Consider the following 57,442-nt stretch of genomic DNA (forward strand, 5'->3'; position numbering starts at 1 on the left):
GAGGCTGGCGGCGCGACGCTGTAGAGCAGCGCCTGTTCGGCCAGACGGTGAACGGAGCATTGAGGCATGGACGGGCTCGCTGGTTGGAGGCGGGGCTTCGTTCCCTGCAGTGTAGGCACCGCACGGACCGCGACATGGCTCGCCAATGAACCCGATGTGACTCAATCGAATTTCATCAACGATTTATCGATAAATTCATCATATCGAAACATGGCAATGCCCGGCACTCGGGGTAGACCCTAGGTAGTTATGCACCGTTAGCGGCAATTTCGCACCAAAATCGGATCAATATGACGGATGAAGCGCTAGCACTGAAAGTTCGTTGAAAGGCGATCAGAAGACATCCAGCTGCGGGACGGAAGGCCCGGTCGTTTTTGACCCCGGGCAAACGACGGCGAACCTGAGACGACCGCCCCGGATGGCGCTGCTAGATTGGCCGTCGCTTCTAACCCAAGGGGAACGCGATGATCCGATGCAATCTGGTGGAGGGAGACCAGTCGAGCGCCAACGGCGTGACGCTGGAAGGGATGCCGCAGGACACCATCAACGGCAAGCGCATGGCATTTTTGGGTGCCAGGGTCTATTGCCCCACGTGCAGGACTACCGGGCAGATTGTCGGGGTGGGACCGCGGCATCCGAGCGACTTTATGACCAGTCCATTGGGAGCGATTTACACAATGGGGCGATGGGCAGGCATACGCACCGCCTTCGTGCCGTTCACGAATATCGGTGACTCGGATCTCGGTGCTTCCGGTGAAATATTGTTCTGGGAAATCAAGTGAAGCGCCTACTGATCATTGCCGCAGGATTTCTCGGCGGCCTGGCTCTCACGTGGATATGTCTGTACGTTTTCAGCCGCCTCGACTGGCCCGTAACATGGTCAACCGCCAGAGACAAGAAAAGCGGTTGCTGGGGCCTCGAACACTGCGCCAATCCCCCGGCAACGGTTTATGTCTATCTGGTGCTATTTCTACTATGGCCCGCCATATACTTTTCCACGATCAACGGTCTTGCGTATCGCAAGTGGTCATTAAAGAACTGGGCGTGGTCGACGGGTATAGGAGGCCTGCTAGCGATGGCATTTTATTATCTGTCATACGCGTGGCCGGGCGTCATCGCGTACTTGACGAATGCTCTTTCTCTTTGAGTGAATCAGGACGCCGCCCTGCGTTTCGACGCGCAAAGGGCGGCGGCCAATTCAATCAGGCAAACCCCGCCTGATGCGCCTGCTGGTCGGCGTGGTACGAGCTGCGGACCATGGCGCCCACGGCGGCGTGGGTGAAGCCCATCTTGTAGGCCTCTTCCTCGAACATCTTGAACGTGTCCGGATGCACGTAGCGCATCACCGGCAGGTGGTGGTTCGACGGGGCCAGGTACTGGCCGATGGTCAGCATGTCGATGTCGTGCGCGCGCATGTCGCGCATGACTTCCAGGATTTCCTCGTCGGTCTCGCCCAGGCCCACCATCAGGCCCGACTTCGTGGCGACGTCCGGGTTGCGGCGCTTGAATTCCTGCAGCAGCTTCAGCGAGTGCGCGTAGTCGGCGCCTGGGCGGGCCTGCTTGTACAGGCGCGGCACCGTTTCCATGTTGTGGTTCATCACGTCGGGCGGCGCCGTCAGCAGGATGTCCAGCGCCTTGTCCAGGCGGCCACGGAAGTCGGGCACCAGCACTTCGATGCGGGTGTTGGGCGACAGCGCGCGCGTCTGCGAGATGCAGTCCACATAGTGCTGGGCGCCCCCGTCACGCAGGTCGTCACGGTCCACGCTGGTGATCACCACGTAGTTCAGCTTGAGCTGGGCGATGGTGCGCGCCAGGTTGCCGGGTTCATTCACGTCGAGCGGGTCCGGGCGGCCGTGGCCCACGTCGCAGAACGGGCAGCGGCGCGTGCACTTGTCGCCCATGATCATGAACGTGGCCGTGCCCTTGCCGAAGCATTCGCCGATGTTCGGGCAGCTGGCTTCCTCGCACACGGTGACCAGGTTGTTGGCGCGCAGGATGTCCTTGATCTCGTAGAAGCGCGAGTTGCCGGTGGCGGCCTTGACGCGAATCCAGTCCGGCTTCTTGAGCTTTTCGGCCGGCACAATCTTGATGGGGATGCGTGCGGTCTTCTCGGCCGACTTCTGCTTCTTCGTGGCGTCGTATTCAGGCGTTTGCGGGGCTTCGCTGGACGTGGCGATCAGGGCGTCGCTCATACTGTTCTCCGCACGCGCAGCCGCGTGCATGTTTGGCGTTGATTCGGGGCCGGGCGTGCCACGGTTCAGGCAGCCTCGGCAGCGGCATTCCCGTGGGCCTGTGCGCGCGCCTCGCGTGCGGTCAGGACCTCGCACAGGGCCGCCGCCAGGCGTTGTGCGATTGCGGGTTGTTGTGCCGCGGTGACGGGCAGCGGGCCGGCATCGTGCGCCGCCACGAAGGTGGCGCCCGCAGTGGCCATGTCGACCGTTTCCAGTCCGGCATAGCCGCAGGGGTTGATGCGCAGGAACGGGTCCAGGTCCATCTGCACGTTCAGGCTGACACCGTGGTAGCTGCAGCCGTTGCGGATCTTGAGGCCGAGCGCGGCAATCTTGGCGCCCCGGTGCGGACCCTCGGACAGATAGATGCCGGGCGCGCCGGGCTTGCGTTCGGCTGCGAGATTATACGCCGCGAGCGTGTCCAGCACGGCCTGCTCGATGTCGTTGACCAGCTCGCGCACCATGAGGTGCCGGCGCCGCAAATCGAGCAGCAGGTAGGCCACGACCTGGCCGGGTCCGTGATAAGTGATCTGGCCGCCACGGTCGATCTTCACGACCGGGATCGCGTCGTCGGGGGCCAGCAGGTGTGCGGGGTCTCCGGCCTGCCCGAGCGTATAGACTGGCGGGTGTTCGACCAGCCAGATCTGGTCGGGCGTCTCGGGCGTGCGGGCGGCGGTGAATGCCCGCATCGCGTCGAAACAGGGCTCGTACGGCTGGCGGCCCTGATCGATGACTTGGATCGGATGCATGCCCGAGAGTGTAACGAAAAGGGCCGGTCTGCGCTGAGGCAGACCGGCCCTGTTTTCGGTCAAGTCTTGTCCGGCGGCGGCCATACGCGCCTCAGCCGCCGCGCCGCCGGGTCATGAGGCGTGGATCTTGTCCTGCCCCGGCGTCCATTCCGTGCCTCGAACCAACCGCCGCACGGCGCGCAGCACCAGGTGCGGCAGGTCGGCCAGGGTCAGCACCGGCCGCCGGGCCTCGGCAATCAGTGCCAGCCGCACCGGGCCCTTGGCGCGGGGGTCCACGCTGAGCACGATCTCGTCGCCGCGACGCAACAGCAGACTTCCGCCACAGCGCAGCCAGTAATCCTCGGAATCATTCTCGCGGGTCACCCATACATCGACACCCTTGGCATCTTCCACAAACAGGCGCTGGGCGGCATGCACCGACAGCGGGGCAACCTCGCCGGGGCTCAGCGTAAAGACGGTCGTTGTGAGTAGGGCTTTCATGATGGCTTCTCCGTGAGTCCGGGGGCCCACCGTGTTGTCGGCGTCGCCGGAACTGGCTTGGTCATTGGACCAGCACAGTTCAGGGCTTTGTTTGGCGGGGTCCGGTGAAGTGAATTCTAGTGATGACCCCGCCGCTGGCAAAACGATATATATTCTTGGGTCTTGTTAGCTCATCTCACATAGACGAGGTCCATCATGGTCTGGAGCGGCGCCTGGAACCCGGACGATCCCCGTAGCTGGAAACGCGAATTTCCGCGCCTGCCGGCCCTGGCCGCCTTGCGCACGTTCGAGGCGGCCGCCCGCCACGAGAGCTTCTCGCGGGCTGCCGCGGAACTGTTCGTCACCCATGGCGCCGTCAGCCACCAGATCCGGGCGCTGGAGGAAGAGCTGGGCCAGCCGCTGTTCGAGCGGCGCGGCAAGCGCGTTATGCTGACCGCCAACGGCCGGCTCTATGCCGAGCGCGTGCGCGACGCGCTGCTGCAGATTGCCGACGCCACGCGCGCCCTTCAGGCCGGCAACCGCGAAAAGCGGCTGACCATCAGCACCATGCCGTCGTTCGCCGCGCGCTGGCTCACGCCGCGCATCGGCAGCTTCATCGAGCAGCATCCGGAATTCGACGTGGAACTGCTGTCGTCGAACTCGCTCGTGGATTTTGCCAATGAAGAGGTGGACGTGGCGCTGCGCATGGGCGGTGGCCAGTACCCGGGTCTCTACGTCGAACGCCTGCTGGACGATGTGTTCTTTCCCGTCTGCAGCCCCAGCTTCAATGGCGGGCGCCTGCCCGAGCAGCCCGCGCACATGGCCGGCATGCCGCTGCTGCGCGGCGAGGGCGATCCATGGAAGCCCTGGTTCGAGGCGGCCGGACTGGCCTGGTCCGAGCCGACCAAGGGCCTGATGATGCAGGACTCGTCGCTGCTGCTGCAGGCGGCGGCCGAGGGCCAGGGCATTGCGCTGATCCGGTCGTCCCTGGCCTATAACGACCTGCTGTCGGGCCGCGTGGTGCGCCTGTTCGACGTGAGCATTCCGTGCCCGTGGTTGCTGCATTTCGTCTGCACCCATGCCAGCCTGGCCACGCCGAAGGTGCAGGCCTTCCGGAATTGGCTGCTGCCCGAGATGGAGCGGTTCCGGAACATTCTTTCGCAATGGACCTAGCGGTCCGGGGCGTCGGTGCTGTCGGTGCTGTCGGTGCCGCCGGCCCCGTCCCGCTCATCGGCCCCCGCTGGCGCTGATCCGGGTACGCCTTTCTTCTTCCGGCCCGCCCGGGGATGGGCCTGGTCGTAGACCTTGGCCAGGTGCTGGAAGTCGAGCGACGTGTAGACCTGCGTGGTGGTGATGCTCACGTGGCCCAGCATCTCCTGCACCGCGCGCAGGTCGCCCGACGATTGCAGGACATGCGTGGCAAACGAGTGCCGCAGCATATGCGGATGCACATTGGCCGGCACGCCGGCTGCCAGCGCCTGCTGCTTGATCCGCGTCTGTACCGTACTGCCCGACAACCGCCTGCCGCGCGTGCCCAGGAACAGCGCGTGCTGGTCCTCCGGCAAGGCGCCGGGCCGCAGCAGTGTCTCGCGTACCGCAAGCCAGGCCTTCAGCGCCTCCATCGCCTTGCTGCCCACCGGCACGGTCCGCCTGCGCGATCCCTTGCCGATCACCGTGACCTCGGCACCCGCCAGGTCGAGCCAGCCCGCCGACCGGTACTCGCCTTCTTCGGAATAGCGCACGTCGAGCTGGATCAGCTCCGACAGCCGCAGCCCGCTGGAATAGAACAGTTCGAAAACGGCCTGGTCGCGGATGGCTTCGGCCGTGTCGCCGCGCCGGTGCGCCACCAGCGCCACGGCGTGTTCCACCGACAGCGCCTTGGGCAGCGGCTGCCCGCGCTTGGGCGCCCGCACCCCATCCACCGGATTGGCGGTCACGCCATGGCCATGCCGCGCCGCCCACAGAAAGAAACCGCGCCAGCCGGACAGCGTGCGCGCGATGGTGCGCGCCGACAGGCCGCTGCCGTGCAGCCGCGCGGCGAAGGATCGGATATGTCTGGTTTCCAGCGACAGCAGCGGCACGCCAGCGGCAAAGCGCGAGGCGGATTCCTGCAGCACGGACAGATCGCGCGCGTAGCTGGTCAGCGTGTGGTCGGCCAGCTTGCGATTGGTGGCCAGCCAGTCCAGGTAGCGCAGCACCAGTGGATCGGGAACTGGCTTTTCCGCCACGGCGGCGGCCGTGGTGGCCGGTGTGGACGATGTGCCCGGTGTGTCCGTCACGGCATCACCCTTGCCCGGCTGGCGTTTGCGCATGGCGGAACAGCGAGATTTAGTCGCGCAGGCGGTTCAGGGCGGCGCCGGCCACTTCGCCGATCTGCCCCAGGTAAGCGGTGCCCATGCCTTCATGGAAGCGGCGCGGCTCGGGCGAACCCAGCACCAGCAGGCCGAACGCGGCGCCGGGGCCATCGTCGCCGGGGCGGGCCGGCACGCGCAGCGTCACCATGGCCAGCGACGCGATATCGTCGCGCTCCAGCAGGCTGGCGGCCTCGAAGCCGCTGTTGGCGCCGCAGTACGGTGCGCGCAGGCCTTCGGCAAACAGGCGCAGGTCGTCGCTGGCGCCCTGCGCCACTTCGATGTGGGCAAACGCTTCGCCCACGTTCCACAGGCGCAGCGCCACGGCCGGCACATCGAATACCTGCTGCAAGCCGTCCTGCACCGCGTACGGCAGCGCGTGCGAATCGGCCTCGGCCAGCAGGCGCAGCTGCCAGGCGTGCATGCGCTGCTGCGTGCGGTCGTTCTCGTGGCCGTGCCGAACCAGGTCGGCCAGCTTTAGTTCCAGCCCCTTGTTCTTCTCGCGCAGGATTTCCATCTGGCGCTCCTGCAGCGACACGGCCCGGTGGCTGTGCGGACTGGTCAGTTGCACCGTGGCCAGCAGTTCGGCATGGTCCTCAAAGAACTGCGGGTTGCTTTGCAGATAAGCGGCGACGTCCTGGGCGTTCATAAGCTTTTACCGATTCCATTTTTTCGGTTGGCAGTGTAGCAAAGTGACGTTGGCGCGAGCGGGTCAGGTCTGGATGAGCCGCTTCTGTCGCGAAATGCTCATCAGGATGCCGATCCCCATGCCCAGCGTCACCAGCGCGGTACCACCGTAACTCAACAGCGGCAGCGGCACGCCCACCACGGGCAGGATCCCGCTCACCATGCCCATGTTCACGAAGGCGTAGGTGAAGAAGATCAGCGTGATCGAGCCGGCCAGCAGCCGCGAGAACAATGTCGGCGCGTTGGCCGCAATATAAAGCCCGCGGAAGATCAGCAACAGATACAGCACCAGCAGCACGGCATTGCCGATCAGCCCGAATTCCTCCGAAAACACCGCGAAGATGAAGTCGGTGTGCTTTTCGGGGATGAACTCCAGGTGCGTCTGCGTACCCTTGAGCCAGCCCTTGCCGGTGACGCCGCCCGAGCCGATCGCGATGATCGACTGGATGGTATGGAAGCCCTTGCCCAGCGGGTCGGTGGTCGGGTCCAGCAGCGTGCACACGCGGTGCTGCTGGTAATCGTGCAGGATCGGCCAGCTCACGCCCGGCGCGCAGATCTGGCTTTCATAGCTGATCAGCAGCGTGATCGCCACGACGCCCAGGCCCAGCAGCGGCAGGATGATCTTCCACGACAGCCCGGCGAAATAGATCACGTACAGGCCGGCGGCCAGCACCAGCAGGCCGGTGCCCAGGTCGGGCTGCTTGGCGATCAGGCCCACCGGCACACCCAGGATGATCAGCGCCACGACGAAGTCGAACCACCGGATCACCCCTTCCCGCTTCTGGAAGTACCACGCCAGCATCAGCGGCATCGAGATCTTCATGATCTCCGATGGCTGGATCACCATGCCCACGTTGAGCCAGCGGCGCGCCCCCTTGCGGATCAGGCCGAACATGGCCACCGCGATCAGCAGCGCCACCCCGACCGTATAGAGCGGCACGGCGATCCGCATCAGCAGCTGGGTCGGCATGTAGGCAATCACGATCATCACGACGTACGACAGCAGGATGTTGCGCAGCTGGTCTTCCACGCGGCCCGGCATGTCGATCGCGGCCGAATACAGCGCCACGATGCCCGTGGCGAACAGCAGGAAGACGATCAGCGCCAGCGGCTTGTCGAAGCCGGTCAGGGCGGTCTTGATCGTCGATGCGACGCGGCGTTTGTCCATGGCGCGTCTCCTTTTACTCTGAAACGGGTTTCTTGCCGGCTGCGTCGGCCTGGGCAAGGTTGGCGGTCCTGGCCGGTCTGGTGCGCGGTGCCGGGGCCGGTGCCGATGCCGGTGTGACGTGCGGCGGCGGTGCCTTGGGCGCCGATGCCGGCGGCTTGCTGTGGCCCAGCGCCTGCAGCATGCGGTCGTCGAGCGTGACCACTGCCGATGCCGGCGCGATAGCGGCCGGATCGAGCTGCGTGGCGATCGACTCGGATGCGCCAGTCGCCCGCGCCGCAGGCACCGGCACGGACGCCCCGGCCACGGCGCTGGCCCCCGGTGCGCTGGCGGCAGCCTCGGCGCCCGAGGCGGCCGCGACGGCAGCCGGTGCGGTCTGCATCACGGTGGCGGTTGCCGCGTTGGCGGTGTCGCCCGTGGTGAACACGCTGGGCGTATCCACCGGCGGCCGGTTGCCGGCGCGCAGCGCCTCTTCGGGCGGGGGCGCGGTGGCCTGCAGTTCCTCGGGCCACTTGCGCAGCAGGTAATAGTCCATCACCTTGCGGGCGATCGGGGCGGCCACGGCGGCACCGAAGCCGGCGTTCTCCACGATCAGCGCCAGCGCAATCTTCGGATGGTCGGCCGGCGCGAACGCCGTGTACAGCGAGTGGTCGCGCTTGCGTTCGTCGATCGCGTGGTGGTTGTACTTCTCGTTCTTGCCCAGCGTATAGGTCTGGGCCGTGCCGGTCTTGCCCGCCGACTCGTACGCCGCGCCGGCAAACACCCGGGCCGCCGTGCCGTTGTGGGTCACCGCCACCATGGCACGCTTGATCACGTCGATATCGGCCTGCTTGAACGGCAGCCGGTAGCTTTCCTTGGGCACGGTCAGCGTGCGCTTGCGGTTGACCGAATCCTCGACGGCCTTCACCAGGTGAGGCTTCATCGCCACGCCGTTGTTGACCAGGATCGACACCGCATTGGCCAGCTGCAGGATCGTGAAGCTGTTGTAGCCCTGGCCGATGCCCAGCGAGATGGTCTCGCCGTCATACCACTTCTGCTGCTCGGGCTTGCGGTAGGCCTTGCGCTTCCACTCGGTGGACGGCAGGATGCCGCGGCTTTCGCCCTCGATGTCGATGCCCGTGATCTGGCCGAAGCCCAGCGGCTTCATGAAGTCGTGGATCGCATTGACACCCATGTCGCGCGCCAGTGCGTAGTAATAGGTATCGCACGACTGCACGATCGACGCCTGCATGTCCACCCAGCCATGACCTCCCGGCTTGTCGTCGCGGAACGTGTGGTTGCCCAGCGTGAAGAAGCCCGGATCGTGCATGCCCCAGGCCGCCGTGCGCTTGCCCGTGGTCAGTGCCGCCAGCGCCATGAACGGCTTGTACGTCGAGCCCGGCGGATAGGTGCCGCGCAGGGGCCGGTTCAGCAGCGGCTTGTCCGGCGATCCGTTGAGCTCGTCCCAGGTCTTGGAATCGATCCCCTCGACGAACAGGTTCGGATCGAAGGTCGGCTTCGAGACGAAGGCCAGGATGTCGCCGGTTTCCGGCTCGATGGCCACCAGCGCACCGCGGCGGTCGCCGAATAGCTGTTCCGCCAATTGCTGCAGACGGATGTCGAGCGACAGGATCAGGTTGTTGCCCGGCGTGGCCGGCGACGTGGACAAAGTACGAATCGGACGGCCACCGGCGCTGACTTCCACTTCCTCGAAGCCGGTCAGCCCGTGCAGTTCGGTCTCGTAGCTCTGCTCCAGGCCGATCTTGCCGATGTAGTTGGTGCCCTTGTAGTTGTCGATATCCTTGCGCGGATCGTACTTGGCGGGGTCGGCGTCGTTGGCCTCGTCCATCGCCTCGATCCGCTCCTGGTCGCGCTGCGAGATGCGGCCCAGGTAGCCCACCACGTGGCTGGCCGACTCGCCCAGCGGGTACTGGCGGAACAGGCGCGCACGCACGTCCACCCCGGGAAAGCGGAAACGCTGCGCCGAGAACTTGGCCACTTCCTCGTCGGTCAGCTGGCTGCGGATGGGCAGGCTTTCAAAGCTGCGCGATTCTTCCAGCAGGCGTTTGAAACGGCGGCGGTCGCGCGGCTGGATATCCACCAGCCTGGCCAGTTCGTCGATCGTGTTGTCGAGCGTATCGGTCAGCTTGGACGGCGTCACTTCCAGCGTGTACGCGGAATAGTTGCGCGCCAGGATCACCCCGTTGCGGTCCATGATGATGCCGCGGTTCGGCTCGATCGGCGCCACGGAGATGCGGTTGTCCTCGGCCTTGGCCGAGTACTGGTCGTGCTTGTACCACTGCAGCCACAGGAAGCGGGAGAGCAGCAGGCCAAAGCAGATGACCGTGAACAGGGCTGCCGCCGCCACGCGGATGCGGAAGCGGCCGATTTCCAGTTCGACGTTGCGGATTTCGGTCATGGCGGTACTGCGGGCGGCGTGGCGGTGTCAGGGAGGATGAAGGGCTAGATCGGACGTGTTTCGTCGATGTCGGCCGAGCGGCGCTGGGGCGCCAGCAGCAATGCGGTGGCCATCGGCCAGAGCACGGCTTCGATCAGCGGCGCCACCAGAAGTTGCCAGCCCGGCAGCGGCGCGCCCATCGCCAGGCGGATCACCACCGGCACGGCATGGGTGATGAACAGCAGCGGCATCACATGCAGCGCCTGCGTGTAGACCGAAAACCACAGCACGCGGCGGTGGATCGTGATCGCAAAGTACGCCAGCAGCGTATAGGCCAGCGCGTGTTCGCCCAGCAGCCGCGCATCGTGCACGTCCATCAGCAGGCCTAGCAGAAACGCCACGCCCATGCCCACCTTGCGCGGCTGGTGGATGTTCCAGAACACCAGCACCAGGGCCACCATGTCGGGGATCCACAGCGTGGTGCCCCAGGGCATCAGGTTCCACAGGAAGGCCAGCACGAAGGTCAGCGTGATGAACGCGGGATTGACCGGTCGCAGCAGGTATTGGGATGTCGTCACTGGGAACGCTCCGGGGATTTCTGCTTGTCGGTGGCCTTGTCCGTGGCCTTGTCGGCAGGCTTGTCGGCCGCCTTGTCAGCCGCCTTCTGCTCGGCACCGGCGCGGGCCGCGGCCGATCGGGCGCCCTTCTCGGCCTTGGTCGGGGCGGCTTCTTCCTGCGGGCGCGGGCCCAGGCCGGACTCGTAGCGCACCACCAGCAGCTGGCGATGCGAGCGCACGCCGGCCACCGGTTCGCAGTACACCCGCGAGAACGCGGTGTCCGCCTTGCGCTCGATCTGGACGATCTTCGCCACCGGCAGGCCCGGCGGATAGGTGCCGTCCAGCCCGGACGTCACGAGCAGGTCGCCCTGCTGCAGGTCGGCCGACGCGGCCATGAAGCGCAGGTCCAGCAGCCCGGCACGCGAGCCGCCGAAAGCCACGCTGCGCAGGCCGTTGCGCACCACCTGGACGGGAATCGCCTGGTCCTTGTCGGTCAGCAGCGTCACTTCGGACTGGAACGGCGACACGCGCGTGACCTGGCCGATCACGCCGCGTTCGTCGATCACCGGGTAGCCGGCGCGCAGGCCGTGCGCGCTGCCATGGTCGATGACGATGCGCTGGCTGTACGGGTCGCGGGCGTCGTAGAGAATTTCGGCCGCCGTGACCGGCGTGGCCGACTGCTGCTGCAGGTTCAGCAGCTTGCGCAGCTGGTTGTTCTCGGCTTCGAGCTGGGCCTGGCGCACGGACGCATTGGCCTGCTCCACCGCGCTGCGGCGCAGTTCGCGGTTTTCATTGGTCAGCGTGACCGACGACTGGGCGTAGTCAAGGACGCCGCGCAGCGCGTCGCGCGGCACCAGCACCAGGCGTTCCACGGGCATGAGGACGGTGGCGGCCACCTGGCGCGCGACGCGCATGGCGTCAAAGCGCGCATCGACAATCAGCAGCGCCAGCGCGATCGCCACGAAGATGACCAGGCGTGCAACGGCAGATGTGCCTTGCTTGAAGAGCGGCGGTGGAGAGTAATCCATTTACCGGTGCGCAGGCGAAACCATTCCGCCAGCGCGTCCGCCCGCCCCTTGGTGGGCATGGCGGTCCGGGCTGGCGGGGGAAGACATCAAAGGTCGCGGGGACGGGGCGACGCAGGCCACCACGGTCCCTGCCTCGTATTACTCGTAGGAGAAGATGCTGCCGAGCTTGTCCATGCGCTCCAGCGCCATGCCCGAGCCGCGCACCACGCAGGTCAGCGGATCTTCGGCCACCAGCACCGGCAGGCCGGTTTCCTCGGCCAGCAGGCGGTCCAGGTCGCGCAGCAGTGCGCCGCCGCCGGTCAGCATCATGCCGCGTTCGGCAATGTCGGCGCCCAGTTCGGGCGGGGTCTGTTCCAGCGCGATCTTCACGGCCGACACGATCTGGTTCAGCGGATCGGTCAGGGCTTCGAGGATTTCGTTGGACGACACGGTGAAGGCGCGCGGGATACCCTCGGACAGGTTGCGGCCCTTCACTTCCATTTCGCGGACTTCGGAGCCCGGGAAGGCCGAGCCGATTTCCTTCTTGATCGCTTCGGCGGTCTGCTCGCCGATCAGCATGCCGTAGTTGCGGCGGATGTAGTTGACGATCGCTTCGTCGAACTTGTCGCCGCCCACGCGCACCGAACCCTTGTAGACCATGCCGCCCAGCGAGATGATGCCCACCTCGGTGGTGCCGCCGCCGATATCGACGACCATCGAGCCCGACGGCTCCGACACCGGCAGCCCGGCGCCGATCGCGGCCGACATCGGCTCCTCGATCAGGTACACCTGGCTCGCGCCGGCGCCCAGTGCCGATTCGCGGATGGCGCGGCGTTCCACCTGGGTGGAACCGCACGGCACGCAGATGATGATGCGCGGGCTCGGACGCAGCAGCTTGGTGTCATGCACCATCTTGATGAACTGCTTGAGCATCTGCTCGGTCACGGTGAAGTCGGCGATCACGCCGTCCTTCATCGGGCGGATGGCCTCGATGTTGCCAGGCACCTTGCCCAGCATCTGCTTGGCTTCCTTGCCCACCGCCGTAATCGTTTTCTTGGCGTTGGGACCGCCTTCCTGACGGATGGCCACGACCGACGGCTCGTCCAGGACGATGCCCTTGTCGCGCATGTAGATCAGGGTGTTGGCGGTGCCCAGGTCGATGGCCAGGTCGTTGGAGAAATAGCTGCGGAGAAATCCGAACATCAGGAATCCTGTCTTCTGTTGGTTCGCGGGTATGCGAAGCGGCCGGTGCCTGTAGCGGCCCGGCCACGAATACGTTTGCAAGGGTGATGGTTCACGGCTCCCCCGGTGCGTGCGGCTGCCGCCGGCACAAGCCGGCGCGCCCCGGTACCCCTGGCGCGGACAAGCCCCGGTGCGCCAGCGGGAATCCGCTTCGCCGGCGCATGCCTGCACGCCGGACCTACGGGAACCTTTGATTAGACTCTGCGCGAAAGTTCGCGGACAGATGCGCGGGACAGGGCAGGAACACGCCTGACGTGTGGCAGTAGCCTAATCGGAGGAACCAGTTTCCTACGACTGAAAATACGATGAAAACGGGCCGCTAATCCGCGGCGTTGCCCTGATGCTGGCACATTACTGTTGCATGGTTGCGACGCCGGCCATGGTATGCCGCCCGATCCAGCCCCTTGGCACCCCGGCGATTGGCGCCCGGAACCCGGTTCTGGATGCTGCGACTGTGCCGACGGCATCACCACCCGCCCGCTTTGCCGCAACCCAAGTGGCGCGCGCGTTGCGGGAAGACAGCAGCGCGTAATGATACCTTATAATTCATGCTGTTTCGGGGCGTTTGGACCCTGAAAAACTTGTAACTTCGACGATCCTGGGGTGCCCCCCGGGCGCACCAGTCCGGCACGCCTTGGCCACCCCGCCAGACGCCGGGCCCATGGCGCCCTTCCAGGCGCCCCGACGGCCACCCGACGACGGTTGGGTGGACGCCGGTTCCGAACCGGCGTCCGCTCCCTCGCCCGGCCGCAACATCTCCAGTCCGCAGGACTGAATCCGGCGAGAAGCGCCGCACCACGCCATGGCTCTCGAACTTTCCGACGTCAAGCGCATCGCGCACCTGGCCCGCATCGAAACCAGCGATGCCGAGGCCGAGCACACGCTTGTGCAGCTGAACAACTTTTTCTCCCTGGTCGAGCAGATGCAGGCGGTGGACACCACCGGCATCGAGCCGCTGGCCCATCCGCTGTCGGCCGTGCGCGACATCGCCCAGCGCCTGCGCGACGACGCCGTGACCGAGTCCGACCGCCGCGCGGACTACCAGCGCCCCGCCCCGGCCACCGAGAACGGCCTGTACCTGGTGCCCAAGGTCATCGAGTGACGGCAGCGCGCTGCCCTGCCTTGTCGCCCATCCAGACGCCATCCGACCCGATATGACCTTTTCCGCTGATCACCAGACCTCGCTGCGCCAGATTGCCGATGCGCTGGCCGCCCGTTCCGTGTCCGCCGAGGAACTCGCCCGCGATTACCTGGCCCGCATCGACGCCGCCAGGCACCTCAATGCCTTTGTCGACGTCAACCCCGACCTGACGCTGGCCCAGGCCCGCGCCGCCGACGAGCGCCGCGCCAACGGCCAGGCCACGCCGCTGACCGGCGTGCCCATCGCCCACAAGGACGTCTTCGTGACGCGCGGCTGGAAGTCCACCGCCGGCTCGAAGATGCTGGCCAACTACGAAAGCCCGTTCGACGCCACCGTGGTGGAACGCCTGGGCGCGGCCGGCATGGTCACGCTGGGCAAGACCAACATGGACGAATTCGCGATGGGTTCGTCCAACGAGAACGCGTACCAGGGCGCCGTGCGCAACCCGTGGGACACCAACCGCGTGCCGGGCGGCTCGTCGGGCGGCTCGGCCGCCGCCGTGGCCGCGGGCCTGGCGCCGGCCGCCACCGGCACTGACACCGGTGGGTCGATCCGCCAGCCGGCATCGTTCTCCGGCATCACCGGCATCAAGCCGACGTATGGCCGGGTGTCGCGCTACGGCATGATCGCGTTCGCGTCGTCGCTGGACCAGGGCGGCCCGATGGCCCATACGGCCGAGGACTGCGCGATGCTGCTCAACGGCATGGCAGGCTTCGATCCAAAGGATTCCACCAGCCTGACCCCGGAACTGGGCGGCGTGGACGAGGACTTCACGCGCCTGCTGGGCCAGCCGCGCGCCGGCGCCACCGCCGACAAGCCGCTGGCCGGCCTGCGTATCGGCCTGCCGCGCGAGTATTTCGGCAAGGGCCTGTCCGCCGATGTGGAAAAGACCGTGCGCGCCGCGCTGGCCGAGTATGAAAAGCTTGGCGCCACGCTGGTGGACGTGTCGCTGCCCAAGACCGAGCTGTCGATCCCGGTGTACTACATCATCGCGCCGGCCGAGGCTTCGTCGAACCTGTCGCGCTTCGACGGCGTGCGCTACGGCCACCGGGCGGCCGAGTACCGCGACCTGCTCGACATGTACAAGAAGAGCCGCGCCGAAGGCTTCGGCCCCGAGGTGAAGCGCCGCATCATGGTGGGCACGTACGTGCTGTCGCACGGTTATTACGATGCTTACTACCTGCAGGCGCAGAAGATCCGCCGCATCATCGCCGACGATTTCCAGCGCGCGTTTGCCGAGTGCGACGTGATCATGGGCCCGGTGGCGCCCAGCGTGGCCTGGAAGCTGGGCGAGAAGACCGCCGACCCGGTGCAGATGTACCTGGCCGATATCTTCACGCTGTCCACCAGCCTGGCCGGCCTGCCCGGCATGAGCGTGCCGGCCGGCTTTGGCGACGGCAACATGCCCGTGGGCCTGCAGATCATCGGCAACTACTTTGACGAAGCGCGCCTGCTGCAGGTGGCCCACGCGTTCCAGCAGGCCACCGACTGGCACCTGCGCCGTCCGGCCTGATGGCTCATACGCCAAACCGCCCACTGCCCCGAGCCATCATGCGCATGCACGCCCTGCCCCGCATCCCGCTGAGACTGGCCGCCGCCCTGGCGGTGGCCGTGACGCTGGCCGGCTGCCAGATTCCGTTCGCTGGCCGCTCCACGCCCATCGCGGCGCGCGACATCGACCTGGCTGGCAACTGCCAGCGCACCGAGGAAGACGGCTTCCGCGAGGACGCGCAGCTGCGCGTGGCCGACAACACCGTGCAGCAGCTGCAGTGGAAGCTGTGGGTGGGCAAGCGTGGCTCGTGCAGCTTCAACCTGGCCGATTTCCGCCAGGTGCGCAAGACGCCTCATATCGAGCTGCGCGCCAACGACGGCAGCGCCTGCAAGCTGATGGTCTGGCAGGACCCGCGCCGCGTCACGCTGGCGCACGCAAGCTGCCAGTCGCACTGCACACCCGGCATCTATGAAGAGGCGTGGCCCGTGATGTTCGAACCGGGCACCGGCGAATGCGCGCGCACGCGCTGACCCCGGGCTGAATTCGTCGATCGACCATGCCACGCCTGTTCCCGCCCACCTTGCCGCCGAAGGCCTCGCCGCTGGTTCCGACCACGGTGGGCCGCTGGCTGCGCGGGACGCTGGCCGGCGTGGCGGTGGTGGCGGCGCTGATGCCGGCCGCACCGGCCCAGCCGGCGGTGTCGATGGCACCGCTGTCGCCGCCGTCGCCCTTGACCGCCCCGGTCGGCCCGGCCAGCGCCGCCGTTGTGGCAGCGCCGGCCACCGCGACCGAACCGGCCACCGCGCGGGTGCGGCTGCCCGCCGATCCGGGATCGCCGGCGCTGACCGCCTACTGGTTCATGCCGCGCGAGGGCACCGTGGCCCGCAGCCAGCCGCTGCCCGTGGTGGTGGCGCTGCACGGCTGCGGCGGCCTGGTCGACATGAAGGTGGCGGCCAGGCGCGCCGGCACGATCGAGGAAGTGATCGATCCGGCGGCCGGCCTGCAGGCCCGCTATCGCGAGTACGCACACTGGCTGACCGAGCGCGGCTACGCCGTGCTGATGCCCGACAGTTTCAGCGCGCGCGGCAAGGCCCAGGGCATTTGCACGGAATCGTTCGACGCACGATCGATTGACGACAAGACGCGCCGTGCCGACGCCCTCGCCGCGCTGCGCTGGGTGGCAAGGCAGCCGGGCATCGACACGCGCCGCATCGTGCTGCTGGGCTGGTCCAACGGCGCGCAGGCGGTGCTGGCCACCATCGACGCCAGCCGGCCCTGGCCCGCCGATGCGCCGAACGTGGACCGCGCCGTGGCGTTCTACCCGGGCTGCAAGCGCGCCGTGCAGCAGCACGATTTCCGGCTGCGCTCGCCGTTGCTGCTGATGATCGGCGGCGCCGACGACTGGACGCCCGCCACGCGTTGCGCAATGCTGCAGAACGCGGTGCAAAGCCGGCAGCCCAAGGCCCGTTTCCGCCTGGAAATCTATCCGGGCGCGTACCATGGCTTCGACGGCACCAGCGAGCTGCACGTACGGCGCGACGTCGCCGCCCGCAATGGCTCAGGGGTCACCGTCGGGGGCGACGCCGTGGCGCGCGTGGCCGCGCTGGCCCAACTCGACTCATGGCTGACGAGTTCCGCCCCCTGACGACACAGACAGCGCAGGGCCTGGAATTCGGCAACCGAAGCAACCTATACAGAAAAGCACTCAGATTAGGAAAACCGCCATGCAATGGGAAGTGGTGATCGGCCTGGAGACGCACGCACAGCTCTCCACGGCCTCCAAGATTTTCTCCGGCGCCTCCACCGCGTTCGGTGCCGAGGCCAATACGCAGGCCTGCCCCGTGGACCTGGCGCTGCCGGGCGTGCTGCCCGTGCTCAACAAGGGTGCCGTCGAGCGCGCCATCCAGTTCGGCCTGTCGATCGACGCGAAGATCGCGCCGCGCAGCATCTTTGCGCGCAAGAATTACTTCTACCCCGACCTGCCCAAGGGTTACCAGATCAGCCAGTACGAGATCCCGGTGGTGCAGGGGGGGCAGATCACGGTGCAGGTGGAAGGCAAGCAGGGCGTCTACGAGAAGACCATCAACCTGACGCGCGCCCACCTGGAAGAAGACGCCGGCAAGTCGCTGCACGAGGACTTCGCTGGCATGACCGGCATCGACCTGAACCGTGCCGGCACGCCGCTGCTGGAAATCGTGACCGAGCCCGACATGCGCAGTTCGGCCGAAGCCGTGGCCTATGCGAAGGCGCTCCATTCGCTGGTGGTGTGGCTGGGCATCTGCGACGGCAACATGCAGGAAGGCAGCTTCCGCTGCGACGCCAACGTGTCCGTGCGTCCGGTGGGCCAGGAGAAGTTCGGCACGCGGCGCGAGATCAAGAACCTGAACTCGTTCCGCTTCCTGCAGCAGGCCATCGACTATGAAGTGCAATGGCAGATTGCCGAGATCGAGGATGGCCGCGAGATCGTCCAGGCGACGGTGCTGTTCGACCCGGACACCGGCGAGACGCGCGCGATGCGCACCAAGGAAGACGCGCACGACTACCGTTACTTCCCCGACCCGGACCTGATGCCGCTGGAAATCGACGCGGCCTGGATCGACCGCGTGAAGGGCGCGCTGCCGGAGCTGCCGGCCGCCATGCAGGCACGCTTTGTGTCGCAATACGGGTTGTCCGCCTACGATGCGAGCACCATCACCGCAACCAAGGCCCTGGCCAGCTACTTCGAGGCCGTGGTCAAGGAAGTGGGTGCCGCCAGCGCCAAGCCCGCCGCCAACTGGCTGATGGGCGAAATCGCATCGCAACTGAACCGCGACGGCATCACGATCGACGCCGCGCCAGTGAGCCCGGCTCAACTGGCGAAACTGCTATCGCGCATTGCCGATGGCACGGTATCGAACAACACGGCCAAGAAGGATGTGTTTCCGGCGATGTGGGCCGGCGAATCGGACGGCGACGCCGACGCGATCATCGCGGCCAAGGGCCTGAAGCAGATGTCCGACACGGGTGAACTGGAAAAGATCATCGACGACGTGCTGGCCGCGAACGCCAAGTCGGTCGACGAATTCCGCGCCGGCAAGGAAAAGGCGTTCAATGCGCTGGTGGGCCAGGCCATGAAGGCCACCAAGGGCAAGGCCAACCCGGCCCAGGTCAATGAACTGCTGAAGAAGAAGCTGGGCTGATCGCCGATTCGCTCCTGTTCTAAAGAAACGGCCACGTGCTTTCCACGTGGCCGTTTTTTTCGCCCCGATCAGCGGGCGGCGCCAATCATGCAGATTCCAGCGCGGCCAGGCGTTCCTGCAGGCTGGCCAGCAAGGCGTCGCGCTCCGCCAGCATGGCGGTGAGCTGGCCGACGTTGACGGCATCGGTCGATGACGTGCCGGCCGCCACGTTGATGATCTGCCGCTGCAGGCTGGCGCTGCCGACCGACACCGACTTGGCGCGGTCGCAGTTGGATTTCGCCCCAAGCGCGACGCCGTTCGTCACCGAAGACATGGCATTGGCGCCCACCACCACCGACGTGGAGCCCGAAGCCGTTGCCGAGCCGCCAATCGCCACATTGTCGGCCTTCGACGCCGATGCCGCCGCACCGATGACCACCGCGTTGTTGGCCGACACATACACGGCATTGCCCAGCGCAATCGACCCCTCGCCGCCCGCGCCAGTCTCGATGCGCGCGCTGCGGCCCATCACGATGCCGCTGCCAGTGCTGGCCATGGTCGCGCCGTCGCCCAGGACGATACTGCCGCCACCCCTGGCCGTGGCCAGCGGGCCGATGGCGATGGCGTTGCTGCCGCTGGCGGTTGCGCCCGCACCGGTGGACTTCACCTGCAGGTACTTCAGGTCTGCATCGCCGCTGCTGATGCCTGCCACGGTCTCGGCAAGATCGGCGATGTCCTGCGCGTTCTTCGTCACCTTGGCGTTGGTCTGGAACAGCTGGCCGCCCGTCACCGCATCGGTGCTCAGCTGGGTCAGGCTGGCCGCGCGCAGCCCTGTCACCAGCGTGTTGTCGAGCGTGGCACGGGCCTTAGAGTCGTCGTCGTAGGCCAGGAAGGCGTTGCCGACGTTGCCCGACGCGTTCACGTCCAGCCCGGCCGTGCGCAGCTGCCCGACAGTGACCGCGTCGTTGTCCGCCACGCCCGCTTCCACGTTGACGATGCGGCGCCGTGCGTCGGCCGCCCCCACCGACACGGTGTTCGGCCGGTCCGCCACGCTGCCCTGCCCCAGGGCCACGCTGTACGAGCCCGAGACACTGGCCCCCGCGCCCAGCGCCAGACCACCCGCCCCAGTCACCGCGGTGGCGTCGCCCACGGCCACGGCCCCGGTGCTCTTCGCCGAGGCATTCGGGCCGATGGCCAGCGCATTGGTGCCGCTGGCATCGGCATCCGACGCGGTCGAATCGACATGGAAGTACTTCACGCCGGCGTCACCACCGGTGATGTCTTCCACCGCCGTATTGATCTGGCTCAGCGCGTCGAGGGCCTGGCCGAGCTGCTGGTTGGTGGCGAACAGCTGCGCGCCTGTCACCGCATCCTGGCTGCCCTCGGTCAGTTCGCCGGGTACCAGGCTCGTGACCAGCGTGTTGGCCAGCGTCACGCGGCCCAGCGTGGCGTCGTCATAGGCCACGAACGCATTGGACACTTCGCCGGCTGCATTCAGGTTCAGCCCGGCGTCCTTGAGCTGGCCTACCGTGGCGGCGTCCGAATCGAGTTCGCCCCTCATCACATGCACGATACGGCGGGGCTTTAGCAGCGTGCCGACCGATACCGTGCCCTCGCGGAGCGCCACGCTGCCGTTGCCGATGGCCACGCTGTCCGCCGCCGATACACTGGCCTGGTGACCGATCGCCACCGCTCCGGCGCCGCCCGCGTTGGCGCCCGTCCCCACCGCCAGCGCGGCCGTGCCGTCGCCATTGGCCTGGGTGTTGACACCAACCGCGACATCGCCGGCGCCAATCGCCACCGACCGGCTGCCGATGGCCTGCGCCCAGTCCGCGACGCTGGCCGCATTGCTGCCCAGCGCCGTCGAGTTTTGCCCGTTTGCCACCGCTTCCAGGCCCAGCGCCAGCCCACCGCTGCCCGGTGCATCGGCCAGCGGCCCGACCGCGATGGCGTCGCTGCCGGTGGCCTCGCCGTCCGGCTTGGAACTGTTGGCGTGGAAATACTGGAGGTCGCCCACGCTGCCGCCTCCGCCGCCTAGCGCCGCGTAGAGCTGGCTGCCGTTGATGGCGTCGGTGCTGCTTTCCGACACCTCGCCGGGCGCAACGTTGACAATGGTGCGCTTGAACTCGCTGGTGCCGACCGAGACCGTCCCATCGGCTTCGGCAACGCTTCCGTGGCCCAGCGCGACGCTAAGCTCTCCCCTGGCCTTGCTGCCGGCCCCGAAGGCGATGGCCTGAAGCGCGCTGGCGTTCGCACTTTCGCCAATTGCGAGCGCGCGATTGCCCGTGGCGCGCGCGCCCGCGCCAAAGGCGATCGTGCTCTGCGCTGTGGCCCGCGCGTCCCAGCCCATCGCCATCGCGTCGTAGCCGCCCGTTGCCTGCGCCCCGTTGCCGATGGCGAGGTTGTTCCTGCCCGATGCGATGCCGTTCGGGCCCACCGTTATCGCGTTGCCCCCCGTGGGAGAGCCGTCGGTTCCATCCGTGTTGGCACGGAAATACGTGATACCCGCTGCGGCCTGCACGCCCACCTCATCGCGCCCTGCACCGCCAGCCTGATCGCCCGCCCCGGGCGAATCCAGGTCTCGCGCCAGTGCGGCTTCCTGTTCCTGCTGTGTCATGTCGAACTCCCAATCGTTGGCCTGGAGAAGCCGCTCGGGTGCCGGTGTCCGGCATCGGCACCGCCCGCGGCCAAGCCAATCGTTGCCGATGGCCACGCCCCGGACAATGGATTCGAATGACACGAAGATGATCCATCGGGAATCTGCCGCGCGGGGCGCCGCGGATTCCCGGTACGGTGCCGCTCAGGCGACGGGCCGGACGGCCCCCGCCACCGGCACCACGCTGACCTCCACCTCCACCGTATGTTCGCCGCCGCCCACGATCACGCCATGCAGCAGTGGCACGTCGCTGTAGTCGCGCGCGATGGCCAACGTCACGTGGCGCGTGTCGGCCAGCACGTCGTTGGTCGGATCGAGGTCGATCCAGCCGTTGGCGGGGCACCAGACGCCGGCCCACGCGTGCGAGGCATCGGCACCCAGCAGGCGCGGCTCGCCCGGCGGGGGATCGGTGCACAGATAGCCGCTGACATAGCGCGCGGCCAGGCCAATCGAGCGCAGGCAGCCGATCATCACCTGCGCGAAGTCCTGGCACACGCCGCTGCGTAGCGCAAAGGCCTCCAGCGCGGGCGTATGCACTTCGGTGGTCTCGCCGTGGTAGGCGAAGTCGGCGTGGATGCGATGCATCAGGTCGATGGCGCCAGCGGCCACGGTCACACCGGCAGTGAAGCTCTGCAGCGCGTAGTCGCGCAGGTCGGCGTGCAGCGCCACGTTCGGCGATGCATAGACGAACTCGGTCTCGGGATGGAACGGCTGGCCGGCGCGGTAGCGCAGTTGCTGCGCCGCCGCTTCCCATGGCGTGCCCTGCGCCGCATCGAACCCGGCCCAGCGCGGCATCAGCGTGACCGTGCTGCGGGTGGTCAGGCGCATCGTCTCGTGCGGGACATCGAGCATGAAATGCAGCACGTTGTTGCCGAACGCATCGGTTCGCATGTGCTGGTGCGTCGGCGCGGGTTCCACATCGGTCCGGTGCGCGCCCACGGCCTGCCACGGGTACGACGGCGGCGTCACCACGGCACGCTGCTGCGCATGTTCGACGGGCCAGGCGTACTGGTAAGTGGTGACGTGGTGCACGTCCAGCGTGGTGGGCATGTCCGGTGGCGTGACCGGTGGCGCGCCGGCCGGCTCGGGCGGCCCGGCTTCAGCGTGGGGATTGGCCGGCAGGCTGCTCATGGCAGGTCCGTCTCCGGCGCCACGCCGGCATGGCTGAAGTAGCGGCCGCCGATTTCGTCGGACAGCTTGGCCATGCGCGCGCCAAGCTGATCGCACAGCGCCGCCAGCTTGGGATAGCGGTCCTTGTCGCGTTCGCACAGCAGCGAGCGCGACGGCAGCGCGGTTGCCGGCGGCAGCAGTTCGGCCAGCGGCACGCGCGTCTGGCCGGTAGCACCGGTCGGCAATTGCGCGAGCTTGTCGCGCAGGCGGTCCAGCACACCGTAGAGGCCGCGCGGATTGGTCGGCTCCAGCACCAGCAGATCCACCAGCGCGGCCACGTCGCTACGCCCCGGGAACAGCGAGCGGTACGTCAGCGTGCTGTCGAACAGGTGCAGCAGCATGTCGAAGCCGCTGCGCGACGCCAGCGCGCCGCTGCCTTCGGCCAGTTCCAGGAACAGCGCCAGCGTGCCGAGCCGTTCGATATGACGGCCGATAAAGACCAGCCGCCACGCTTCGTCGCGCGTCATGCGGTCGCCCTGCGCGCCGCTGATCGCGCCCAGCTGCATCGCCAGATGTTCCAGCGCCGCCAACACCTTCGAGCGGTCGTAGGCCCCGTCGCCGTGGCCCGCCGTGCCGGACGGGCATGCGGCATCGGCCATCGCGTCCTGGAAGTCGTTGCGCGCGGCCAGGATGGTGCGCCAGTGATCGTTCGACAACCGGTTGCGGATCTCGTTGGCGGCACGCGCGTGGCTGGCCAGCGTCGGCATCAGGCCCGTCGCGGCATGCGGATCGGCCAGCGTGGAGACCAGGCTGCGTTCGAACACGCGCAGCGACGCCTGTGGCGACGGCGTGTTCGGGGCCACCAGCCCGAACCACTGCGCCAGCAGGCCCAGCATGTTGAGTGTGCCGTCGTCGGTCTCGTCGTTCGATTCGATCGAGCCCAGTATCTGGCGGCACACGCGCACGACGTTTTCCGCGCGCTCGGCATAGCGGCCGGCCCAGTACAGGTTCTCGGCCGCGCGACTCGATACCGCCAGCGGCCGGGTCACCGCCACCGGGCCCAGCGACGGCAGCGCAGTACGCGGTGGCGGCGCCGATGCCGGCCCGCTGCGCGCGTGGCTGGCCAACGCCGGCATCAACCCCTGCGCCGGCTGGTTCGACAGCACCCAGGTGTCGGCACTGGTGCCGCCAAGCTGCATCGACACCGCTTCCAGATGGGGCGGTGCGAGCCGCGTGAAGCCGCCCGGCATGACCTGCCAGCCGCCATTGCCATCGGCCACCGCGAACACGCGCAGCATGGCCGCGCGCGAGCCGATCCGTCCGCCGCCCTTGCCGTCGGGCTCCCAGCAAGGCGTGTGAGAGAGCGGCAGCGGCGCCTGCAGCGTAAATCGATCTGGCGTTTCTGCGATGCGGGCGCGCCATGCATCGAGCGGCTGCAGCCCCTTTTCCATGCCCAGCAGCGCATCGGCGGGCGTGCGCGGATAGGTGGGCATCACGAACGCTTCGTCGAGCAGCCGCAGCGCCTCTTCCTGCGCGGCGGCCTCGCCGCACCACCAGCTCATGACCGACGGCAGCGCGAGCGGTTCGTCCAGCAACGCCTGCGCGATGCCGGGCAGGAAGCCGTGGATCGCGGGCGACTCCAGAAAGCCCGATCCCGGCACGTTCGACACCGCCACGTTGCCCGCGCGCATCGCTTCGAGCAGGCCGGGCACGCCCAGCATCGAATCGCTGCGCAGTTCCAGCGGGTCGCAGAACACATCGTCAAGGCGGCGCAGGATCACGTCCACGCGTTCCAGCCCGCCGAAGGTCTTCAGGTAGACCACGTCGTTGCGCACGGTCAGGTCCTTGCCCTCGACCAGCGTGATGCCCAGGTAGCGCGCCAGGAACGTGTGCTCGAAGTAGGTCTCGTTGAACGGCCCCGGCGACAGCAGCACGATCTGCCGCCCCGTGCCCATACCGGCACCCATGCCCGCGCTGACGCCCTCTTCGGCCAGGCCCGCCGGTGCCGCGTGCGCCAGGGTCGAGATCAGCTGCGAGAAGGTCGGCGGCAGGCGCCGCACGCGCAGTTCGCGAAACGCCTCGGCATACTGGCCTGAAACGATCAGCCGGTTTTCCAGCGCATAGCCCATGCCCGAAGGCGTCTCGGTACGATGCGCGATGACCGTCCAGCCGTTGTCGGTATGCACCAGGTCCACCGCCACGGTCTGCAGGAAGCTGCCGCCCGGCGGCTGGTAGCCCTTGAGCGGGCGCAGGTAGCCGGGATGCCCGTAGACCAGCCCCGGCGGCAGCAGCCCGCGCGTGAGCAGTGTCTGCGGCCCGTAGATATCGGCCAGGATGGCGTTGGCAAGCGTGGCCCGTTGCGTGACGCCGGCCTCGATCACCGCCCAGTCGGCTTCGGACACCAGGAACGGAAAGACCTCCAGCTGCCAGGCCCGCGCGCCGCCCTGGTCGGCGTAGACGTTGTAGGTCACGCCGTTGTCGCGGATGCGGCGCGACACGGCCGCCGCATGGGCGTTCAGCGCGGCGGGACGCAGGTCGTCCAGGATGCCGAAGAAGCGCGCCCACGGTTCGCGCAGCGTGCCGTCGGGCAGCCGCAGTTCGTCGCGATGGCCGTCGGGCACGGGCAGCGCCAGCCGGCCCGCCAGGGCGGCCGGCGCGTCGGCAATATCAGATCCATCGAAAGGCAGCGACGACTGCAACGGCACGGCTGACGGTTCTCCTGTGGGGCGGGCACGCCAGGTGCGCTAGGCCATATCGCGCAGGTCCAGCGTGAACGGGAATTCCAGGCTGCGGCGTGGCGGCGGCGCCACTGAGCGCCCGGGCGTATGCCCGATCGCGAAAAACCGCGCCAGGCGCCGGCTTTCCGCCTCGTACGCATTGACCGGGAATGTCTGGTAATTACGGCCGCCCGGGTGCGAAACATGATACTGGCAGCCGCCCAGGCTGCGGTCCATCCACGTATCCACCACGTCGAAGGTCAGCGGCGCGTGCGACGGGATGGTCGGATGCAGCGACGACGGCGGCGCCCAGGCGCGATAGCGCACCCCGGCCACGTACTCGCCGGCCCGCCCGGTGGGCTGCAGCGGAACGGTCTGGCCATTGACCGTCACCACATGCCGGTTGTCGTTCATGCCGAGCACGGTCACCTCGATGCGCTCGACCGACGAATCGACATAGCGCACGGTGCCGCCGGCCGCCCCCTCCTCGCCCATCACATGCCACGGCTCCAGCGCCGTGCGCAGCGTCAGCGACAGCCCGGCCACGTCGATCTCGCCCACGCGCGGGAAGCGGAATTCGAAGTGCGGCGCGAACCAGCTGGACTCGAAGACAAAGCCGGCGGCGCGCATTTCGGCCAGCACATCGTCGAAATCCATCTCCACGAAGGTGCCGAGCATGAAGCGGTCGTGCAGCGCCGTGCCCCAGCGCGTGAGCCGCGCGGTGTACGGCGTGCGCCAGAAACGTGCCACCATCGCCCGCAGCAGCAGTTGCTGCACCAGGCTCATGCGCGCGTGCGGCGGCATCTCGAACGCGCGCAGTTCCAGCAGGCCCAGCCGGCCGGTCGGCCCGTCGGGCGAATAGAGCTTGTCGATGCAGAACTCCGACCGGTGCGTGTTGCCCGTCACGTCCACCAGCAGGTTGCGCAGGATGCGGTCAATCAGCCACGGCGGCACCTCGCCATTGCCAACCACCTGGCTCAGGTCAAGCTGGCGGCGCAGTTCGTCGAACGCGATATCGAGTTCGTAGACCTGGTCGTTGCGCGCCTCGTCCACGCGCGGCGCCTGGCTGGTCGGGCCGATGAACAGCCCCGAAAACAGGTACGACAGCGACGGATGGTTGTGCCAGTACGCGATCAGGCTGGCCAGCACGTCGGGCCGGCGCAGGAACGGGCTGTCGGCCGCCGTGGCGCCGCCCAGCACGAAGTGGTTGCCGCCGCCGGTGCCGGTGTGGCGCCCGTCGAGCATGAATTTCTCGGTGGACAGATGGGTCTCGTGCGCGGCCTGGTACAGGTAGTCGGTGTGGTCCACCAGTTCCGCCCAGTTGGCGGCGGGATGGATGTTGACCTCGATCACGCCCGGATCGGGCGTCACCTGCAGCAGCTTCAGGCGCGGGTCGCGCGGCGGCGGATAGCCTTCCATCACGATCCTGACGCCCAGTTCGGCGGCGGTGGCTTCCACCTCGGCCACCAGCGCCAGGTAATCCTCCAGCACGGTCAGCGGCGGCATGAAGACATAGAGGATGCCGCGCTTGTCATCGATCGACCGCGCTTCGACGGCGGGGCCGGCGGCACGGCTCGGGTGGCGCACCTCCACGCAGATTGCCGTGCGGATGGTGTCGCTCGACGATTCCCCCCGCGCTGGCGCCGTGGCCTGCGTGGCGGATTTGCCACCCGGGCGGGGCTGGCCTCGCGCTTCGGCCCGGCGCGCGGCCATCGCCGCCGGGCTGTACGCGGCGGCCGGCGACTGCGCGCGCAGCGGCGCCGCGGCCGGCAGCGGCGCGCGCGGTGCGAACGGGTCCTGCTCGAATTGCCACGGGTAGTCGGCCTTCGACACCCACGGCAGCGAATCGAGCGGCAGCCGGTAGCCCATTGGCGAATCGCCGGGCAGCAGGTACATGCGTTCGTCGCGCACGAACCAGCGGCCGGTCAGCCAGCCGCCATGATCGTCGCGCGCCAGCGGCAGCACGTAGCCGGTGACGCTGGACAGCCCCGCGTCGAACACCCGCCGCAGCCGCGTGCGCTCCAGTTCGTCGTCGAGCCTGGCCTCGAACGGATCGACGTTGACGGGCAGCCGGCGCTCGCGCCACAGGTAGTACCAGACATCCTCGTAGCCGGGCGTGACGGTGTCGGCATCCAGGCCCAGCCGACGCGTCAGCGTTTCGAGAAACCGCCGCGCATCGGCGGATGTGTAGGCGTCGGGCTCGCGCTCGTCGGCAAACAGCGACGGGTCCTGCCAGCACGGCTGCCCATCGGCGCGCCAGCAGATCGACAGCGCCCAGCGCGGCAACTGTTCGCCGGGATACCACTTGCCCTGCCCGAAATGCAGGAAGCCGCCCTCGCCGTAGCGCGCACGCAGCTTGTGCACCAGTTCGGTGGCCAGCCCGCGCTTGGTGGGGCCCAGCGCATCGGTGTTCCACTCGGCGCCGTCACGGTCGCGCGCGGCGACGAAGGTGGGCTCGCCGCCCATCGTCAGCCGTACGTCGAGCGCCTGCAACTGGCGATCCACGGCCAGGCCGGCCGCGTCGATGGCCGTCCACTGCGCATCGGTATAGGGCTTGGTCACGCGCGGCGACTCGTAGATCCGCGAGATCGACATATGGTGCCCGAACGTCACCTCGCATTCATCCACCGCGCCGCTGACCGGTGCCGCGCTGCTGGGCTCCGGCGTGCAGGCCAGCGGGATATGGCCCTCGCCGGCCAGCAGTCCCGATGTGGGATCGAGCCCGATCCAGCCGGCGCCGGGCAGGTAGACCTCGCACCAGGCGTGCAGGTCGGTGAAATCGGCCTCGGCACCGACCGGCCCATCCACGGCCTTCACGTCGGGGGTCAACTGCAGCAGGTAGCCGGACACGAAGCGCGCGGCCAGCCCCAGATGCCGCAACGTCTGCACAAGCAGCCAACCGGTGTCGCGGCACGACCCCGACCCGTTTTCAAGCGTGGTCTCGGGCGACTGCACGCCCGGCTCCATGCGGATCAGGTAGCGGATCTCGCGCTGCAGCCGCTGGTTCAGGTCCACCAGGAAATCCAGCGTGGCACGCGGCGCGCGGTCGATGCTGTCGACAAAGGCGGCAAGGCGCGGCGTCAGCGGGTCTTTCGCCAGGTAGGGCGCCAAGTCGTGCGCCAGCCCGGCATCGTAGGCAAACGGAATCTTCTCGGCCGACGGCTCCAGGAAGAAATCGAACGGGTTGTAGACCGCCATCTCGGCGATCAGGTCCACCGTCACGCGGAATTCCGTGGTCGGCTCCGGAATCACCAGCCGGGCCAGGTAGTTGGAAAACGGGTCCTGCTGCCAGTTGACGAAATGCTGCACCGGTTCGATGCGCAGCGAGTAGGACAGGATGGGCGTGCGGCAATGCGGTGCCGGGCGCAGGCGTACGACTTGCGGCGACAACTGCACCGGACGGTCATAGCGGTAGTGTGTGACATGACTCAGCGCGACGTGCGTGACCACTGGCGACCCCCGGGGTTGTGTGTAGCGTCAGGCTTAGCAAGACTTGTACCGCCTGCCCGTGCCTGCCCACGGACGGCGGCCGGCAACCACACCGGCCTACATCTGGTTCTTCGCGCGCAGGCCCTCTTCCAGCAACGACCGCAGCTTGGCCAGCGCGCCGGGATCGCCGTGCGCGGCCGCCCGGGCGTACCAGATCTTGGCCTGCTCGATATCCTTGTCCACGATGCCGGGGTAGCCGCGCTCGTAGTAGCTGCCGACGATGTACTGCGCCCCGCCGTCGCCGGCGGTGGCCGCCTTCGCGTACCAGGTGAACGCGCGGCCGTAGTCGAGCGGCACCCCGCGCCCCGTGAAGTAGTTGGTGGCCAGCGCCATCTGTGCCTGGATATGGCCGCCCTGCGCCGCGCGCTCATACCAGCGGTTGGCCTCCTCCAGCGACTTCGGCACCAGTTCGCCGCGCTCATACAGATCCCCGACTGTGTACTGCGCATGTGTCATCTGGTTGTCGGCTGCGCGGCGCAGCCAGACCAGTGCTTCTTGCGGCCTGGCTGTCGTGCCTTCGCCACGCAGCAGCATCATCGCGTAGTTGAACTGGGCCAGCCGGTTGCCCTTCTGGGCCGCCTCGGCGAAACCCTTGATCGCCGCATCGAAATGACCGGCTTCATAGGCGGCAACCGCTTCGCGGGTCTGGGCCTGGGCCGGCGCGGGCGGTTCGGTGGCTGCATTGGCGTGGAAGCCGGCGACTGCGGCGAGCACCAGCATGGCCAGACGGATCTTCGAGGTAACGGACGCGGGCATGGTGGAACTCCGAAGGCCGGCAGGGCTGGCAGGCTGGATAGCGGGACGGTGAATTCAGTGTAGCTGGCGATTTCGCGCACCGCCCATCCATATGAGAGATTTAGTTTCGTGTTTATTCCGATAAAATATTCTTTCCATGAATAACCCAACACAGAGGCGTGCTGGCACCCCCATGACCGCCAGTTGTGCCAGCACGCAGCCCCAGATCAGCGCGCTTCCAGTGTCGATACCCGCGTGGCCAGCGCCGCGATTTGACGGTTGATAGCGACCAGTTCCTGGCGGAGCTGGTCAAGATTCACCGCATCGGTGCCTTCCGTGCCGGCTGCCACGTTGACGATCTGCCGCGTCCGGACGCCTGCGCGGCCGACCGACACGGACAGCGGACGGTCGCAAACCGATTCGTTGCCCAGCGCCACGCCGTAATCCACGTTGGCCTTCGCCTGGCTCCCCAACGCAAGGCTGAAGATCGCCGTGGCCGTCGAGCTGGTTCCCACGGCGACGGCACCGGGCTGCGTGGCTTGCGAGTTGGCGCCGATCGCATCGGCAAACAGGGCGCTGGCGCTGGAATTCGATCCGATCGCCACGGCCTGCGAACCGCTGACATAGCACTGATCGCCAATCGCGATGCCGCGCACGGCCGATACCACGGCCAGGCCCAGCGCAATCGAGTTGGCCGCCGACGCGCCGGCCTTCGTGCCGATGGCGATGGCGTCGCTTGCGCCGGCAACGCTGGCCACGCCAATGGCCACGCTGTAAGGCGCCGTGGCATTGGCCAGTTGCCCGAAGGCGGTCGCGCTTTCGGCGACGGCGGCGGCCTTGATGCCCACGGCGGTGGTGTTGACCGCCGATGCGACGGTGGAACTGCCCAGTGCCGTGCTGTTGTCGGCGGTGGCAGCACTGCGGGCGCCCAGCGCCGACGACCACACTGCGGTGGCCGTGGCCTCCCGGCCCACCGCCGCGCTGTAGCTCTTGCCGCTATGGGCGCCCGTGCCAATGGCCAGCGTGTTGTGATCGCCATCCGCCAGGGCGGTGTCCCCGATGGCGATCGAGTCGCCCCCCGTGGCGGCGGCCGATTGGCCGATGGCAATCGCGTTGCCGCCGCTGGCGTTGGCGTCGGGCCCGGTGCTGTTGGCGCGGAAGTACTGAACGCCTGCGGCCAGTGCGGCAGCCGGCTGAGATACATTTTGTGTCATTGCGTCGCTCCAGATGTCAGTTTCGGAATGCCTTCCCCGACAGCCGGCATGCGTGCCATGGCTGCCACGGATGGCGATCCAATCCTTTCAAACTGCGACGCGCGAGACCATGGAATCTGGTAGGCCAGGACGGTTCCATGGCGCGACCGGGCTCGCTGTGATGGCGTGGTTCAGCGCGGCACGGGGCGGCTACCCGGCAAACCGGTATCCGACCCCCACCTCGGTGAGCAGGTGCACGGGCTGTGCGGGGTCCAGCTCCAGCTTGTGGCGCAGGTGTCCCATGTAGACGCGCAGGTAGTGGCTGCTTTCCGAGTGAGCCGGGCCCCAGACCTCGCGCAGCAGTTCGCGATGGGTCATGACCTTGCCGCGATGGGCGATCAGCACCGCCAGCAGCCGGTATTCGATGGGGGTCAGATGCACCTGCGCGTCGCCGCGCGTGACCAGCCGGTTGGCCATGTCCACGCGCACATCGCCGAACGTGATCTGCGGCGTGCCCTGCGGGTTCGTCCTGGCGTGGCGGCGCAGCAGCACGCGCACGCGCGCCACCAGTTCGCCCACGCCGAACGGCTTGGTCAGGTAGTCGTCCGCGCCGGCATCCAGCGCCGCGATCTTGTCGGCTTCGTCGGTGCGCGCGGACAGCACCAGCACCGGCACCTGTGTCCAGGCGCGCATTTCGCGGATCAGCGTCATGCCGTCGCCATCGGGCAGGCCCAGGTCCAGGATCACGATGTCCGGCTGGCGCGTGCCGGCATCGATCAGCCCGCGCTTGAGCGTGTCGGCCTCGTGCACGGTGCAGCCCTCTGCCTGCAGCGATTCGCGCACGAAGCGGCGGATATGGGGTTCGTCCTCGACCAGCAGGACGGTCGGCGAATAATCGAATGGCATCTCAGTGCGGGTCCGGAAGGATGGCGTCGAGCGGCTCGGGCTCGACGGCGGGAGGATTGCCGCGCGGCAGCGCCAGGGTGAACCGGGCGCCGGGGCCGGCCGACTCCACCCAGATGCGGCCGCCGTGGGCCTGCATGATGGCGTCGCACACGGCCAGCCCCAGGCCCACGCCGGCGGTGGCCGATTCGCGCTGGCCCCGCGTGAATTTCTCGAAGATATGGCGCTCCTGGCCCGGCGCCACGCCGTGGCCTTCGTCCTCGACGATCAGGCGCACTTCGTCGTCCAGCAGCGCGCCGCGGATGCGCACGACCGTGCCGGGCTCGGTGTACTTGGCCGCGTTCTCCAGCAGGTTGCACAGCACGCGTTCCATCAGCACGCCGTCGCATTCCACCAGCGGCAGCGCGGACAGGTCGGCCACCTGCACGCGATGTGCCTTCAGTGCCTCGCGCATCGACGCCAGCGCGGCGCCCACCAGTTCCTCCAGCGATTGCCAGCCGCGCTGCAGTGCCACGTCGTGCTGCTGCAGCCGGGCCATGTCGAGCAGGTTGACCACCATGGTGCGCATGCGCAGCGCCTGGCCGCGCATGGCGTCCACGGTCTCGGCCACGTCGCCGGCCAGCGGCGGTGTGGCGCGCTGCAGCGTCTCGGCCATGCCGATCAGCCCGGTCAGCGGCGTGCGCAGGTCGTGCGACACGGCGGCCAGCAGCGAGCTGCGCAGCCGCTCCGATTCGATCGACACCAGCGCGCGCTGCGCCACTTCCACGTAGTGCAGCCGCTCGATGCCGATGGCGATCAGCGTGGCGAAGACATCGGCCTGGCGCCGCAACCCGGGCTCGGCCAGCGCGTGCCAGGCGCGCGGCTCCACGGCCAGGACGCCGCGCGTCTGCATCGGCGCCTTGAGCGGCAGGTAGAGCACGGTGCTGCCCGGCAGCGTATGGGTGCCAGTGCCGGCCGGCTGGCCATGGTCGAATACCCACTGCGCCAGCACCGTGTCGATGGCCTCGCCCTTGTCGGTCTTGTCACCAGACCCGCCCGGCGGGCCGCCTGCCATCGGCAGCAGCCGCCCCTGTTCGGACACCAGAAAGAACGTCACATGGGCCTCGAACGCGGCGCGCATGAAGCGGCTGCCGATCTCGACCACCTGATCGGTGGTCAGCGCGGCCGACAGCTCGCGGGCCAGTTCGTACAGCGTGCGCGCGTCGGTTTCGCGCCGCACGGCCACCTGCGCCTGCTCGCGCAGGCCGGCGGTCAACTGACCAATAACCAGTCCCACCGTCAGCAGCACGAAGAACGTCAGCAGGTACTGCACGTCGCTGACGGCGAACGACATCCGGGGCGGCACGAAGAAGAAGTCGAACGCCGCCACCGCCAGCACCGATGCCAGCGCCGCCGGTCCCCGGCCATGACGCAACGCCACGCCGACCACGCCCGCCAGGAACAGCATCGCAATGTTGACGAGGTCGAACCACGGGCGCGCCAGCATCGACAGCACCGTGGCACCGGCGCACCACACCACGGCGAACGCGTAGTCGCGCCGGCGCGTGCGCGCCAGTTCGGCGGCCGCCTGCGCATCGGCATCGGGGTGGGGCTCCGCGATCTGCGGCGCGCGCGGACGCAGGTCGGCACGCGTGGTGTCGGCGGCCACGCGGATCACGTCGATCTCGGGGCAGCCGGCCGCCAGCGCATCGGCAAATGTCTGCCGGCCGATCAGCCGGTTGCCGGCCCCGAGGACCGGCGACAACGCGCGCGCCAGCCACATGCGTGCCCGATCGATCAGGCTGCCCTCGGCGTGCCAGTCGTTGCGGGCACGCCCCACCAGCACCTTGGTCAGGTTGTGGCGGCGCACGTAGCCGGCCACCGACTTGACCATGTCGTGCCCGGCCAGCGTCTCGGTGCGGGCGCCCAGTTCCTCGGCCAGCTGCATGGCCGCGCGCACGCGCACGCGGACCGGGTCGGCCAGCGGCATCAGCCGTGGCGTGGCGATGGTGACCACGTGCCAGTCGCAATCGAGCTGGCTGGCCAGGCGCCGCGCGCTGCGCACCACCTGTTCGGCATCGTCGCCGGTGCCAATGCATGCCAGCACGGCCTCGCGCGTGCGCCAGACCGGCTGGATCGCCTCGGCATGGCGGTAGGCGCGCACGTCGTCATCGACGCGGTCGGCGGTACGGCGCAGCGCCAGTTCGCGCAGCGCGATCAGATTGCCCTTGCGGAAGAAATGCCGCGCCGCGTGGCGCGCCTGGTCGGGCAGGTACACCTTGCCTTCGCGCAGCCGGCGCAGCAGTTCGTCGGCGGGCAGGTCCACCAGCACCACCTCATCGGCGCTATCGAACACGGCGTCGGGCACGGTTTCCCAGACGCGCACGCCGGTGATGCCGCCCACGGCCTGGTTCAGGCTGTCCAGGTGCTGGACGTTGACAGTGGTCCAGACGTCGATGCCGGCGGCCTGCAGCTCCTGGATGTCCTGCCAGCGTTTGGGGTGGCGGCTGCCCGCCGCGTTCGAGTGCGCCAGTTCGTCCACGAGCACCAGCGCCGGGCGCCGGGCCAGCGCGCCATCGAGATCGAATTCCTGCAGCACACGATCCCGATAGGGCACATCGCGCAGCGGCAGGCGCTCCAGGCCGTTCACCAGCGATTCGGTTTCGGCGCGGCCGTGGGTTTCGACCACGCCAATCGCCACGTCCACGCCCTGTTCGCGCAAGGCGCGTGCGGCGGTCAGCATGGCGAAGGTCTTGCCCACGCCGGCCGATGCACCAAAGTAGACCCGCAGCTTGCCGCGCGCGGCGCGCACGCTCTCCGCCTGCATGGTTTGCAGCAGGGCGTCGGGGTCCGGGCGGGCAGCGTCAGTCATCGTGGGTGGATTGTGCCACGCAGGCATTCGCGGTGTGTGCATGCGCCGGCCCTCTCCCCCGGCCCCTTTCCCGCGCGCGGGAGAGGGGAGCAAACCAGCAGCATTTGCAGTTCACCAGCATCCGATATACCCCTGGTGTTCTCCCCTCTCCCGCCTGCGGGAGAGGGGCGGGGGAGAGGGCAAGCGCATCGACCACCACGAAATCTATTTCAGCCCATCCAGCGCAAGATTCAACTTGAGCACGTTCACCGCCGGCTCCCCGAGCACCGCCAGGCCCGGGCCCTCGGTGTTAGCCGCGATCAGCGCCTCGACCTTCGCTTCCGGCAGGCCGCGCAGGCGCGCCACGCGCGCCGCCTGGTATTGCGCCGCGGCCGGGCTGATATGTGGATCGAGGCCGCTGCCGGAGGCCGTCACCAGATCCACCGGGATCGCTGCCTTGTTGTCCGGGTCAGCGGCGTGCAGCGCATCGATACGCGCTTTCGCCGCATCGGTCAGCGCCGGGTTGGTCGGGCCCAGGTTCGAGCCCACCGACGCCGCGCCGTTGTACGGCATCGGCGCCGTGGCCGACAGGCGGCTCCAGAAGTATTTCGGGTCCGAGAACGGCTGGCCGATCAGTTCGGAGCCGACCGTCCTGCCGTTCTGCACGATCAGCGACCCGGCGGCCTGGTGCGGAAACACCGCGCGCGCGATGCCGGTGACCACGCCGGGATAGAGCAGCCCGGTGACGATGGACAGGCCGACGAACACGGTCAGTGCCGGGCGAAGCATGCCGGTCTGGCGCGCCGGCTCGGACGGCAGGTTGATTTGGGCTTGTGAAGGCATTGCAGTTCTCCGTACTCAGATCCAGCCGAACATCGTCAGGAACATGTCGATCAGCTTGATGCCGGCAAACGGCACCAGGATGCCGCCCAGCCCGTAGATCAGCAGGTTGCGGCGCAGCAGGATGGCGGCGCCCAGCGGGCGGTACACAACGCCACGCAGCGCCAGCGGAATCAGCGCCACGATGATCAGCGCGTTGAAGATCACGGCCGACATGATGGCCGACGCCGGCGTGGACAGGTGCATCACGTTCAGCAGGTTCAGCTGCGGATACGTGGTGGCAAACGCGGCCGGGATGATCGCGAAGTACTTGGCCACGTCGTTGGCCACGCTGAAGGTGGTCAGCGACCCGCGCGTCATCAGCATCTGCTTGCCGATCTCGACGATCTCGATCAGCTTGGTCGGGTTGCTGTCCAGGTCGACCATGTTGCCGGCCTCGCGCGCGGCCTGCGTGCCGCTGTTCATGGCCACCGCCACGTCAGCCTGCGCCAGCGCGGGGGCGTCGTTGGTGCCGTCGCCGGTCATCGCCACCAGGCGGCCCTGGCCCTGGTATTCGCGGATCAGCGCGAGCTTGGCCTCCGGCGTGGCCTCGGCCAGGAAGTCGTCGACGCCGGCCTCGGCCGCGATGGATGCCGCCGTCAGGCGGTTGTCGCCGGTGATCATCACGGTGCGGATGCCCATCTTGCGCAGTTCGCCAAACCGCTCGCGGATGCCGGTCTTGACGATGTCCTTGAGCTCCACCACGCCCAGCACGCGCACACTGTCCTCGGTGCCTTCGGAGATGGCCTCGGCCACCACCAGCGGTGTGCTGCCGGCGCGCGCCACATCGTCCACGGCCTGCATGACGGCGTCGGGGAACTTGCCGGCGCGCTCGGTCACATAGCGGCGCACCGCATCGGCCGCACCCTTGCGCACGCTGCGCACGACGTTGCCTTGCGCCACATCGACGCCGCTCATGCGCGTCTGCGCAGTGAACGGCACGAAGACCGGGGCGGCCAGTCCGCGCGCGCCCATCTCCGGCGCGGCCACGCCGGGCTGCTGGCGTGCCAGCGCGACGATGCTGCGGCCCTCGGGCGTTTCATCGGCCAGCGACGACAGCCAGGCGGCCTCGGCCAGCTGGCGCTCGTTCACGCCCGGGGCACAGAGGAAGCGCGCGGCCTGGCGATTGCCGTGGGTGATCGTGCCGGTCTTGTCGAGCAGCAGCACATCGACATCGCCGGCGGCCTCCACCGCGCGGCCCGACGTGGCAATCACGTTCGCTTCCATCATGCGGCTCATGCCCGCCACGCCGATGGCCGACAGCAGCCCGCCGATCGTGGTCGGGATCAGGCACACGAGCAGCGCCACCAGCACCGTCACCGATACCGGCACGCCGGCCTTGGCCACCAGCACCGCATAGAGCGAGTACGGCTGCAGCGTGGCCGTGGCCAGCAGCAGCACCAGCGTCAGGCCCACCAGCAGGATCGTCAGCGCCAGCTCGTTCGGCGTCTTCTGGCGCTTGGCGCCTTCGACCATGCTGATCATGCGGTCGATGAAGCTTTCGCCCGGATTGGTCGTGATGCGGACCACGATCCAGTCGGACAGCACGCGTGTGCCGCCGGTCACCGACGAGAAGTCGCCGCCCGATTCGCGGATCACGGGCGCCGACTCTCCCGTGATGGCGCTTTCATCGACGGAGGCCACGCCTTCGATGACCTCGCCGTCGCCGGGGATCATCTCGCCGGCTTCGACCAGCACGATGTCGCCACGACGCAGGTCGGTGGCGATCACCGGCTCGGTGGCGCCGGCGGCGCGCGCGTCGCCACGGCCCGGGCGAACCACGCGGGCCATGGTGGTGGTCTTGAGCCCGCGCAGCGCGGCGGCCTGCTGCTTGCTGCGGCCTTCGGCCAGGGCTTCGGCAAAGTTGGCGAACAGCACCGTGAACCACAGCCAGACGGCAACGGCCAGGATGAAGCCCGCGGATTCACTGCCCTGCGCGTGGCCGAGCCACGCACGCAGGAACAGGATCGTCGTCAGGATGCTGCCCGCGTAGACCACGAACATCACAGGGTTGCGCAACTGCGCGCGCGGCGTGAGCTTGCGCAGCGCATCGATCATGGCCGGCTTGACCAGTTCGGGCGAGAACATGCCGCGCGCGGGGCGCGGGTGATGCGGCATGCCGCCGCCGGCCGCCGTGGCGGTCGCATTGGCTGCCGTACCGGCGGGACGTGACGGCGCGGCCGGGGTGTTACGCGTCGCCGGGGATTGTTGTTGCATGAGAATCTCCGCGAATTACTTGGCGGCCGCCGCAATGGCGGCGGGCTGCAGTTGCTCTGCGACCGGGCCCAGCGCCAGCGCGGGCACGTAGGTCAGTGCGCCAACCAGCAGGACCGAACCCACCAGCAGCACCACGAACAGCGGGCCGTGCGTGGGCATCGTGCCGGACGTTGCCGGCGTGCGGCGCTTGGCGGCCAGCGATCCGGCCATGGCCAGCACCGGGACGATGATCCAGAAGCGGCCCAACCACATCGCCGCGGCCAGCAGCACGTTGTAGAACGGCGTGTTGGCGGACAGCCCGGCAAAGGCACTGCCGTTGTTGTTGGCCGCCGACGACAGCGCGTACAGGATCTCCGAGAAGCCGTGCGTGCCGGGGTTGAATACCCCTGCGCGGCCCGGCTCCGCCATCACCGCGATGGCCGTGCCGACCAGCACCAGCAGCGGCGTCACCAGGATGGCCACGGCGGTCATCTTCATCTCGTAGGCCTCGATCTTCTTGCCCAGATATTCGGGCGTGCGGCCGATCATCAGGCCCGCGATAAAGACCGCCAGCACCGCGTAGACCAGCATGCCGTACAGGCCCGAGCCCACGCCGCCGAAGACCACCTCGCCCAGTTGCATCAGCAGCATTGGCACCAGGCCGCCGATGGCCGTGAACGAGTCGTGCATGGCGTTCACGGCGCCGCACGACGCGGCCGTGGTGATCGTCGCGAACAGCGCGCTGGCCGAAATGCCGAAGCGCACTTCCTTGCCCTCCATGTTGCCGCCGGCCTGCAGCGCCGATGCCACATGGTCAACCGGCAGCGCCGACAGCGCGGCGTTCACCTGCTGCTCGGACGCCATCGCGGCCACCGCCATCACCACGAAGATCACCGTCATCGACGCGATCACGGCCACACCCTGGCGGCGGTCCCTGACCATCTCGCCAAACGTGAAGCACAGCGCGGCCGGGATCAGAAAGATCGCCAGCATCTCGATCAGGTTTGCCAGGGGCGTCGGGTTCTCGAACGGATGGGCCGAGTTGGCGTTGAAGAAGCCGCCACCATTGGTGCCCAGCATCTTGATCGCTTCCTGCGACGCCACCGGACCCATCGCCAGCGTCTGCGTGGCGGTCTTTTTGTCCTCCGTCACGGGCTTGCCATCGCGGTCCAGCACCGGTTGCCCGGCCGCATCGACCACCGGTTGCGTGTAGTCCACTGCCGACACCAGCGACACATCCTTGTAGCTGTCGAAGTTCTGGATCACGCCCTGCCCCACCAGTGCCACGGCCATGACGATCGACAGCGGCAGCAGCACATACAGCGTGCTGCGCACGAGATCGACCCAGAAGTTGCCGATGGTCTGGGCGCTGTGGCGCGCAAAGCCGCGAATCAGCGCAAACACCACCGCGATGCCGGTGGCCGCCGAAACGAAGTTCTGCACCGTCAGCGCCAGCATCTGCGTCAGGTAGCTCATGGTGGACTCGCCGGCATAGCCCTGCCAGTTGGTGTTGGCCACGAAGCTGATGGCGGTGTTGAACGACGAATCGGGCGACACCGCGCCAAACCCCTGCGGGTTCAGCGGCAGCATGCCTTGCAGGCGCTGGATCGCGTACACGGCCATCACGCCGATCACGTTGAACACGATCACGGCGACGGCGTACTGCTTCCAGCCCATTTCGGCATCGGCGCGCACGCCGGCCAGGCGGTACAGCACGCGTTCGAGGGGACGGCCCCATGCCGTCAGCCCATAGTTGCCCTCTTCGACGGCGCGGCGCATGTAGCGGCCCAGGAACGGGCCCACCACGAACAGCACGGCAAGGAACAGGGCGAGCAGCCCCAGGAACTGGGAGAAGGTTGACGTGGGCATCAGAATTTCTCCGGCCGGAACAGTGCAACGAGCAGGTAAACGAAGATGGCGACGGCCAGGCCGCCGCTGAGCAGGTCGGTCCAGTCCATCAGAGCCTCCGGTCGGTTGCCGAATGCTTTGGCTGGGCGGGCTTCGCGCCGGTGTCGTCGGCGCCACCACGGCCAGCGGGCAGGTTGGCGCCCAGCGCGGCGCACAGGGCCAGCAGCGCGCCCGTCAACGCGCCGAAGGCCAGCAATACGAGGAAATAGATCCCGTCCATGATGTGTGTGCAGGCGGGTCGCCTGCAGAGTGATTCACGGATAGGAGGTTAGGGATCGGGGGGTAAAAACGGGGTAGAGAGGGGGAGAGGGGGTGTAAACGAAATATAAAAACGCGAAATATAAAAACGGGCGGCGCCGTGCCGCCCAGGCGCGATGTTGGTCCCCCGCCCGGTGCGAGACAGGGGAGAAAACAGCCGCGTCAGATCCAGCCGGCCCGGTGCAGCTTGCGCCAGAGCAGTCCGCAGGCCGTGACGGTGAAGCCGAGCACCACCGGATACGCGTAGTGCCACTTCAGCTCGGGCATGTCGCTGAAATTCATGCCGTACAGCGAGAACACCACCGTTGGCACGGCCAGGATGGCGCCCCAGCCGGCCAGCCGCTTGACCACCTCGTTCTGCGTCACCGTCACCAGCGCCAGGTTGACCTGAACGGCCGTGGTCAGCATCTCGCGCACCACGTCCAGCGAGCGGACGATGCGGCTGCAGTGGTCCTCGATATCGCGGAAATACGCGCGCAGTTCCTTGGGCACCAGGTCTTCATGCAGCCGGATCAGCTGGCCGCAGATATCCTCCACCGGGTACACGGCATTGCGCAGCCGCAGCACCTGGTGCTTGACGTGGTACAGCCGCTCGATGGCCTCGCGGTCGAATTCATCGCGGAAGATGCCCTGCTCCAGCTGCTCGAAGGTGTCCTCCAGCCGCGTGACGATGGGCAGGTAGTGGTCCACCACGAAGTCCATCAGCGCGTACAGCACATAGCCCGGGCCATTGGCCAGCCCCTGCGGGTCTTCCTCGCAGCGTTGGCGCACGGGCGCGTAGGTGGAACTGGCCCCGTGGCGCACCGACACCACGTAGTTGGGGCCGACAAACAGGTGGGTCTCGCCCACCACCACCTCCTCGCCGGCCAGCTGCGCGGTGTTGAGCACCACGAACACCGAATCGCCGTAGGTTTCGAGCTTGGGCCGCTGATGGGCGTCCAGCGCGTCTTCCACGGCCAGGTCATGCAGCCCGAAAGCCTGCTGCACCCGGCGCAGCAGCGTCAGGTCGGGCTCGTGCAGGCCCAGCCAGACGAACGTGCCCGGTTCCGCCAGCACCTGGCCGATATCGGCGAAGTCCACCTTGCCAAGCTTCTTGCCATTGCGATACGCCGCACAGTTGACGATGGCGCCCATGGCTCCTCCGCGATCAAGATGCGCAATCGTAACAAGGGCGGCAGAACCGTGCGATAGGCGTTGCGCTGACATCAGGGTGTACCCGAACTCGGGCCATCCCGGTACCCGTACCGCCCCGCCCGCCACACGCGCGCGCCCTTGCGGGGGGCATATGGTCCGCATGGTTCACCCCCTGCGGGCCGACCAAGATTTGTTACAGTTCCCGAGAAATCCGACGTTAGAATGTCCCATTTCCACGGTCACCCGGCTATGTCCCAGAAGAAATCGCCACGCTTCGAGCTGCGCAGTGGCAATGTCGACGCCCTCCTTCTCGCCCTGCAGACCGCGGACATCGACGCGCTGCGGGATGACCTTCTCTCCCGCTTCGAATCGACTCCCGATTTCTTCTCCGACGACGTGGTGGCGCTGGACCTGCGCCGCCTGGACGGCGACAGCGCGCTGGCGCTGGACCGCGTGATCGACACCCTTTCCACCTTGAAGGCGCGCGCCATCGGCGTGGTGGCGCGCCCCGACCAGCGCGGCTGGGCGGGCGGCTTCGGGCTGCCGCTGCTGGACAGCCAGAGCCGGCGCGGCGGCCGCGACGACGCGGCCCGGGACAGGCCGGACGCCGAAAAGGGTGCCGAAAAGGGTGCCGAATCGGCTTCCGGACAGGGTGCCGCCGATGACGCGTCCGCCAGCGCCAACCCGGCCGGCAACGGTGTGCAGGGCGCCGAAGCGGGCGCGGCCAACGGCAGCGCATCGGAAATCGCCGAAATCATGGCCGCCGCCAACGCCGCGGCCGCCACGCCGCGCGCCATCCCCACGCTGCTGATCGACAAGCCGCTGCGCTCGGGCCAGCAGGTGTACGCGCAGGGTGACGTGGTGATCCTGGACCTGGTCAGCTACGGCGCCGAGGTCATCGCCGAAGGCAACATCCATATCTACGCCCCGCTGCGCGGCCGTGCGCTGGCGGGCGTCAAGGGCAACCCGGACGCGCGCATTTTCTGCACGTGCCTGGAGCCCGAACTGATTTCCATCGCCGGCATCTACCGGACCGCCGAGCAGACGCTCCCGGCCGACGTGCTCGGCAAGTCGGCCCAGGTGCGCCTGGCCGACGAGAAGCTGATTCTTGAACCGCTGCGGATGAAATAACGCCGCCGCGCCCATCACGACGAACCACTTTCATACCGGACCAAGAGCCATGGCAAAAATCATCGTAGTGACCTCCGGCAAGGGAGGCGTCGGCAAGACCACCACCAGCGCGAGCTTCGCCGCCGGCCTGGCCCTGCGTGGCCACAAGACTGCCGTGATCGATTTCGACGTCGGCCTGCGCAACCTCGACCTGATCATGGGGTGCGAGCGCCGCGTGGTGTATGACCTGATCAACGTGGTGCAGGGCGAAGCCAACCTGCACCAGGCGCTGATCAAGGACAAGAAGTGCGAGAACCTGTTCATCCTGCCGGCGTCGCAGACGCGCGACAAGGAGGCGCTGACGCGCGAGGGCGTGGAAAAGGTCATCAACGACCTGAAGGCCATGGACTTCGAATTCATCGTCTGCGATTCGCCGGCCGGCATCGAGACCGGCGCGCTGATGGCCATGTACTTTGCCGACGAGGCGCTGATCGTGACCAACCCCGAAGTCTCGTCGGTACGTGACTCGGACCGCATTCTCGGCATCCTGGCCTCGAAGACCAAGCGCGCCAGCGAAGGCGAGACCATCAAGGAACACCTGCTGATCACGCGCTACAACCCCAAGCGCGTGCATGGCGGCGAGATGCTGTCGCTGACCGATATCCAGGAAATCCTGCGCATCAAGTTGATCGGCGTGGTACCGGAATCGGAAGCCGTGCTGCATGCTTCGAACCAGGGCACGCCGGCCATCCATCTGGAAGGCACCGATGTGGCCGACGCCTATGGCGACGTGGTGGACCGCTTCCTGGGCAAGGACAAGCCGCTGCGTTTCACTGACTACCAGAAGCCGGGGCTGCTCTCGCGCATCTTCGGCAACAAGTAAAAGGAGGGCTCATCCATATGTCGATCCTGTCCTTCCTGCTCGGGGAGAAGAAGAAGTCCGCGTCGGTCGCCAAAGAGCGGCTGCAGATCATTCTCGCCCACGAACGGACCGGCCATTCGGCGCCGGCCGACTACCTGCCGGCCCTGCAGCGCGAGCTGGTGGCCGTCATCTCGAAGTACGTGAAGATCAGCGACCAGGATCTGCGCGTCAGCCTTGAGCGCCAGGACAACCTGGAAGTGCTCGAGGTCAAGATCGAGATTCCGCAGGCCTGACCTGCCGCAGCGCCGGCAACGTCGGCGCCGCGGCCATGGCCATCCCCACCGAGGGATAACCCTTCCCCACATTCGTTGGGGATATTGCAGCGCAACAACCGCCCGGCGCGGCGGTTGTACGGCACGCTGCCGCCCGCCTCCTTTCCCGCTCCCCGCCTGACCTGCACCGCCGTGGCGCATGGTGCCATGCACCAATTCGCGGGCCTTCCGGCATTGTGTAGCGGCAAACCAACGGATTTGCACCAAATGTCTTCCCGGAACGCGCCTGCGCCTCGGATTTATGTCCGAAACACCCGCCTTTTGTTAAATTTTCGCGGCGTTTAGTGCAAACGTTATCCACAAAGACGGACGCGCCGTGATCCGGGGCGATCCGACCACAAGACAGAAAAGGAGCACCATGAAGAAATCGCTACTGGCCCTCGCCGTTGGTTCGCTGTGCGCAGGCAGCGCCTTCGCGCAATCGTCGGTCACGCTGTACGGCATCATTGACAACAGCGTTCACTACACCACCAATGCCGATGCCCAGAACCACGGCCAACTGGCCCTGGACAATGGCGCGATCACGCAAAGCCGTTGGGGCATCAAGGGCTCGGAAGCCCTGGGCAACAACCTGAAGGCAATCTTCCAGCTGGAAAACGGCTTTAACGGCGACAACGGCACGATGAGCTCGTCGGGCCAGATCTTCAACCGTCAAGCCTACGTCGGCCTGGCCGGCGACTTCGGCTCGGTCAAGCTGGGCCGCCAGTACACCGAAGGCTTTAACCTGTTCGGCGACTTCGACCCGCTGACCATTGGTAACTACAACGGCAACTCGTGGATGTACTACAGCTTCACGCAGCTGCGCCGTAACAACGTCATCAGCTACAGCGGCTCGTTCAGCGGCCTGGACGTCGGCCTGAGCTACGGCTTCGGCGAATCCCCGGGTAGCTTCACGAAGGCCAGCAGCTCTTCGAACACACCGTACTTCGGCGCTCGCCTGGCTTACAACTGGGGGCCCTTCGGCGTTGGCGGTGTGTATCAGGAAATCCGCGACGTCAACGGCAACAAGCAGCAAATGTGGGGTGCTACGGGTAAGTACACCGTCGGACCGGCAAAGCTGTTCCTGGGCTACATTGGCAACAAGGACCACACCGGCCAGATGGACGCCGTCCTGAACACTGCGCTCATCGCCACGACTACCCGCTGGACCGTCCCGACCACGGCTGGCTCTGCTGCCGCCAACGCCAACCCGCGCAAGGACACGCTGGGCTTCGCTGGCGTGACCTACAACGTCACCCCGGCCCTGGCACTGACCGGCGCGTTCTACGGCGACTACGTGGAAGGCAAGAACGGCGTTGCTGGCAGCGCCGGCAAGGGCCGTCGTTACACGGCTGCCTTCATCGCCGAGTACTCGCTGTCGAAGCGTACCCAAGTCTATGGTGCCGCCGACTGGAACAAGGTGTCGGGCGCAACCGAAATGGAACTGCCGGGTCGTGGCAACCAGACCAGCTTCGGCGCTGGCATCCGCCACATTTTCTGATCGGTCACTCGATCGGCTGTTCTGGGAAAGGCACCTTCGGGTGCCTTTTTTTTCGTCCGGCCCCGGCCCCTGCCGCCTGAGCGGCCGTGTCGCGGGCGGCCCCGTCGTCGAGCAGTTCCAGCCGGTAGCCGTAGGTGTAGACCGGCACCACGCGCACCCCGTTTTCGTCCCACAGCCCGAGCTTGTTGCGCACGCGCGAGATATGCGTGTCGATGGTGCGCGACATCGGCGAGAACTCGCGTCCCCACACCGCCGTCACCATGTGGTCGCGCGGCACCACGCGATTGGCATGGCGGAACATCAGCAGCGCCAGTTCGAATTCCTTGGGCGTGAGCGGCACCAACGCGCCGTCACGCGTGGCCCGGTGCGTCACGATGTCGAAGGCGTAGCGGCCCCAGCTCAGGCGGTCGTCGTCGCGCTGGCGCGTATCGGGATAGACCCGTCGCAGCAGCGCCTGGATGCGGGCGGACAGTTCCACTGGCCGGATCGGCTTGACCATGTAGTCGTCGGCGCCGGCGGACAGCGCCACCGCGATATCGGCCTCGGCCTGGCGCCCGGCCACGAACATCACCGGCAGGCGCGGGTCCAGGTGCGTGCGCACCCAGTGCAGCACCTCCAGCCCGGATACCTGCGGCACGTCCCAGTCCAGCAGCAGCAGGTCGAATGTGACCTTGCGCAGGGTCAGCAACATGCGGCGGCCGTCGGTAAAGGTCACGCATTCATGGCCGGCGCCGTTCACGATGGCGCGGATCATCGCCGCCTGGGCGCTGTCGTTCTCCAGGGAAGCCACCCTCAGTCCTGTCTTCGTCATGCGTCGTCGCGCGCCCCGCTTCGGGGCCCCGGTGAATAAGTCCGACGACCATTAGATGCGGAGTTGCGCACAAACCCTATAAGACGATGCTCATTTTTGTGTCCGCCACAAATGTTTACTTCGTCCTCGGCGGGCCGCGACCTACCATGGGCCGCATTGAATGACTGGCAAGGACCTGCAAGGAACCCAACGTGAAGATCGCCGCGCTTGAAGATAATCCGGCTCGCATCATGGTGCTGGAGCGCGCCCTGCAACGGGGCGGGCACCATCTGGCACGCTTTCGCTGCGGGCCGCCCCTGGTGGACGCCATCCATGCCGAGCCCTTCGACATGCTGCTGCTGGACCGCGACGTGGCCGACGCCGATGCCGAGGAATTGCTCGACTGGGTCCGGCGCACGCTCGGACACGCCCTGCCCGTGATGATGTTCGGTGCCAGCGACGCCGAATCGGATGTGGCGCGCTGCCTGATGGCCGGCGCCGATGCCTATGTGCCGCAGCCGGTGCGCGACGGCGAACTGCTCGCGCGCATCGAGGCGCTGGGCCGGCGCGCCGCCACGCAGCCCGTGCGGCCGGCCACCGCGCCGGCCGGGGTGCTGGACGACGGTCCCGACCAGCTGGTCTGCGGGGAATTCCGCTTCGCGGTGGCCGAGCGCCAGGTCTGGGTGAAAGGCATGCCGGTGACGCTGTCGCCCAAGGAATATGCGCTGGCGCTGCTGCTGTTCCGCAATCTCGGCACGCTGGTGACGCGCCGGACGATGATCGACAAGGTCTGGCGCGGTGCCGACATGGAAGAACAGTCGCGCACCATCGACAGCCATCTGTCGCGCATCCGGAACAAGCTGGCGCTATGGCCGTTCAACGGCGTGATGCTGCGCACGGTCTACCGGCTGGGCAGCCGGCTCGACGTGGCTTGAAGAAAATACGATGAAGGCGCCCTGGGGGCGATCTGGCGAAAGCCCCTGCCCCCGGTCCCTCGTTTTCGGTCAGTCCGCCTTGATGCCCGCTTCCTTGACGATGCGGGCGTTTTCCTGCGATTCGGCGTGAATGGCCTTGGCAAACTGCGCCGCCGAGCCGCCGGTAGGCACTTCGCCGCCGCGCAGCAGGCGGTCTCGCACCTCGGGCTCGGCCAGCGCCTTGTTCAGTTCGGCGTTGAGCTTGTCGATGATGGCCGCCGGCGTCTTGCCCGGCGCGAAGATGCCGAATGTCGAGGTCAGGTTGGCCTTCGGATAGCCGAGTTCGTCGAAGGTCGGCACGTTGGGCAGGCTGTCGAGCCGCCTGGGCGCGCCCACGGCGATGGCCCGCAGGCGGCCAGCCTGCATATGCTGCGTCAGCATCGGGCTGGCGTTGGTGCTCATCACTTCGAACTGGCCGCCCAGCGCATCGTTCATCTGCTGGCCCGCGCCCTTGTACGGGATCAGCGTGATGTCGGCCCGGGACTTCGCGCGCACCTGTTCCAGCATCACGTGGCCCACCGTGCCCAGGCCCGACGTGGCCCAGCGCACCGAGCCCGGCCTGGCCTTCGACTGGGCGATCAGGTCCGGGAACGCCTTGCCGGTGAAGCTGGGCGTGGCAATCACCAGCACGGGCGAGTACATCACGCTCATGACCGGCGCCACATCGCGCTGGGGGTCATAGTTGACGTGTCCCACGTGCGGATTGAGCGTCAGCGGGCTGGTCGAGGCGAAACCGAGCGTGTAACCATCGGGCGCGGCCTTGGCCACGGCGTCGATGCCGATGCTGCCGCCGGCGCCGGCCTTGTTTTCCACCACCACCGACGTGCCCATCTGGACCGACAGCTTTTCGCCCAGCGCGCGCGCCACGGCGTCGCTGATGCCGCCGGTGGGATAGGCCACGATCATGCGGATCGGCCGGCTCGGGTAGTTGTCGGCGGCAAGGGCGGGGGCAGCGGCGGCGGCCATCAGCGTGACGGCGAGGCAGGCGGCGCGCAGCGGCAGGAGACGGAAAACGGCCATGGTCGGGCTTGGAAGCGGGAAATACGTGGGAATGGGCGCGAACGCGGCGCGCGAAAGACATCGTCTGGGTACCGGGTGGCGCGCGTTGGCGGCGTCCGGCCAGCCGCTATCTTAGCTGATCGGCTATGCCACCCCCGGCCGTGCGGGCGGCTATCGCACCAGGGGGTGCTCGGGCACCCACGACACGAACAGTTCGTTGGCGCGGTCGTAGAGCCGCCAGCCCGTACCGCACTCGCGGCAGGTGAACGACATCATGCTGAAGGGCACGCCAGCCGCACTCTGGCTGACCAGCGGCGCGGTGTTGCGCAGCGCCAGGCACGGATGCGGCTCGCGGCGGCGCGGATCGTCGGCAAGGGCAAGGCAGTGGGCGCAGGCGGGACGGGCAGACATGGCGGGTAATGCGGAGGGCTGGGGCACGGCGGACTTCATGACCCAGATGATGCCGCAAAACCGATGCCAGGGTACTGGACCCGTGCGCGTTGCGCGCGCAACATGTGGGCTCCACACCACCAGGAAGAAAGAGGAGTCGTTCCGTGTCCGTCCCCCGCCCCGTGTTTCGTCATCGTCCTGTCACCCTGTCATCGGTCGCCCTGGCCGCCGCGCTGTTTGCCGGCACCGCCGCAGCCGCGCCGGTCGAACCTGTCTACCGGCTTGCCCAGCAGGAAAAGCCCGCGCTCATCAGCACCATGAAGGACTTGGTGTCGATCGAATCCGGCAGCAAGGACATCGAAGGCCTGGACCGCATTGCCAACCTGATCCGCGACCGGCTGGCCGCCATGGGGGGCGACGCCAGGCTGGTGGCGCCGACCGAGGTCTACCGCATGGAGGACACGCCCGAGACCGTGGGCAAGATGGTGCATGCCACATTCCAGGGCACGGGCAAGCGCAAGATCATGCTGATCGCCCACATGGACACCGTGTACCTGCGCGGCATGCTGGCACAGCAGCCGTTCCGCGTGGAAGGCGACAAGGCCTACGGGCTGGGCATCGCCGATGACAAGAACGGCGTGGCCGTGATCCTGCACACCGTGGCGATCCTGCAGAAGATGAACTTCAAGGACTACGGCACGCTGACCGTGCTGATCAACGGCGACGAGGAAATCAGCTCGCCGGGCGCCCGCGCGATGCTGACCAAGCTCGGTTCGGAGCAGGACGCCGTGTTCTCGTGCGAGGCGACGCGCGTGACCGGCGACCGCCTGTCGCTGGCCACCAGCGGCATCGGCGCTATCGCGCTCAAGGTGGACGGCAAGTCGTCGCACGCGGGCAGCTCGCCGGAACTGGGCCGCAATGCGCTGTACGAGATGTCGCACCAGATCCTGCAGATGCGCGACCTGTCGAATCCCGATACCGGGCTCAAGGTCAACTGGACACTGTCGCAGGCCGGCACCAATCGCAACGTGATTCCCGCCGTGGCCACGGCTCAGGCCGATGTGCGCGTGCTGCGCACCGCCGACTATGACGGCCTGGAGAAGACGTTGCAGGAGCGGACCAGGAAGACGCTGATTCCCGACACCAAGGTCGAGGTCAAGTTCGAGCGCCGCCGGCCGCCGCTGGAAGTCACGCCGGCCGCGCGCGCCCTGGCCGCCCATGCCCAGGGCATCTATGCGGAAATCGGTGAAAAGCTGGCCGTCTACGACACGGCCGAAGGCGGCGGCACCGATGCCGCATTCGCCGCGGCAGCCACCAGGGCCCCGGTCATCGAGCGTTTCGGCCTGCGCGGGTTCGGCGCCCATTCGAACGATGCCGAGTATGTGGACCTGAACTCGGTCACGCCACGCCTGTACCTGCTGACGCGCATGATCATGGATGTGTCGCAGGACAAGGCTGGGAAGTAAATAACTCCCCTTGGTTTTGCTCCCCTCTCCCATGCAGTGGGAGAGGGGAGAAAACCGGCGGGTGATTCAAATCAAGCCGCCTTCGCGCGTCCCCGCAGGTCTGGCAGGAACACCGCCAGCAGCCCCAGCAGCGGAAGGTAGGCGCAGAACTGGTAGACCGATTCGATGCCATGGGCGTCGGCCAGCTTGCCCAGCACAGCGGCGCCGATGCCGCCCATGCCGAATGCGAAGCCGAAGAACAGGCCCGACACCATGCCGACCTTGCCCGGAATCAGTTCCTGGGCAAACACCAGGATGGCCGAGAACGCCGACGCCAGGATGAAGCCGATGATCACCGTCAGCACGGCGGTCCAGAACAGGTTCGCGTGCGGCAGCATCAGCGTGAACGGCGCCACGCCCAGGATCGACGCCCAAATCACGCGCTTGCGGCCGATGCGGTCGCCGATCGGGCCGCCCAGGATCGTGCCCGCCGCTACCGCGAACAGGAACAGGAACAGGTAGACCTGCGACGTCTGGCGCGTCAGCCCGAACTTCTCCATCAGATAGAACGTGTAGTACGTGTTCAGGCTGGCCATATAGAAATACTTCGAGAAGATCAGCAGCAGCAGCACCGTCATGGCGCGCACGACGGTCGATGTCGGCAGCTTGGCCACCGCGCCGGCGGCGGCCTTCTTCTTCGCGGCGCGCTCGGCCAGATGGCGGCCGTACCAGCCGCCGATCTGCCACAGCACCGCAATGGCCAGCACGGCCGCCAGCGAGAACCACGCCACGCTGCCCTGCGTATGCACGATCCACGCAGCCAGCAGCGGACCCATGGCGCTGCCGCCATTGCCGCCCACCTGGAAGATCGATTGCGCCAGGCCATGCTGGCCGCCCGATGCCAGCCGCGCCACGCGCGACGACTCAGGATGGAAGATCGACGATCCGGTACCGACCAGCGCCGCCGCTACCAGCAGCACACCGTAGCTGGGCGCCACCGACAGCAGCAGCAGGCCGCCCAGCGTGAAGCCCATGCCGATGGCCAGCGAATGGGGCTTCGGGTGCTTGTCCGTGTACAGGCCGACGATCGGCTGCAGTAGCGATGCGGTGATCTGGTACGTCAGCGTCAGCAGGCCAATCTGCGCGAAGCTCAGGTTGAAGCCGCCCTTGAGCATCGGATAGATGGCCAGGATCAGCGACTGGATCATGTCGTTGAGGAAGTGCGCGAAACTGATCGCGTACAGCACGCGGAAGCGCGTGCCCTCCTCGCGAGGCGCCGCGGCGGCGGCGGAATGGACGGTTGTGCTCATGGTCGGGGGCGCATTGGCCAGTTTTCTTCTCAGGAATCTTCCCGGAGCCCGTTTCCACGGGATTAAAGGAAGTGTGACGATGCTAATTGGCAAACCTGCGCCTGTCCTGCGAGAATAAGGCCGCAACCTTGGAGAAAAGGACATGCCGGGTACCCCGCGACCGCCACAACGCCGCAAGCCGTCCGCACGACCGACATCCGCCGCCCACCCTGCCCCGCGCATCGCCTGGGTCGATCCCGACACCCCGGGCAGCCGACCCCTGCCCCCCGATGCGCCGCGCGATCCCGCCATGGACGCCCGCGCCGACACCTATGCCGAGCGCCCCGCCTATGTCCAGTACGACCGCAGCCCGATGCCGGTCACGGCCATGGCTGCCGACTATGTGCCGGGTCACGTCACCAAGCCCCACCAGCATCCGCATGCCCAGCTGATCCATGCCATGCATGGTGTGATGGTGGTCTCGACGGCCGAAGGCCAGTGGACCGTGCCGCCCACGCGCGGCATGTGGATGCCGGGCGGCACCACGCACTGGATCCGCATGGTGGGCCGGGTGCAGATGCGCACCGCCTATATCCGCCCCGACGCCGCGCCCGATCTGCCCACGGCATGTACCGTTCTGGGCATATCGCCGCTGCTGCGCGAGCTGATCCTGGCCGCCATTGACGTGCCCGCTCTATATGACATGGATTCGCGCGATGGCCGCCTGATGCGGCTGCTGCTCGACGAAGTGAAGCTGGTGCCGACGCTGCCGCTGCACCTGCCCCGCCCCACCGACCCGGACCTGCGCACGATCTGCGACCAGATCGTCGGCGAGCCCGATACCGGCCTGACCCTGACCGACTGGGGCACGCGCCTGGGCGTGGACCCGAAGACGATCCAGCGGCGCTTTGCGCGCGAAACCGGGATGACCTTTGGCCAGTGGCGCCAGCAGGCGCGGTTGCTGGCCGCGCTGGAGCGCCTGGCTGCCGGCGACAAGGTGGTGGATGTGGCGCTCGACATGGGCTACGACAGCCCGAGCGCCTTTGCGACGATGTTCCGGCGGCAGTTTGGCGTGCCGCCGAGCGCCTTCTTCAAGTGACCTACCCTGCCCTGGCGGCCTGTCGATCTGCAAACCTGCGGCGGCTCGATCGTTATTCCGCCAGATACCGTTCCACCAGGCGCGTCCAGTACGCTGCGCCCACGGTCAGGTTGTCGTCGTTGAAGTCGTAGCCGGCGTTGTGCAGCAGCGGCTGGTTGGCGCCATTGCCCATCCGCACGAAGCAGCCCGGACGCTGCTGCAGGAAGTACGCGAAGTCCTCGCTGCCCGCGATGCGATGGAAATTGCCGATCGCCCGCTCCGGACCCACCAGTTCCTCGGCCACCTGCCGGGCGAATTCGGTCTCCGCCTCGCTGTTGACCAGTACCGGATAGCCGCGCACGTAGTCGATATCGGCGGCGGCGCCATAGCCTTCGGCATGCGCCGTGACCAGCTGGCGGATACGCGCTTCCATCGACGCCCGCACCTCGGCGCTGAACGACCGCACGCTGATTTCCATGCGCGCGCTGTCCGGGATCACGTTTGGCGCGTGGCCGGCGTGCAGCGTGCCGATGGTGACCACGGCGGTCTCGTTCGGATCGACATTGCGCGCCACGATCGATTGCAGCGCCATCACCAGGCTGCCGGCCACCAGGATCGGGTCGATCGACTGGTGCGGGCGGGCCGCGTGGCCACCCTTGCCGCGAATGGTGATCGTCACCGTGTCGCACGCGGCCATGAACGGCCCCGCGCGGAACATGAACGTACCGGCTTCCACGCCAGGGTGGTTATGCAGGCCAAAGATGGCGTCGCACGGAAACCGTTCGAACAGGCCATCGGCCAGCATGCGCTCGGCCCCGCCGCCGGCGCCGATTTCCTCGGCAGGCTGGAAGATCAGGTGGACAGTGCCGTTGAAATGGCGCGTGCGCGCCAGCTGGCGGGCAGCGCCCAGCAGCACGGCGGTGTGCCCGTCGTGGCCACAGGCGTGCATCCTGCCTTCGTTGACGCTGGCGTATGGCAGGTTGGTGCGCTCGTGGATCGGCAGCGCGTCCATGTCGGCGCGAATGCCGACGCTGCGCTGGCTGCTGCCCGACCGCAGCGTGGCCACCACCCCGGTGCCGCCCACACCGCGCGTCACGGTGTAGCCCCACCCTTCGAGCTTGCTGGCGACAAGCTCGGCGGTACGGACTTCATTGAAGGCGAGTTCGGGATGCTGGTGGATGCTGCGGCGGATGTCCTGCAGTTCGTCACGCGAGTCGAGCGTGTCATGCAGGGTGCAGAAGGTGCGGGTGGGACCGTTCCGGGCGAGGCTGACCGGGACGGTCTTCAATATCGACTCGATTTCGGGGGCGTGTTCAGACATGGCATTGCTCTTGTTTGGCAGACATCATGTAAGAACAGTATTTCACGCACCCCCGGGAGGTGAAACCCCGAATGGGAATTTCGTGCGAAAGCGCCCCATATGGTCCCAAAACTGTTGCCCTTAACGGACGCTTTGTTTGAAAACGCGACGCTTTGCAAGACGATGTTTCAGCGGGGAACCTCGCGAAGCCACGCGGTCGCCCCGCTTTTTTCACATCGCAGAATCTAGCGTTCGCCGTACGCCACAACCTTCTGGCTCTGTTCGCCCAGGCCCTCGATGCCCAGGCGCATCACATCGCCAGCCTTCAGGTAGCGCGGCGGCTTGAAGCCCATGCCCACGCCGGGCGGCGTACCGGTGGCGATCAGGTCGCCGGGTTCCAGCGTCATGAAGCGGCTGACGTAGCTGACCACCGTGGCCACGTCGAAGACCATCGTCGCGGTGCTGCCCTTCTGCATGCGCTCGCCGTTGACGTCGAGCCACATGCCCAGCTTCTGGGCGTCGGGCACCTCGTCGCGGGTGACCAGCCACGGGCCGACCGGGCAGAACGTGTCGCAGCCCTTGCCCTTGTCCCAAGTGCCGCCGCGTTCGAGCTGGAATTCGCGCTCGGACACATCGTTCACCACGCAGTAGCCCGCCACGTGCTCCAGCGCCTGGGCCTTGGACACATTGCGCGCCGTGGTGCCGATGACCACGCCCAGTTCCACCTCCCAGTCCGACTTCTTTGACTCGAACGGCAGCATCACGGCGTCGTTCGGGCCGTTCAGCGAGGTATTCGCCTTCAGGAACACGATCGGCTCGGCCGGCAGCGGCATGCCTGCCTCGGCGGCATGGTCGGCGTAGTTCAGGCCGATGGCGATGATCTTGCCAATACCGGTCCAGGGCACGCCATGGCGCTGGCCCTCCACCACGGGCAACGTGGCCGGGTCGATCGCGGCCAGCCGGGCCAGCGCCGCCGGCGCCAGTTCGCCCGGGCCGATATTGCCGACGACACCGGACAGATCGCGCACGCGCCCATCACGGTCAACCAGGCCCGGACGCTCGGCGCCGGGGTTTCCTACACGGACTAGCTTCATCTTGTCTCCTATGGGGGTCAGGTCAGCCTCGCGAGCATATCGCAAGCCAGCGGCCCGCGCGCGGCCCCCGCACGCCCGTCCCCGACCGCCCTGCGTCGGCATTCTTCTGACACATCATGCAGGCCATGCATCTTTGCATACCCGCTGTGCATCGCCACGCATTGTGGGGGCCTGGGCCGCTGCCTAGACTGCCATCACCGCACGCCGCACCCCGCGCCGTGCCATCTCCCAAGGAATCCCATGAAGCTCTACTATTCGCCCGCCGCCTGCTCGATGGCCGTTCATATCGCCCTGCGCGAGGCCGGCCTGCCCGTCACGCTGGCCCGCGTCGACCTGATCCATCACACGCTGGCCGAGCCCGAAAACGGCACCAACGACTACTACGCCATCCACCCGCGCGGCTATGTGCCACTGCTGCAGCTCGATGACGGGTCGCGCCACAGCGAGGCGTCCGCCCTGCTCCAGTTCATCGCCGACATGGTGCCGGCACGCAACCTGCTGCCGGCGCCCGGCAGCCAGGCCAGGCTGGAGGCCGTGGGCTGGCTGACGCTGATCTCCACCGAACTGCACAAGGTGTTCAGCCCGTGGCTGTGGCACAAGGAAACCGACGCCAGCACCGTCGAGGCCTGCAAGGCCAAGCTGCACAAGCGTTTTGGCGAACTGGACCAACACCTGGCGTCGCGCGATTACCTGCTGGGCAACCAGTTCAGCGTGGCCGATGCGTACTGCTTCACGATCGTCAGTTGGGCCCGGCTGCTGCACCTGAAGCTCGATGCGTACCCGAAGCTGCAGGAATATCTGTCGCGCGTGGCCGCGCGCCCGGCCGTGCAGGCGGCAATGCGTGCCGAGGGCCTGGTGCGCGACTGACGGCGCCGCCCGCAGGTTCAGCGCAGGACCTGCGTGGGCACCTGATAGTGACTGGCGTCGACCAGATCCAGCCCGCACTGGAGCTGCTCGACCCAGTCGATGAACCGCGCCACCATCTGGCGCCCCCGGATCGATGGCCCGTGCTGCGGCACGATGCACTGGATATCGAGCGTGCGCGCCATGGCCGCCCACAGCCGGCAGGCCTTGTTGCCGCTCATGTAGCGGCGGTGGAACCCCAGCATGCGGGCCGCGTGGGCATCGAAATCGGTCACGTCGCCGCGCGCGTCTTCCGTCGAGGTCATCGACGCCCCGAGATCGCCCGAGAACAGGATCCTGCTGATTGGATCGAAAAACTGGAAATTGCCCTCGGAATGCAGGAAATGGGCAGGCACGGCCATGATCGACGACTTGCCCAGCGGCACCACCATGCCCGCATCGGGAATCGGGACAATGCGCCCGGCGGTCTTGCCGGTCTGGCAGAAATGCGGCAGGAAGCGCGCCCAGACCTCGGAGATCAGCACGCGGCTGTCGGACGCCGTCAGCCAGCGCCCCACCGACGCCACGATGTCGGGATCGGCGTGCGACGCCAGTACGTAATCGAGCTGCTTGGGCGCGAAATAGCGGCTGATCGTCATGTACAGCTCGCTATAGGTCATCTGCCCGCCCGGATCGATCAGGGCCGCGTGCCCGTGATTGACCACCAGGAACTGGTTGCTCTGCACCGCATCGCCATGCGTATCGTCGACCAGGTCCGTAAACGCCAGGCAGACATGCCCGTTGCATTCGTAAAGCACCTTGCTCATGACTCCCTCAACCGCTTGTGGTTATTTTTAAGCGGCGAAAGTACTCAGTTGCGCGAGGTTTTCAATTGATGTGAATCAAAAATCCTGGAAAGCGGCCGAAAAAGCCGGACGGGCGCCGGCGGCGGGGCCATTCAGCGCGTGGACAGCAACTCTTCGATCTTGGCCACGAACTGCTTGTCGTCGGGCTTGACCATGCTGTTGTAGCTGCCCACGACCTGGCCCTTGCGGTCGATCAGGTATTTGTAGAAATTCCACTTCGGCGCGGTGCCGGTTTCCTTCGTCAGCAACACGTACATCGGATTGGCTTCGCCGCCGCGCACGTGGGACTTGCCGAGCATCGGGAACTTGACGCCGTAGGTGTTGTAGCAGAAGTCCGAAATTTCCTTCGCCGAACCGGGCTCCTGCGAGAAGTCGTTCGACGGGAAGCCCAGTACCACCAGGCCGCGCTCGCGGTACTTGGCGTAAAGCGCCTCCAGGCCTTCGTATTGCGGCGTGAAGCCGCAATAGCTGGCCGTATTGACCACCAGCACGACCTTGCCGGCGTACTGGCACAGGTTCTGGGGCGATTCGTCCTGCAGACGCGGGAAACGGAAATTCAGCGAAGCCGGGCAGTTGCCGGCCGGCTGTGCCGACACCGTGGCAGACTTGTCTGCCGCGCGGGCAGGGTGCGGCAGCATGGCGGCCGCGGCGGCCAGGCCCAACGCGCCCAGCAGGGCGGTGCGCTGGAGGTGTTGCCGCATCCGGTCCATGTGGACTGCAGTTGCCAGGGTGCGTTCGCGAGACATGGGTACGGGCTCCGGTTTCCTTTAGTGCAGCAAAGTCTACGCTCTCGGGCGATTCGCGTCATGACGCGGGGCGGCAGCGACAGGCGCCGCCGGCCCCGGACCACCTTCAATCCATGTGAATCTTGGCGGCGTGTTCGGTCACGCTGCTGCGCAGTTCCAGGTCCGGCATGCGTCGCACGATGACCAGCGCGATGATGGCCGCGACCGCGCCCGCCGCGAAGATCATGTGAAAGCCCGATTCCACGCCGCCCGCCAGCACCTGGTGCACGGCCGGCGACAGATGAGCCATCGCCTCGCTGCCATGGCGCAGCGAGCCCAGGTCCAGCGCCTGGTTCACGCCCGAGCGCGCCAGCGCGTCGCGGAATTCCATCGCCAGCAGCGTGCCGGCCAGTGCGCCGCCCAAGGCGCTGCCCAGCGAGCGGATCACCAGCAGCGCGCCGGTGCCGGCGCCCATGTCCCGGCGTTCCAGCGCGTTCTGCACCGAAATCAGCGTGCCCACCATCGACATGCCCAGGCCGATGCCGGCAATCGTCATCGCCACCAGTACCAGCGTCGTGGGCACGGCGGCCGTGACCGTGGCCAGCGACACCAGCCCCACGGCGGCGGCCACGTAGCCGCCGGTCAGTATCTCGCGCATGCGGCCCAGGCGAGGCGCCAGCCACGCCACCACGAAGTTGCCGGCCACCGTGGACAGCAGGAACGGCACCACCAGCAGGCCCGACGTCGAGGCATCGGCATCACGCACCAGCTGGAAGTGCAGCGGCAGCGCGAAGATGCACAGGAAGATGTTGAGCGCAGCCAGCGACGAGGCGCCCACGCCCATCACATAGGCGCGGTTGGCGAACAGGCGCGGCGGCAGCATCGGATCGGCGGCGCGCCGTTCCTGCCAGGCCAGCAGCGCCACGGCCACCAGCGTCAGCAAAAGCAGGCCGCCCATTTCCAGCGAGATCCAGTCGAAGGCTTCGCCCGCCCAGCTCATCGCCAGCAGAAAGGCGACGATGGCGACCGCCAGCAGGCTGGCGCCCAGCCAGTCCACCTGCGGCCGGCCGCCCCGGGCACGCAGGTGCGCCAGCCCGCGATAGCACATGGCCATCGCCAGCAGGCCCAGCGGCACGTTGATCCAGAACAGCCAGCGCCACGACATGTGGTCGGACACCCAGCCGCCCACCAGCGGTCCCGCAATCGACGAGACCGCCCAGACCGTCGCAAGGTAGCCCTGGTAG

Annotated in this window: 50 protein-coding genes (2 of these 50 running past the window's edge); 16 read left to right on the forward strand and 34 right to left on the reverse strand. The window is 67.4% G+C overall.

Going from position 1 to position 57,442, the window contains the following annotated elements; translation table 11 throughout:
* Nucleotides 1–68: the 5' end (the start) of a 5-oxoprolinase subunit PxpB gene (gene pxpB, locus AC3G88_RS16100; protein WP_153946174.1), read on the reverse strand. The gene continues 583 nt to the left of window position 1, outside the view; only the first 68 of its 651 coding nucleotides appear in the window; the start codon lies at nt 66–68; the stop codon falls past the left edge of the window.
* Between the two features lie 396 nt (nt 69–464).
* Here pxpB and AC3G88_RS16105 point away from each other — a divergent pair, with 396 nt between their 5' ends.
* Together AC3G88_RS16105 and AC3G88_RS16110 are read left to right on the forward strand one after the other, a co-directional pair.
* The gene (locus AC3G88_RS16105) at nt 465–782 is read left to right on the forward strand and encodes a PAAR domain-containing protein (RefSeq protein WP_488893525.1); all 318 of its coding nucleotides are present in this window, start codon (nt 465–467) and stop codon (nt 780–782) included.
* Nucleotides 779–1,147, forward strand: a complete 369-nt coding sequence (locus tag AC3G88_RS16110) for a hypothetical protein (protein WP_488893526.1) — start codon at nt 779–781, stop codon at nt 1,145–1,147. Before AC3G88_RS16105 ends, AC3G88_RS16110 begins: the two co-directional genes overlap by 4 nt.
* 55 nt (nt 1,148–1,202) lie before the next feature.
* Here AC3G88_RS16110 and lipA read toward each other — a convergent pair whose 3' ends face one another.
* From lipA to AC3G88_RS16125, 3 genes are all read right to left on the reverse strand, one after another.
* A complete protein-coding gene (lipA, locus tag AC3G88_RS16115) occupies nt 1,203–2,192 on the reverse strand; it encodes a lipoyl synthase (RefSeq protein ID WP_092600383.1) in 990 nt (329 codons plus the stop codon).
* Between the two features lie 65 nt (nt 2,193–2,257).
* Nucleotides 2,258–2,977, reverse strand: coding sequence for a lipoyl(octanoyl) transferase LipB (gene lipB / locus AC3G88_RS16120; protein ID WP_488893527.1), 720 nt, complete (start codon nt 2,975–2,977; stop codon nt 2,258–2,260).
* Nucleotides 2,978–3,088: 111 nt separating this feature from the next.
* A complete protein-coding gene (locus AC3G88_RS16125; protein ID WP_153946177.1) occupies nt 3,089–3,457 on the reverse strand; it encodes a DUF2917 domain-containing protein in 369 nt (122 codons plus the stop codon).
* Between the two features lie 195 nt (nt 3,458–3,652).
* Here AC3G88_RS16125 and AC3G88_RS16130 point away from each other — a divergent pair, with 195 nt between their 5' ends.
* Nucleotides 3,653–4,609: a transcriptional regulator GcvA gene (locus AC3G88_RS16130; RefSeq protein WP_488771564.1), complete on the forward strand. Its 957-nt coding sequence runs from the start codon at nt 3,653–3,655 to the stop codon at nt 4,607–4,609.
* Here AC3G88_RS16130 and AC3G88_RS16135 read toward each other — a convergent pair.
* The 7 genes from AC3G88_RS16135 to AC3G88_RS16165 form a co-directional block, all read right to left on the reverse strand.
* On the reverse strand, nt 4,606–5,748 hold the full coding sequence (locus AC3G88_RS16135; protein ID WP_488893528.1) for a tyrosine recombinase XerC: 1,143 nt from the start codon (nt 5,746–5,748) through the stop codon (nt 4,606–4,608). The two genes, AC3G88_RS16130 and AC3G88_RS16135, sit on opposite strands and share 4 nt — an antisense overlap.
* Nucleotides 5,749–5,764: 16 nt before the next feature.
* Complete coding sequence (locus tag AC3G88_RS16140) at nt 5,765–6,436, reverse strand: DUF484 family protein (protein ID WP_153946180.1); 672 nt, start codon at nt 6,434–6,436, stop codon at nt 5,765–5,767.
* Between the two features lie 63 nt (nt 6,437–6,499).
* On the reverse strand, nt 6,500–7,642 hold the full coding sequence (gene rodA / locus AC3G88_RS16145) for a rod shape-determining protein RodA (protein WP_153946181.1): 1,143 nt from the start codon (nt 7,640–7,642) through the stop codon (nt 6,500–6,502).
* A gap of 13 nt (nt 7,643–7,655) precedes the next feature.
* On the reverse strand, nt 7,656–10,037 hold the full coding sequence (gene mrdA, locus AC3G88_RS16150) for a penicillin-binding protein 2 (protein ID WP_488893529.1): 2,382 nt from the start codon (nt 10,035–10,037) through the stop codon (nt 7,656–7,658).
* A 44-nt stretch (nt 10,038–10,081) separates the two neighbouring features.
* The gene (gene mreD, locus AC3G88_RS16155) at nt 10,082–10,594 is read right to left on the reverse strand and encodes a rod shape-determining protein MreD (protein WP_249640870.1); all 513 of its coding nucleotides are present in this window, start codon (nt 10,592–10,594) and stop codon (nt 10,082–10,084) included.
* On the reverse strand, nt 10,591–11,601 hold the full coding sequence (gene mreC / locus AC3G88_RS16160) for a rod shape-determining protein MreC (RefSeq protein WP_488771568.1): 1,011 nt from the start codon (nt 11,599–11,601) through the stop codon (nt 10,591–10,593). The genes mreD and mreC overlap by 4 nt, the downstream gene beginning before the upstream one ends.
* A gap of 138 nt (nt 11,602–11,739) precedes the next feature.
* Nucleotides 11,740–12,783, reverse strand: coding sequence for a rod shape-determining protein (locus AC3G88_RS16165; protein ID WP_019450345.1), 1,044 nt, complete (start codon nt 12,781–12,783; stop codon nt 11,740–11,742).
* An 841-nt stretch (nt 12,784–13,624) separates the two neighbouring features.
* Between AC3G88_RS16165 and gatC the strand changes: the two genes are divergently transcribed.
* From gatC to gatB, 5 genes are all read left to right on the forward strand, one after another.
* Nucleotides 13,625–13,924, forward strand: a complete 300-nt coding sequence (gatC, locus tag AC3G88_RS16170) for an Asp-tRNA(Asn)/Glu-tRNA(Gln) amidotransferase subunit GatC (RefSeq protein ID WP_092600403.1) — start codon at nt 13,625–13,627, stop codon at nt 13,922–13,924.
* A gap of 52 nt (nt 13,925–13,976) precedes the next feature.
* On the forward strand, nt 13,977–15,476 hold the full coding sequence (gene gatA / locus AC3G88_RS16175) for an Asp-tRNA(Asn)/Glu-tRNA(Gln) amidotransferase subunit GatA (RefSeq protein WP_488893530.1): 1,500 nt from the start codon (nt 13,977–13,979) through the stop codon (nt 15,474–15,476).
* Nucleotides 15,477–15,514: 38 nt separating this feature from the next.
* Nucleotides 15,515–15,985 (forward strand): hypothetical protein, encoded by a 471-nt coding sequence (locus AC3G88_RS16180; RefSeq protein ID WP_092600407.1) that lies wholly within the window; start codon nt 15,515–15,517, stop codon nt 15,983–15,985.
* Between the two features lie 26 nt (nt 15,986–16,011).
* Complete coding sequence (locus AC3G88_RS16185; protein ID WP_488893531.1) at nt 16,012–17,100, forward strand: dienelactone hydrolase family protein; 1,089 nt, start codon at nt 16,012–16,014, stop codon at nt 17,098–17,100.
* Nucleotides 17,101–17,164: 64 nt separating this feature from the next.
* Nucleotides 17,165–18,634 carry an Asp-tRNA(Asn)/Glu-tRNA(Gln) amidotransferase subunit GatB gene (gatB, locus tag AC3G88_RS16190; protein ID WP_488771854.1) on the forward strand — a complete coding sequence of 490 codons (1,470 nt, stop codon included), beginning with the start codon at nt 17,165–17,167 and terminating at the stop codon, nt 18,632–18,634.
* A gap of 85 nt (nt 18,635–18,719) precedes the next feature.
* On the opposite strand, the gene AC3G88_RS16195 is transcribed toward gatB, so the two are convergent.
* The 14 genes from AC3G88_RS16195 to AC3G88_RS16260 form a co-directional block, all read right to left on the reverse strand.
* Nucleotides 18,720–21,230: a hypothetical protein gene (locus AC3G88_RS16195; RefSeq protein WP_488893532.1), complete on the reverse strand. Its 2,511-nt coding sequence runs from the start codon at nt 21,228–21,230 to the stop codon at nt 18,720–18,722.
* A gap of 183 nt (nt 21,231–21,413) precedes the next feature.
* Nucleotides 21,414–22,319, reverse strand: coding sequence for a transglutaminase family protein (locus tag AC3G88_RS16200; protein WP_488893681.1), 906 nt, complete (start codon nt 22,317–22,319; stop codon nt 21,414–21,416).
* A gap of 77 nt (nt 22,320–22,396) precedes the next feature.
* Nucleotides 22,397–25,084 carry a circularly permuted type 2 ATP-grasp protein gene (locus tag AC3G88_RS16205; RefSeq protein WP_488893533.1) on the reverse strand — a complete coding sequence of 896 codons (2,688 nt, stop codon included), beginning with the start codon at nt 25,082–25,084 and terminating at the stop codon, nt 22,397–22,399.
* A gap of 39 nt (nt 25,085–25,123) precedes the next feature.
* Complete coding sequence (locus AC3G88_RS16210; protein ID WP_488893534.1) at nt 25,124–28,546, reverse strand: transglutaminase family protein; 3,423 nt, start codon at nt 28,544–28,546, stop codon at nt 25,124–25,126.
* A gap of 96 nt (nt 28,547–28,642) precedes the next feature.
* A complete protein-coding gene (locus AC3G88_RS16215; RefSeq protein ID WP_488771856.1) occupies nt 28,643–29,305 on the reverse strand; it encodes a tetratricopeptide repeat protein in 663 nt (220 codons plus the stop codon).
* A gap of 242 nt (nt 29,306–29,547) precedes the next feature.
* The gene (locus AC3G88_RS16220; protein WP_488893535.1) at nt 29,548–30,534 is read right to left on the reverse strand and encodes a hypothetical protein; all 987 of its coding nucleotides are present in this window, start codon (nt 30,532–30,534) and stop codon (nt 29,548–29,550) included.
* 189 nt (nt 30,535–30,723) lie between these two features.
* Nucleotides 30,724–31,419, reverse strand: coding sequence for a two-component system response regulator KdpE (kdpE, locus tag AC3G88_RS16225; protein WP_488893536.1), 696 nt, complete (start codon nt 31,417–31,419; stop codon nt 30,724–30,726).
* Nucleotide 31,420: 1 nt separating this feature from the next.
* Nucleotides 31,421–34,267 (reverse strand): DUF4118 domain-containing protein, encoded by a 2,847-nt coding sequence (locus AC3G88_RS16230; protein WP_488893537.1) that lies wholly within the window; start codon nt 34,265–34,267, stop codon nt 31,421–31,423.
* A 204-nt stretch (nt 34,268–34,471) separates the two neighbouring features.
* On the reverse strand, nt 34,472–35,089 hold the full coding sequence (gene kdpC / locus AC3G88_RS16235) for a potassium-transporting ATPase subunit KdpC (RefSeq protein ID WP_488893538.1): 618 nt from the start codon (nt 35,087–35,089) through the stop codon (nt 34,472–34,474).
* Between the two features lie 15 nt (nt 35,090–35,104).
* Complete coding sequence (gene kdpB / locus AC3G88_RS16240) at nt 35,105–37,342, reverse strand: potassium-transporting ATPase subunit KdpB (protein WP_488893539.1); 2,238 nt, start codon at nt 37,340–37,342, stop codon at nt 35,105–35,107.
* Between the two features lie 15 nt (nt 37,343–37,357).
* Entirely contained in the window at nt 37,358–39,190 is a 1,833-nt protein-coding gene (kdpA, locus tag AC3G88_RS16245) for a potassium-transporting ATPase subunit KdpA (protein ID WP_488893540.1), read from the reverse strand.
* Nucleotides 39,190–39,279, reverse strand: coding sequence for a K(+)-transporting ATPase subunit F (kdpF, locus tag AC3G88_RS16250; protein WP_400393746.1), 90 nt, complete (start codon nt 39,277–39,279; stop codon nt 39,190–39,192). Before kdpF ends, kdpA begins: the two co-directional genes overlap by 1 nt.
* Nucleotides 39,279–39,449 carry a hypothetical protein gene (locus tag AC3G88_RS16255; RefSeq protein WP_400393744.1) on the reverse strand — a complete coding sequence of 57 codons (171 nt, stop codon included), beginning with the start codon at nt 39,447–39,449 and terminating at the stop codon, nt 39,279–39,281. The genes kdpF and AC3G88_RS16255 overlap by 1 nt, the downstream gene beginning before the upstream one ends.
* Nucleotides 39,450–39,649: 200 nt before the next feature.
* Entirely contained in the window at nt 39,650–40,621 is a 972-nt protein-coding gene (locus AC3G88_RS16260) for a magnesium and cobalt transport protein CorA (protein ID WP_488771581.1), read from the reverse strand.
* Between the two features lie 249 nt (nt 40,622–40,870).
* Here AC3G88_RS16260 and minC point away from each other — a divergent pair, with 249 nt between their 5' ends.
* The 4 genes from minC (at nt 40,871) to AC3G88_RS16280 (ending at nt 44,405) form a co-directional block, all read left to right on the forward strand.
* Complete coding sequence (gene minC / locus AC3G88_RS16265) at nt 40,871–41,752, forward strand: septum site-determining protein MinC (protein ID WP_488893541.1); 882 nt, start codon at nt 40,871–40,873, stop codon at nt 41,750–41,752.
* A 49-nt stretch (nt 41,753–41,801) separates the two neighbouring features.
* Complete coding sequence (gene minD / locus AC3G88_RS16270; RefSeq protein WP_101679758.1) at nt 41,802–42,614, forward strand: septum site-determining protein MinD; 813 nt, start codon at nt 41,802–41,804, stop codon at nt 42,612–42,614.
* Nucleotides 42,615–42,631: 17 nt separating this feature from the next.
* Nucleotides 42,632–42,886 (forward strand): cell division topological specificity factor MinE, encoded by a 255-nt coding sequence (minE, locus tag AC3G88_RS16275; protein ID WP_061959726.1) that lies wholly within the window; start codon nt 42,632–42,634, stop codon nt 42,884–42,886.
* Between the two features lie 397 nt (nt 42,887–43,283).
* Nucleotides 43,284–44,405: a porin gene (locus AC3G88_RS16280; RefSeq protein WP_488893542.1), complete on the forward strand. Its 1,122-nt coding sequence runs from the start codon at nt 43,284–43,286 to the stop codon at nt 44,403–44,405.
* A 4-nt stretch (nt 44,406–44,409) separates the two neighbouring features.
* On the opposite strand, the gene AC3G88_RS16285 is transcribed toward AC3G88_RS16280, so the two are convergent.
* Nucleotides 44,410–45,216: a response regulator transcription factor gene (locus tag AC3G88_RS16285; RefSeq protein ID WP_488893543.1), complete on the reverse strand. Its 807-nt coding sequence runs from the start codon at nt 45,214–45,216 to the stop codon at nt 44,410–44,412.
* A 191-nt stretch (nt 45,217–45,407) separates the two neighbouring features.
* Between AC3G88_RS16285 and AC3G88_RS16290 the strand changes: the two genes are divergently transcribed.
* The gene (locus AC3G88_RS16290; protein WP_488771585.1) at nt 45,408–46,130 is read left to right on the forward strand and encodes a response regulator transcription factor; all 723 of its coding nucleotides are present in this window, start codon (nt 45,408–45,410) and stop codon (nt 46,128–46,130) included.
* A 69-nt stretch (nt 46,131–46,199) separates the two neighbouring features.
* Here AC3G88_RS16290 and AC3G88_RS16295 read toward each other — a convergent pair whose 3' ends face one another.
* Both AC3G88_RS16295 and AC3G88_RS16300 read right to left on the reverse strand, forming a co-directional pair.
* A complete protein-coding gene (locus AC3G88_RS16295) occupies nt 46,200–47,189 on the reverse strand; it encodes a Bug family tripartite tricarboxylate transporter substrate binding protein (protein WP_153946200.1) in 990 nt (329 codons plus the stop codon).
* Between the two features lie 150 nt (nt 47,190–47,339).
* Complete coding sequence (locus AC3G88_RS16300; protein WP_153946201.1) at nt 47,340–47,618, reverse strand: hypothetical protein; 279 nt, start codon at nt 47,616–47,618, stop codon at nt 47,340–47,342.
* Between the two features lie 104 nt (nt 47,619–47,722).
* On the opposite strand from AC3G88_RS16300, the gene AC3G88_RS16305 reads away from it, so the two are divergent.
* Complete coding sequence (locus AC3G88_RS16305; protein ID WP_488893544.1) at nt 47,723–49,024, forward strand: M20/M25/M40 family metallo-hydrolase; 1,302 nt, start codon at nt 47,723–47,725, stop codon at nt 49,022–49,024.
* 71 nt (nt 49,025–49,095) lie between these two features.
* Here the strand turns inward: AC3G88_RS16305 and AC3G88_RS16310 are convergent, their stop codons facing one another.
* Nucleotides 49,096–50,313 carry an MFS transporter gene (locus AC3G88_RS16310; RefSeq protein ID WP_488893545.1) on the reverse strand — a complete coding sequence of 406 codons (1,218 nt, stop codon included), beginning with the start codon at nt 50,311–50,313 and terminating at the stop codon, nt 49,096–49,098.
* 259 nt (nt 50,314–50,572) lie between these two features.
* Here AC3G88_RS16310 and AC3G88_RS16315 point away from each other — a divergent pair, with 259 nt between their 5' ends.
* Nucleotides 50,573–51,391 (forward strand): AraC family transcriptional regulator, encoded by an 819-nt coding sequence (locus AC3G88_RS16315; RefSeq protein ID WP_488893682.1) that lies wholly within the window; start codon nt 50,573–50,575, stop codon nt 51,389–51,391.
* A 52-nt stretch (nt 51,392–51,443) separates the two neighbouring features.
* Here the strand turns inward: AC3G88_RS16315 and AC3G88_RS16320 are convergent, their stop codons facing one another.
* Together AC3G88_RS16320 and AC3G88_RS16325 are read right to left on the reverse strand one after the other, a co-directional pair.
* On the reverse strand, nt 51,444–52,691 hold the full coding sequence (locus AC3G88_RS16320) for a M20 aminoacylase family protein (protein ID WP_488771589.1): 1,248 nt from the start codon (nt 52,689–52,691) through the stop codon (nt 51,444–51,446).
* A gap of 224 nt (nt 52,692–52,915) precedes the next feature.
* Nucleotides 52,916–53,764, reverse strand: a complete 849-nt coding sequence (locus AC3G88_RS16325) for a fumarylacetoacetate hydrolase family protein (protein WP_488771590.1) — start codon at nt 53,762–53,764, stop codon at nt 52,916–52,918.
* A 240-nt stretch (nt 53,765–54,004) separates the two neighbouring features.
* Here AC3G88_RS16325 and gstA point away from each other — a divergent pair, with 240 nt between their 5' ends.
* A complete protein-coding gene (gene gstA, locus AC3G88_RS16330) occupies nt 54,005–54,631 on the forward strand; it encodes a glutathione transferase GstA (protein WP_488771591.1) in 627 nt (208 codons plus the stop codon).
* A gap of 17 nt (nt 54,632–54,648) precedes the next feature.
* On the opposite strand, the gene AC3G88_RS16335 is transcribed toward gstA, so the two are convergent.
* From AC3G88_RS16335 to AC3G88_RS16345, 3 genes are all read right to left on the reverse strand, one after another.
* Nucleotides 54,649–55,434: an oxygen-binding di-iron domain-containing protein gene (locus tag AC3G88_RS16335; protein ID WP_488893546.1), complete on the reverse strand. Its 786-nt coding sequence runs from the start codon at nt 55,432–55,434 to the stop codon at nt 54,649–54,651.
* A gap of 131 nt (nt 55,435–55,565) precedes the next feature.
* Nucleotides 55,566–56,183, reverse strand: a complete 618-nt coding sequence (locus AC3G88_RS16340; protein ID WP_488893683.1) for a glutathione peroxidase — start codon at nt 56,181–56,183, stop codon at nt 55,566–55,568.
* 142 nt (nt 56,184–56,325) lie between these two features.
* On the reverse strand, nt 56,326–57,442 hold the 3' portion of the coding sequence (locus tag AC3G88_RS16345; RefSeq protein ID WP_488893684.1) for an MDR family MFS transporter. 374 nt of this gene lie beyond the right edge of the window; 1,117 of the gene's 1,491 nt are visible here — the last part of the coding sequence; the start codon falls outside the window, past its right edge — the gene reads right to left on this strand; its stop codon occupies nt 56,326–56,328.

This window comes from Cupriavidus sp. 86D6 (assembly GCF_057815095.1).

What these genes read in the sequence shown, in the direction of transcription:
- rodA (WP_153946181.1), bottom strand. Translation starts at nt 7,642, where the DNA reads ATGGACAAACGCCGCGTCGCATCGACGATCAAGACCGCCCTGACCGGC.
- AC3G88_RS16130 (WP_488771564.1), top strand. Translation starts at nt 3,653, where the DNA reads ATGGTCTGGAGCGGCGCCTGGAACCCGGACGATCCCCGTAGCTGGAAA.
- AC3G88_RS16335 (WP_488893546.1), bottom strand. Translation starts at nt 55,434, where the DNA reads ATGAGCAAGGTGCTTTACGAATGCAACGGGCATGTCTGCCTGGCGTTT.
- AC3G88_RS16135 (WP_488893528.1), bottom strand. Translation starts at nt 5,748, where the DNA reads ATGCGCAAACGCCAGCCGGGCAAGGGTGATGCCGTGACGGACACACCG.
- AC3G88_RS16285 (WP_488893543.1), bottom strand. Translation starts at nt 45,216, where the DNA reads ATGACGAAGACAGGACTGAGGGTGGCTTCCCTGGAGAACGACAGCGCC.
- AC3G88_RS16215 (WP_488771856.1), bottom strand. Translation starts at nt 29,305, where the DNA reads ATGCTGGTGCTCGCCGCAGTCGCCGGCTTCCACGCCAATGCAGCCACC.
- AC3G88_RS16195 (WP_488893532.1), bottom strand. Translation starts at nt 21,230, where the DNA reads ATGACACAGCAGGAACAGGAAGCCGCACTGGCGCGAGACCTGGATTCG.
- AC3G88_RS16220 (WP_488893535.1), bottom strand. Translation starts at nt 30,534, where the DNA reads ATGACACAAAATGTATCTCAGCCGGCTGCCGCACTGGCCGCAGGCGTT.
- AC3G88_RS16300 (WP_153946201.1), bottom strand. Translation starts at nt 47,618, where the DNA reads ATGAAGTCCGCCGTGCCCCAGCCCTCCGCATTACCCGCCATGTCTGCC.
- AC3G88_RS16340 (WP_488893683.1), bottom strand. Translation starts at nt 56,183, where the DNA reads ATGGACCGGATGCGGCAACACCTCCAGCGCACCGCCCTGCTGGGCGCG.
- AC3G88_RS16165 (WP_019450345.1), bottom strand. Translation starts at nt 12,783, where the DNA reads ATGTTCGGATTTCTCCGCAGCTATTTCTCCAACGACCTGGCCATCGAC.
- AC3G88_RS16280 (WP_488893542.1), top strand. Translation starts at nt 43,284, where the DNA reads ATGAAGAAATCGCTACTGGCCCTCGCCGTTGGTTCGCTGTGCGCAGGC.
- AC3G88_RS16180 (WP_092600407.1), top strand. Translation starts at nt 15,515, where the DNA reads ATGCGCATGCACGCCCTGCCCCGCATCCCGCTGAGACTGGCCGCCGCC.
- AC3G88_RS16200 (WP_488893681.1), bottom strand. Translation starts at nt 22,319, where the DNA reads ATGCCCACCACGCTGGACGTGCACCACGTCACCACTTACCAGTACGCC.
- minE (WP_061959726.1), top strand. Translation starts at nt 42,632, where the DNA reads ATGTCGATCCTGTCCTTCCTGCTCGGGGAGAAGAAGAAGTCCGCGTCG.
- AC3G88_RS16230 (WP_488893537.1), bottom strand. Translation starts at nt 34,267, where the DNA reads ATGACTGACGCTGCCCGCCCGGACCCCGACGCCCTGCTGCAAACCATG.
- AC3G88_RS16185 (WP_488893531.1), top strand. Translation starts at nt 16,012, where the DNA reads ATGCCACGCCTGTTCCCGCCCACCTTGCCGCCGAAGGCCTCGCCGCTG.
- gatA (WP_488893530.1), top strand. Translation starts at nt 13,977, where the DNA reads ATGACCTTTTCCGCTGATCACCAGACCTCGCTGCGCCAGATTGCCGAT.
- kdpF (WP_400393746.1), bottom strand. Translation starts at nt 39,279, where the DNA reads ATGGACTGGACCGACCTGCTCAGCGGCGGCCTGGCCGTCGCCATCTTC.
- AC3G88_RS16325 (WP_488771590.1), bottom strand. Translation starts at nt 53,764, where the DNA reads ATGAAGCTAGTCCGTGTAGGAAACCCCGGCGCCGAGCGTCCGGGCCTG.
- lipB (WP_488893527.1), bottom strand. Translation starts at nt 2,977, where the DNA reads ATGCATCCGATCCAAGTCATCGATCAGGGCCGCCAGCCGTACGAGCCC.
- AC3G88_RS16140 (WP_153946180.1), bottom strand. Translation starts at nt 6,436, where the DNA reads ATGAACGCCCAGGACGTCGCCGCTTATCTGCAAAGCAACCCGCAGTTC.
- AC3G88_RS16320 (WP_488771589.1), bottom strand. Translation starts at nt 52,691, where the DNA reads ATGTCTGAACACGCCCCCGAAATCGAGTCGATATTGAAGACCGTCCCG.
- minC (WP_488893541.1), top strand. Translation starts at nt 40,871, where the DNA reads ATGTCCCAGAAGAAATCGCCACGCTTCGAGCTGCGCAGTGGCAATGTC.
- minD (WP_101679758.1), top strand. Translation starts at nt 41,802, where the DNA reads ATGGCAAAAATCATCGTAGTGACCTCCGGCAAGGGAGGCGTCGGCAAG.
- AC3G88_RS16260 (WP_488771581.1), bottom strand. Translation starts at nt 40,621, where the DNA reads ATGGGCGCCATCGTCAACTGTGCGGCGTATCGCAATGGCAAGAAGCTT.
- AC3G88_RS16255 (WP_400393744.1), bottom strand. Translation starts at nt 39,449, where the DNA reads ATGGACGGGATCTATTTCCTCGTATTGCTGGCCTTCGGCGCGTTGACG.
- mrdA (WP_488893529.1), bottom strand. Translation starts at nt 10,037, where the DNA reads ATGACCGAAATCCGCAACGTCGAACTGGAAATCGGCCGCTTCCGCATC.
- gstA (WP_488771591.1), top strand. Translation starts at nt 54,005, where the DNA reads ATGAAGCTCTACTATTCGCCCGCCGCCTGCTCGATGGCCGTTCATATC.
- kdpE (WP_488893536.1), bottom strand. Translation starts at nt 31,419, where the DNA reads ATGCCATTCGATTATTCGCCGACCGTCCTGCTGGTCGAGGACGAACCC.
- kdpB (WP_488893539.1), bottom strand. Translation starts at nt 37,342, where the DNA reads ATGCAACAACAATCCCCGGCGACGCGTAACACCCCGGCCGCGCCGTCA.
- AC3G88_RS16125 (WP_153946177.1), bottom strand. Translation starts at nt 3,457, where the DNA reads ATGAAAGCCCTACTCACAACGACCGTCTTTACGCTGAGCCCCGGCGAG.
- kdpA (WP_488893540.1), bottom strand. Translation starts at nt 39,190, where the DNA reads ATGCCCACGTCAACCTTCTCCCAGTTCCTGGGGCTGCTCGCCCTGTTC.
- gatC (WP_092600403.1), top strand. Translation starts at nt 13,625, where the DNA reads ATGGCTCTCGAACTTTCCGACGTCAAGCGCATCGCGCACCTGGCCCGC.
- lipA (WP_092600383.1), bottom strand. Translation starts at nt 2,192, where the DNA reads ATGAGCGACGCCCTGATCGCCACGTCCAGCGAAGCCCCGCAAACGCCT.
- kdpC (WP_488893538.1), bottom strand. Translation starts at nt 35,089, where the DNA reads ATGCCTTCACAAGCCCAAATCAACCTGCCGTCCGAGCCGGCGCGCCAG.
- AC3G88_RS16295 (WP_153946200.1), bottom strand. Translation starts at nt 47,189, where the DNA reads ATGGCCGTTTTCCGTCTCCTGCCGCTGCGCGCCGCCTGCCTCGCCGTC.
- mreC (WP_488771568.1), bottom strand. Translation starts at nt 11,601, where the DNA reads ATGGATTACTCTCCACCGCCGCTCTTCAAGCAAGGCACATCTGCCGTT.
- AC3G88_RS16105 (WP_488893525.1), top strand. Translation starts at nt 465, where the DNA reads ATGATCCGATGCAATCTGGTGGAGGGAGACCAGTCGAGCGCCAACGGC.
- AC3G88_RS16310 (WP_488893545.1), bottom strand. Translation starts at nt 50,313, where the DNA reads ATGAGCACAACCGTCCATTCCGCCGCCGCCGCGGCGCCTCGCGAGGAG.